The 57,671-nt window shown below is 43.8% G+C and carries 49 protein-coding genes (1 of these 49 running past the window's edge); 24 read left to right on the top strand and 25 right to left on the bottom strand.

Annotated elements, in window-relative coordinates:
* Positions 1–34 carry the end of a helix-turn-helix domain-containing protein gene (locus R7D93_RS16420; protein WP_005376429.1) on the top strand. The gene continues 590 nt to the left of window position 1, outside the view, so 34 of the gene's 624 nt are visible here — the last part of the coding sequence; the start codon falls outside the window, past its left edge; it ends in the stop codon at positions 32–34.
* Positions 35–294: 260 nt separating this feature from the next.
* Positions 295–1,413, top strand: a complete 1,119-nt coding sequence (gcvT, locus tag R7D93_RS16415) for a glycine cleavage system aminomethyltransferase GcvT (RefSeq protein ID WP_017820967.1) — start codon at positions 295–297, stop codon at positions 1,411–1,413.
* A 70-nt stretch (positions 1,414–1,483) separates the two neighbouring features.
* Here gcvT and vdeR read toward each other — a convergent pair whose 3' ends face one another.
* Positions 1,484–2,212: an efflux transporter transcriptional repressor VdeR gene (gene vdeR, locus R7D93_RS16410; protein ID WP_005376423.1), complete on the bottom strand. Its 729-nt coding sequence runs from the start codon at positions 2,210–2,212 to the stop codon at positions 1,484–1,486.
* A 160-nt stretch (positions 2,213–2,372) separates the two neighbouring features.
* On the opposite strand from vdeR, the gene R7D93_RS16405 reads away from it, so the two are divergent.
* From R7D93_RS16405 to R7D93_RS16390, 4 genes are all read left to right on the top strand, one after another.
* Positions 2,373–3,446, top strand: a complete 1,074-nt coding sequence (locus R7D93_RS16405) for an efflux RND transporter periplasmic adaptor subunit (RefSeq protein WP_017820965.1) — start codon at positions 2,373–2,375, stop codon at positions 3,444–3,446.
* Positions 3,446–4,507, top strand: a complete 1,062-nt coding sequence (locus R7D93_RS16400) for an efflux RND transporter periplasmic adaptor subunit (RefSeq protein WP_062730998.1) — start codon at positions 3,446–3,448, stop codon at positions 4,505–4,507. The genes R7D93_RS16405 and R7D93_RS16400 overlap by 1 nt, the downstream gene beginning before the upstream one ends.
* Entirely contained in the window at positions 4,507–7,566 is a 3,060-nt protein-coding gene (locus R7D93_RS16395) for an efflux RND transporter permease subunit (protein ID WP_225495957.1), read from the top strand. The genes R7D93_RS16400 and R7D93_RS16395 overlap by 1 nt, the downstream gene beginning before the upstream one ends.
* 175 nt (positions 7,567–7,741) lie before the next feature.
* On the top strand, positions 7,742–8,452 hold the full coding sequence (locus R7D93_RS16390) for a hypothetical protein (protein WP_064354754.1): 711 nt from the start codon (positions 7,742–7,744) through the stop codon (positions 8,450–8,452).
* 82 nt (positions 8,453–8,534) lie between these two features.
* Here the strand turns inward: R7D93_RS16390 and fruA are convergent, their stop codons facing one another.
* Genes fruA through fruB form a run of 3 tightly spaced genes read right to left on the bottom strand, consistent with a single transcriptional unit; the run spans position 8,535 to position 12,407 of the window.
* Positions 8,535–10,274, bottom strand: coding sequence for a PTS fructose transporter subunit IIBC (gene fruA, locus R7D93_RS16385; RefSeq protein ID WP_225495955.1), 1,740 nt, complete (start codon positions 10,272–10,274; stop codon positions 8,535–8,537).
* An 18-nt stretch (positions 10,275–10,292) separates the two neighbouring features.
* Complete coding sequence (gene pfkB, locus R7D93_RS16380; protein ID WP_213867694.1) at positions 10,293–11,264, bottom strand: 1-phosphofructokinase; 972 nt, start codon at positions 11,262–11,264, stop codon at positions 10,293–10,295.
* Positions 11,265–11,273: 9 nt separating this feature from the next.
* On the bottom strand, positions 11,274–12,407 hold the full coding sequence (fruB, locus tag R7D93_RS16375) for a fused PTS fructose transporter subunit IIA/HPr protein (RefSeq protein ID WP_213867695.1): 1,134 nt from the start codon (positions 12,405–12,407) through the stop codon (positions 11,274–11,276).
* A gap of 374 nt (positions 12,408–12,781) precedes the next feature.
* On the opposite strand from fruB, the gene cra reads away from it, so the two are divergent.
* The gene (cra, locus tag R7D93_RS16370; protein WP_213867696.1) at positions 12,782–13,762 is read left to right on the top strand and encodes a catabolite repressor/activator; all 981 of its coding nucleotides are present in this window, start codon (positions 12,782–12,784) and stop codon (positions 13,760–13,762) included.
* 17 nt (positions 13,763–13,779) lie between these two features.
* On the opposite strand, the gene R7D93_RS16365 is transcribed toward cra, so the two are convergent.
* Entirely contained in the window at positions 13,780–14,733 is a 954-nt protein-coding gene (locus R7D93_RS16365; protein WP_170890110.1) for an endonuclease/exonuclease/phosphatase family protein, read from the bottom strand.
* A gap of 226 nt (positions 14,734–14,959) precedes the next feature.
* On the opposite strand from R7D93_RS16365, the gene R7D93_RS16360 reads away from it, so the two are divergent.
* Positions 14,960–15,493, top strand: coding sequence for an RNA-binding S4 domain-containing protein (locus R7D93_RS16360; protein ID WP_005376400.1), 534 nt, complete (start codon positions 14,960–14,962; stop codon positions 15,491–15,493).
* Between the two features lie 106 nt (positions 15,494–15,599).
* On the opposite strand, the gene R7D93_RS16355 is transcribed toward R7D93_RS16360, so the two are convergent.
* The 7 genes from R7D93_RS16355 to R7D93_RS16325 form a co-directional block, all read right to left on the bottom strand.
* On the bottom strand, positions 15,600–16,418 hold the full coding sequence (locus R7D93_RS16355; protein WP_225495953.1) for an EAL domain-containing protein: 819 nt from the start codon (positions 16,416–16,418) through the stop codon (positions 15,600–15,602).
* 92 nt (positions 16,419–16,510) lie between these two features.
* Complete coding sequence (locus R7D93_RS16350) at positions 16,511–17,431, bottom strand: amino acid ABC transporter permease (RefSeq protein ID WP_213972744.1); 921 nt, start codon at positions 17,429–17,431, stop codon at positions 16,511–16,513.
* Between the two features lie 81 nt (positions 17,432–17,512).
* A complete protein-coding gene (locus R7D93_RS16345) occupies positions 17,513–18,331 on the bottom strand; it encodes a transporter substrate-binding domain-containing protein (RefSeq protein WP_225495944.1) in 819 nt (272 codons plus the stop codon).
* 9 nt (positions 18,332–18,340) lie between these two features.
* Positions 18,341–19,138, bottom strand: a complete 798-nt coding sequence (locus tag R7D93_RS16340) for an amino acid ABC transporter permease (protein ID WP_213914864.1) — start codon at positions 19,136–19,138, stop codon at positions 18,341–18,343.
* The gene (locus R7D93_RS16335) at positions 19,138–19,872 is read right to left on the bottom strand and encodes an amino acid ABC transporter ATP-binding protein (protein ID WP_005376395.1); all 735 of its coding nucleotides are present in this window, start codon (positions 19,870–19,872) and stop codon (positions 19,138–19,140) included. The genes R7D93_RS16340 and R7D93_RS16335 overlap by 1 nt, the downstream gene beginning before the upstream one ends.
* A 169-nt stretch (positions 19,873–20,041) precedes the next feature.
* Complete coding sequence (locus R7D93_RS16330) at positions 20,042–20,698, bottom strand: lysoplasmalogenase (protein ID WP_005376394.1); 657 nt, start codon at positions 20,696–20,698, stop codon at positions 20,042–20,044.
* A gap of 294 nt (positions 20,699–20,992) precedes the next feature.
* Positions 20,993–22,141: an iron-containing alcohol dehydrogenase gene (locus R7D93_RS16325; RefSeq protein WP_005376393.1), complete on the bottom strand. Its 1,149-nt coding sequence runs from the start codon at positions 22,139–22,141 to the stop codon at positions 20,993–20,995.
* A 206-nt stretch (positions 22,142–22,347) separates the two neighbouring features.
* Here R7D93_RS16325 and R7D93_RS16320 point away from each other — a divergent pair, with 206 nt between their 5' ends.
* Both R7D93_RS16320 and R7D93_RS16315 read left to right on the top strand, forming a co-directional pair.
* Complete coding sequence (locus tag R7D93_RS16320) at positions 22,348–23,229, top strand: AraC family transcriptional regulator (protein WP_005376392.1); 882 nt, start codon at positions 22,348–22,350, stop codon at positions 23,227–23,229.
* A 277-nt stretch (positions 23,230–23,506) separates the two neighbouring features.
* On the top strand, positions 23,507–26,668 hold the full coding sequence (locus tag R7D93_RS16315) for a chitinase C-terminal domain-containing protein (RefSeq protein WP_025767798.1): 3,162 nt from the start codon (positions 23,507–23,509) through the stop codon (positions 26,666–26,668).
* Positions 26,669–26,765: 97 nt separating this feature from the next.
* Here the strand turns inward: R7D93_RS16315 and glgC are convergent, their stop codons facing one another.
* The 4 genes from glgC to R7D93_RS16295 all read right to left on the bottom strand — a co-directional run bounded on the left by glgC (position 26,766) and on the right by R7D93_RS16295 (position 32,515).
* The gene (glgC, locus tag R7D93_RS16310) at positions 26,766–27,983 is read right to left on the bottom strand and encodes a glucose-1-phosphate adenylyltransferase (RefSeq protein ID WP_025767797.1); all 1,218 of its coding nucleotides are present in this window, start codon (positions 27,981–27,983) and stop codon (positions 26,766–26,768) included.
* 538 nt (positions 27,984–28,521) lie between these two features.
* Entirely contained in the window at positions 28,522–30,270 is a 1,749-nt protein-coding gene (locus tag R7D93_RS16305; RefSeq protein WP_213867699.1) for a formate--tetrahydrofolate ligase, read from the bottom strand.
* 236 nt (positions 30,271–30,506) lie between these two features.
* Positions 30,507–31,811, bottom strand: coding sequence for an inosine/guanosine kinase (locus R7D93_RS16300; RefSeq protein WP_005376376.1), 1,305 nt, complete (start codon positions 31,809–31,811; stop codon positions 30,507–30,509).
* Between the two features lie 233 nt (positions 31,812–32,044).
* Complete coding sequence (locus R7D93_RS16295) at positions 32,045–32,515, bottom strand: CreA family protein (RefSeq protein ID WP_005397614.1); 471 nt, start codon at positions 32,513–32,515, stop codon at positions 32,045–32,047.
* A 145-nt stretch (positions 32,516–32,660) separates the two neighbouring features.
* Between R7D93_RS16295 and R7D93_RS16290 the strand changes: the two genes are divergently transcribed.
* Together R7D93_RS16290 and R7D93_RS16285 are read left to right on the top strand one after the other, a co-directional pair.
* Positions 32,661–33,170: a flavodoxin gene (locus R7D93_RS16290; protein WP_213867700.1), complete on the top strand. Its 510-nt coding sequence runs from the start codon at positions 32,661–32,663 to the stop codon at positions 33,168–33,170.
* Positions 33,171–33,364: 194 nt separating this feature from the next.
* Complete coding sequence (locus R7D93_RS16285) at positions 33,365–34,033, top strand: HAD-IA family hydrolase (RefSeq protein ID WP_017820949.1); 669 nt, start codon at positions 33,365–33,367, stop codon at positions 34,031–34,033.
* Positions 34,034–34,463: 430 nt separating this feature from the next.
* Here the strand turns inward: R7D93_RS16285 and R7D93_RS16280 are convergent, their stop codons facing one another.
* A complete protein-coding gene (locus R7D93_RS16280; protein ID WP_213867701.1) occupies positions 34,464–35,894 on the bottom strand; it encodes a methyl-accepting chemotaxis protein in 1,431 nt (476 codons plus the stop codon).
* A gap of 314 nt (positions 35,895–36,208) precedes the next feature.
* Between R7D93_RS16280 and R7D93_RS16275 the strand changes: the two genes are divergently transcribed.
* From R7D93_RS16275 to R7D93_RS16265, 3 genes are all read left to right on the top strand, one after another.
* Positions 36,209–36,382, top strand: coding sequence for a hypothetical protein (locus R7D93_RS16275; protein ID WP_017820948.1), 174 nt, complete (start codon positions 36,209–36,211; stop codon positions 36,380–36,382).
* An 81-nt stretch (positions 36,383–36,463) separates the two neighbouring features.
* Positions 36,464–37,066 (top strand): ACP phosphodiesterase, encoded by a 603-nt coding sequence (locus R7D93_RS16270; RefSeq protein WP_213867702.1) that lies wholly within the window; start codon positions 36,464–36,466, stop codon positions 37,064–37,066.
* A gap of 67 nt (positions 37,067–37,133) precedes the next feature.
* Positions 37,134–38,387, top strand: coding sequence for a DEAD/DEAH box helicase (locus R7D93_RS16265; protein ID WP_031781393.1), 1,254 nt, complete (start codon positions 37,134–37,136; stop codon positions 38,385–38,387).
* A 27-nt stretch (positions 38,388–38,414) separates the two neighbouring features.
* Here R7D93_RS16265 and R7D93_RS16260 read toward each other — a convergent pair whose 3' ends face one another.
* Together R7D93_RS16260 and R7D93_RS16255 are read right to left on the bottom strand one after the other, a co-directional pair.
* Positions 38,415–39,203 (bottom strand): EAL domain-containing protein, encoded by a 789-nt coding sequence (locus R7D93_RS16260; RefSeq protein WP_042520834.1) that lies wholly within the window; start codon positions 39,201–39,203, stop codon positions 38,415–38,417.
* 187 nt (positions 39,204–39,390) lie between these two features.
* Positions 39,391–40,023, bottom strand: coding sequence for a hypothetical protein (locus R7D93_RS16255; RefSeq protein ID WP_005376385.1), 633 nt, complete (start codon positions 40,021–40,023; stop codon positions 39,391–39,393).
* Positions 40,024–40,206: 183 nt separating this feature from the next.
* Between R7D93_RS16255 and R7D93_RS16250 the strand changes: the two genes are divergently transcribed.
* The 3 genes from R7D93_RS16250 to R7D93_RS16240 all read left to right on the top strand — a co-directional run bounded on the left by R7D93_RS16250 (position 40,207) and on the right by R7D93_RS16240 (position 41,729).
* Positions 40,207–40,449, top strand: coding sequence for a DUF2164 domain-containing protein (locus tag R7D93_RS16250; RefSeq protein ID WP_042520836.1), 243 nt, complete (start codon positions 40,207–40,209; stop codon positions 40,447–40,449).
* A 174-nt stretch (positions 40,450–40,623) separates the two neighbouring features.
* Positions 40,624–41,163, top strand: coding sequence for a cytochrome b (locus R7D93_RS16245; protein WP_042520838.1), 540 nt, complete (start codon positions 40,624–40,626; stop codon positions 41,161–41,163).
* On the top strand, positions 41,160–41,729 hold the full coding sequence (locus R7D93_RS16240; RefSeq protein WP_017634178.1) for a YceI family protein: 570 nt from the start codon (positions 41,160–41,162) through the stop codon (positions 41,727–41,729). Before R7D93_RS16245 ends, R7D93_RS16240 begins: the two co-directional genes overlap by 4 nt.
* A gap of 137 nt (positions 41,730–41,866) precedes the next feature.
* Here R7D93_RS16240 and focA read toward each other — a convergent pair whose 3' ends face one another.
* On the bottom strand, positions 41,867–43,324 hold the full coding sequence (gene focA, locus R7D93_RS16235) for a formate transporter FocA (RefSeq protein ID WP_318129515.1): 1,458 nt from the start codon (positions 43,322–43,324) through the stop codon (positions 41,867–41,869).
* A 301-nt stretch (positions 43,325–43,625) separates the two neighbouring features.
* On the opposite strand from focA, the gene R7D93_RS16230 reads away from it, so the two are divergent.
* Both R7D93_RS16230 and R7D93_RS16225 read left to right on the top strand, forming a co-directional pair.
* Positions 43,626–44,531, top strand: a complete 906-nt coding sequence (locus R7D93_RS16230; RefSeq protein WP_005376369.1) for a LysR substrate-binding domain-containing protein — start codon at positions 43,626–43,628, stop codon at positions 44,529–44,531.
* Positions 44,532–44,759: 228 nt separating this feature from the next.
* Positions 44,760–45,242 (top strand): DUF1097 domain-containing protein, encoded by a 483-nt coding sequence (locus R7D93_RS16225; protein ID WP_017634175.1) that lies wholly within the window; start codon positions 44,760–44,762, stop codon positions 45,240–45,242.
* A gap of 153 nt (positions 45,243–45,395) precedes the next feature.
* Here R7D93_RS16225 and R7D93_RS16220 read toward each other — a convergent pair whose 3' ends face one another.
* Positions 45,396–47,030: an ATP-dependent endonuclease gene (locus tag R7D93_RS16220; protein ID WP_213965239.1), complete on the bottom strand. Its 1,635-nt coding sequence runs from the start codon at positions 47,028–47,030 to the stop codon at positions 45,396–45,398.
* A 268-nt stretch (positions 47,031–47,298) separates the two neighbouring features.
* On the opposite strand from R7D93_RS16220, the gene R7D93_RS16215 reads away from it, so the two are divergent.
* The 3 genes from R7D93_RS16215 (at position 47,299) to R7D93_RS16205 (ending at position 51,154) form a co-directional block, all read left to right on the top strand.
* On the top strand, positions 47,299–49,041 hold the full coding sequence (locus R7D93_RS16215; RefSeq protein WP_225495940.1) for a bifunctional metallophosphatase/5'-nucleotidase: 1,743 nt from the start codon (positions 47,299–47,301) through the stop codon (positions 49,039–49,041).
* 622 nt (positions 49,042–49,663) lie between these two features.
* A complete protein-coding gene (locus R7D93_RS16210) occupies positions 49,664–50,683 on the top strand; it encodes a TerC/Alx family metal homeostasis membrane protein (protein WP_064354768.1) in 1,020 nt (339 codons plus the stop codon).
* A 279-nt stretch (positions 50,684–50,962) separates the two neighbouring features.
* A complete protein-coding gene (locus R7D93_RS16205) occupies positions 50,963–51,154 on the top strand; it encodes a hypothetical protein (RefSeq protein ID WP_005376351.1) in 192 nt (63 codons plus the stop codon).
* Between the two features lie 185 nt (positions 51,155–51,339).
* Here R7D93_RS16205 and R7D93_RS16200 read toward each other — a convergent pair whose 3' ends face one another.
* The 4 genes from R7D93_RS16200 to R7D93_RS16185 form a co-directional block, all read right to left on the bottom strand.
* Positions 51,340–51,897 (bottom strand): PhnA domain-containing protein, encoded by a 558-nt coding sequence (locus R7D93_RS16200; RefSeq protein WP_005376350.1) that lies wholly within the window; start codon positions 51,895–51,897, stop codon positions 51,340–51,342.
* 289 nt (positions 51,898–52,186) lie between these two features.
* The gene (locus tag R7D93_RS16195) at positions 52,187–52,396 is read right to left on the bottom strand and encodes a YgdI/YgdR family lipoprotein (RefSeq protein WP_017634171.1); all 210 of its coding nucleotides are present in this window, start codon (positions 52,394–52,396) and stop codon (positions 52,187–52,189) included.
* 136 nt (positions 52,397–52,532) lie between these two features.
* The gene (locus tag R7D93_RS16190) at positions 52,533–54,941 is read right to left on the bottom strand and encodes a VolA/Pla-1 family phospholipase (protein WP_213867706.1); all 2,409 of its coding nucleotides are present in this window, start codon (positions 54,939–54,941) and stop codon (positions 52,533–52,535) included.
* A gap of 20 nt (positions 54,942–54,961) precedes the next feature.
* The gene (locus R7D93_RS16185) at positions 54,962–56,197 is read right to left on the bottom strand and encodes an outer membrane protein transport protein (protein WP_005376347.1); all 1,236 of its coding nucleotides are present in this window, start codon (positions 56,195–56,197) and stop codon (positions 54,962–54,964) included.
* Positions 56,198–56,619: 422 nt separating this feature from the next.
* Between R7D93_RS16185 and R7D93_RS16180 the strand changes: the two genes are divergently transcribed.
* Positions 56,620–57,648, top strand: a complete 1,029-nt coding sequence (locus tag R7D93_RS16180) for a site-2 protease family protein (protein WP_213868009.1) — start codon at positions 56,620–56,622, stop codon at positions 57,646–57,648.
* Positions 57,649–57,671 lie beyond the last annotated feature (23 nt).

Here is a 57,671-nt window from a genome sequence, read left to right as displayed (position 1 = left end):
AGATGCGCTCATTTTGTGGGTGACAGCCAAATAGTGATAAATACTTGTAAATTTCCTATAATGAAAGCAAACGATTGCTGTTGGTGGTCGTTATGATGAAAAGGCGCTTTTTTGATGAGAACTTGCTCATTAAAGCGCTTTTTTTGTACGATTTGTTGTGATTAAAATGTTAAGAGTCACACTTTTGCAAGTCGATCTACGTCTTGTTCGTGCAAAATAGAATGAGCCATGTTTATTATTGGAAACACATCGAATGCCGATAGCATTCTCGGGTCTATCTAAATGGAGACGAAAATGACTCAAGAACTACTGAAAACACCACTACACGCACTTCACGTTGAAGTTGGTGCCAAAATGGTCCCGTTCGCGGGTTACGATATGCCTGTTCAGTATCCTCTAGGCGTAAAGAAGGAACACTTACATACTCGTGATGCGGCAGGTCTGTTTGATGTTTCTCACATGGGACAGCTTCGCCTAATTGGTGACGGTGCAGCTGCGTTCCTAGAAACATTAGTCCCAGTGGATATTGTGGATCTTGAGTCTGGTAAACAGCGTTACGCTTTTTTCACTAATGAAGAGGGCGGCATCATGGACGACTTGATGGTGGCTAACCTAGGCGATCATCTGTTTGTGGTTGTGAACGCAGCATGTAAAGCGCAAGATATCGCACACCTACAAGCGCATTTACCATCTGGTGTTGAGCTAGAAATTATCGAAGACCGAGCTCTACTTGCAATCCAAGGCCCTAAAGCGGCGGCTGTATTGGCGCGTTTTGCACCAGAAGTTTCTGAAATGCTGTTCATGGATATTCGTAAAGTCGATATTTTAGGCGCCGAGTGCATTGTTTCCCGTAGTGGTTATACAGGCGAAGACGGTTACGAAATCTCGGTTCCTGCTGACAAAGCGGAAGAGCTAGCACGTAAACTGACTGCGGAAGATGAAGTTGAATGGATTGGCCTTGGTGCTCGTGATTCACTTCGTCTTGAGTGTGGCCTTTGTCTATACGGTCATGACCTAGACACAACAACAACACCCGTTGAAGCGAGCTTGCTATGGGGTATCCAAAAAGTTCGTCGTATTGGTGGTGAACGTGAAGGTGGTTTCCCTGGCGCAGACATTATTCTTAAGCAGATTGAGACTAAAGATGTGGCGCGTAAGCGTGTGGGTCTAGTAGGTCAAACCAAAGCGCCAGTGCGTGAAGGTGTTGAACTGTTTGATGCTGACGGCGTTAAAATTGGCGTTGTAACCAGCGGTACGGCGGGCCCGAATGCAGGTAAGCCAGTCTCAATGGGGTATGTTCGTGCGGATTTGGCGGCGATTGGTACTGAAGTGTTCGCTGAAGTGCGTGGCAAAATGCTACCAATGACAGTTGAAAAAATGCCGTTCGTACCACAACGCTACTACCGTGGTTAAAACGAATTGAAACAAAAATGCCGAGCTTTGTAGCTCGGCATTTTTATGTCTTCTTTTCGCTTGTTTGCTTTTAGTTTACTGCTTCATCAATAGTACAGCACATATCAATAACGATATCTTCAAGCTTTTCCGGATGAATCATCTCTTCTTTTGGGATCCCAAATTGAGAGGCCATAATGGTATTAAACAATTCCCAATGCTTGATCAGCAGTTTTTCGCGATTATCTGCAATATCCGGCCATGTTTCTTGCATCATTGGCGCGAGACTGACAGCACCATGTGCGAAGATCAACATTTGCCACTTTGATTCCCACTGATCAAATTGTGCATTAGGGTTTTCGCTGTTGTACTGCTCGAAAATTCCGGTAAATATTGCAGCGAACTCATCTTTTGACTTTAAGAAATACTGCAGCAGAGCACCGTCATCGCCTTGTCGAATGGCATCGGCGATCATCTGTACTGGGTGAGGATTGACGAGAGCAAATGCTAGCATGCGAACCATAAACAGATAAATTTTTCTATTCGAAGGTGTGTTCTCCGGCATTTCATTGATGAGTTCAGCCATATAGCACTGCATGAACTCGTCCATTGCATCGCTAACCGCTTGCCAGATTTTCTCTTTGCTGCCGAAGTGGTGACGGATCAAACTATGTGAAACACCAGCCTTTTCACTGATATTGCGCAGCGAGACACGCTCGTAACCAAGTTCACAAAACATATCTGCTGCCACTTTAAGGATCAGACACTTAGTTTGTTCTGCTGCTTCAGCACTTCTACGCCCCTGCTTTCTTTCATTCATAGTTCGAATTTTCCCGAATATTAATCACGCGCTTACTTTTACCAGAAACCGAACGCTTTGACTAATTAATTTGCTATCCACCTGGAAAATATGTTGATCAATTTCAAATTCTGCTTATACTGCACGGCTGTGTAATATATAAAACCTACGGAGAAAGCGGGTGCGAAAACAATATTTAAAGCGCACTTTAGTTGGCGCAGTGGTGACATTAAGTCTTTCTGGGATGCTAACTGGGTGTAATAAAGCCATTTCTGAGCCGTCTGAACCTTTAATCAAACCTGTAAAATTACTGGCGGTGAAAGACCTAGAACTTGAAGACTCGCACGCCTTTTTAGCGCGTATTGATGCAACACATCGCGCGCAGCTTTCTTTTCAGGTTGGTGGAGAGGTTGATGAATTACGTGTACGCATGGGTCAAAAAGTCCAAAAAGGTGAAGTGCTCGCAACGTTAGACCCTAAAGATCTTCAGCTTGCGTTAGATGCCGCTCAAGCGCAGTACGCGTTAGCGAAAACACAATGGGACCGCGCGAAAAACCTTTACGGAAAAAAACTCATTAGTACTGATGAGTACGATCAGAAAGAAACTCAATATAAAGCGGCATTGGCGAACTACGAACAAGCTAAAACCGATTTGAGCTATACCAAAATTCACGCACCGTTTGATGGCATTGTGTCATATACCTATGTCAACCCGTTTCAAGTAGTAGCAGAGAAGCAGGAGATCTTGAATCTCATTGATAACACGACGTTGGATGTATCTTTCACCTTGCCAGTAAGTTATGCGGAATCTGTATCACTTGAGTCACTGCAAAACTCCGATATGTGGGTGACGATGGATAGCGAGCCAGGAAAACGTATTCCTGGGCAATTTAAAGAAATTTCGACGCAGCCAAACATCGATACCAATAGTTATGAGGCGATCGTGACCATCACTCGACCAGAAGATCGCAATTTGCTGACAGGTATGACTGGGCAGGTACACATTGCTAAACAACATGTATCGGACGCGATGACGTTACCTCAGTCTGCTTGGGTCAACAAAAATGGGACGCAAGGTGAAGTTTGGGTAATGGACAGAAGCACGCAGCAGGTCAATAAAGTCACTGTGTCACTTGACGCAGCAGGTGGTGTGAAAGCCGGGCTTGATAACAATGATTACGTTGTTATTGCTGGTGTTGAGAGACTGGTTGAAGGACAAGTGGTGAAAGCTTGGGTTCGTGAGGGAGGCATTTAATGAAACGTTCTCTACTTACGATCTCTGCGATTGCACTTGCAGTTTTAACAGGGTGCAAAAATGAAAACCAAGCTATCGTCGAGCAGTCACTTTTTGTGTCGACTATCTCGGTGGATGCACCAGTACAAAGTCAACATCGCGCGTTCAAAGGCATAGTAGTGCCTGCAGAGCAAACGCCAATGGCATTTCGCCGCGCTGGGGAAGTTCAGCACGTATTGGTTAAAGCGGGTGACGTTGTGAAGCAGGGGCAAATGATCGCAAAGCTAGATGATAGCAAAGAGAAGCAAGCCGTGAATGACGCAGAAGCACAATACACACTTGCAATTCGTCAGCTTAAACGCGGTGAAGACTTGCATGCACGTCAAATGATTTCAAAAGCGGAACTTGATGAGCTAACCGCCAATAAAGAGCTAGCTGAGGCTACTTTCTATAACGCGACCAATCAATTGAATTACACCCGTTTATTCGCCCCGTTCGCCGGTAAAGTATCTGATGTTTTCAAAGAACGTTTTGAGCGTGTGGCAATTGGTGAACCCGTGTTAAACCTATACCAAAACGATTTGGTTTACGTGCGTATTGAGCTTTCCGACAATGTTTTAGCGATGGTAGACCCAAACTCAGACAGCATGAGCTACAAGCCTAGAGCAACCTTCTCCGGCATCGATGGCAGATTTGCTTTGGACTATTTAGAGCACACAAGTGAACCCAACGCTGAAACTCAAACCTACGAAATGTACTTGACGATGCCACAGCCAAAAACAGAGATATTGCCGGGAACCAGCGTAAGCGTTTTGGTCGATATGGTGAAGGCGGGCATTACCTCTATTGATGGTTACAGTGTTCCTGTCACGGCGCTTCAAGCAGGCAGTGAAGGGAATGAGTTCTTTGTGTGGAAAAAAGAAGGTGACATTGTCACACGAGTGCCTGTCATGATTTCTCAAGTGAATGGCAATGGAGCCATTGTGTCGTCAGGTGTTAGCCAGGGCGATATTCTGATTAATTCAAATCTGCGTAAATTACGCGAAGGTAAACATGTGGATGTTGTGGAGAATAACCAATAATGAACATTGCTGAGTATTCAATAAAAAACAAAGTCATCAGCTGGTTGTTCATTATTATCCTTGCTGTTGGTGGTTTAACGTCATTTTTGGAGCTTGGACGATTAGAAGACCCGGCATTTACGATCAAAGATGCCATGATCATCTCAACATACCCTGGCGCGACGTCAAAAGAAGTTGAAGAAGAGCTGACGTATCCTCTAGAAAAAGAGATTCGAAAACTCCCTTATATCGACAAAATTACCTCTACGTCTTCTAATGGTATGTCTCAAATAACGGTGAGCATGGAAATGGACTATGGTCCTGATGAACTGCCGCAAATTTGGGATGAAATGCGCCGTAAAATTAATGATTTACGACCATCATTGCCTCAAGGTGTTCAGTCTTTACAGATCATTGATGATTTCGGTGACGTTTATGGCGTGATGTTAATGCTCACTGGTGACGATTACGACTATGTAGAGCTGAAACGTTATGCGGATTACCTGACCCGTGAAATCGAGCTTGTTGATGGTGTTGGTAAGGTAGACATCACGGGCGATCAGCAAGAAATGCTATTCGTTGAGATCTCACTTGATCGCCTTGCTGCACTGAACTTAGACATGAATGTGGTTTCGAGCTTGTTGAACCAGCAAAACAATGTGGTTTCAGCAGGTGAAGTGATGGTCAATGGCGAAAGCCTTGTTATTCGCCCAAGCGGCACCTTAAACACTGTAGAAGCACTAGAAAATCTGATCATTCATGGCCGTGACACAGGAAATCTAATTCGTCTAAAAGACGTAGCAACGATTTCTCGCGGTATTCAAGAGAAGCCAGGCAACGTGGTACTCTTTAACGGTCAAAAAGCGATTAATATCGGTATCTCGTTTGCATCGGGTGTGAACGTGGTTGAGGTTGGTGAACGTTTGGATGCGGAGCTCGCGAGCCTTGAGTCTATCAAGCCTGCTGGCATCGATATGAACTACTTTTACAATCAAGCCAATGAGGTGGATGAATCTGTTAAAGCGTTTGTAATTAGTCTAGCGGAGGCAGTGGCGATCGTAATCATTGTGTTGCTGTTTACTATGGGTTTACGCAGTGGTGTCATCATTGGAGTTGTGTTGTTATTGACGGTATTTGGTACCTTCATTTTGATGAATTACAACAACATCGAACTGCATCGTATTTCTCTTGGCGCGTTAATTATTGCCTTGGGTATGCTGGTTGATAACGCGATTGTTGTCGTGGAAGGAATATTGGTTGGCCTAAAGAAAGGGCGTACCAAAGTTCAAGCGGCTGTCGATATTGTAAAGCAAACACAATGGCCTTTGCTGGGCGCAACTGTTATTGCAATTACGGCTTTTGCACCTATCGGCTTGTCGCAAGATGCGACAGGTGAGTTCATGGGCTCTTTATTCTGGGTGCTGTGTTTCTCACTATTTTTAAGCTGGATTACCGCTATTACACTGACGCCTTTCCTTGCCGATCTTTTGTTGAAAGAGGAAAACAAAGAGCAGGGTACTAGCGAAGATGATCCTTATAAAGGCTGGTTGTTTGTCGTATTTGGGGCATCACTGAAATTTGCATTGCGATTCCGCTGGCTTACCGTTGCTGGCATGGTGGCGCTATTAGTGGGTGCTGTCGTGGCATTTGGTAATGTAAAACAGCAGTTCTTCCCACCATCGAATACGCCGATGTTCTACGTGGATATGTGGATGCCAGAGGGTACTGACATCCGTGAAACGATTAAAAAAGCTGAAGAGGTCGAAAGCTACATTCGTCAGCAAGATGATATTGACTTTGTTTCTGCTTCGATTGGGCAGGGCCTACAGCGTTTTGCTTTAACCTATCAACCAGAAAAAAGTTACGAAGCGTACGCGCAGTTCCAAGTTCGCGCGACTGATCGTGAGAAAATGTTTGGTTTACTGCATAAGTTAGATGAGAATCTGGCGAAAACATTTGATGCGCCTACGTTCCAGTTTAAATTGATGGAATTTGGTCCATCACCAGCGTCTAAGATCGAAGCGCGTATTACTGGCCCTGAACCACAAGTTTTACGTGACTTGGCGGTGCAAGTTGAAGACATCCTTCATACCGACCCTGGTGCTCGAAACATTCGTCACGATTGGCGAGAGCGCACCAAGGAACTTGTACCCGCTTTCAATGAGTCTAAAGCTCGTCGCTTAGGTATTTCGAAAGAAGATCTTTCAAGCACACTGCAAATGGCGTTTGGTGGTAGCACCTTAGGTTACTTGCGTGATGGTACACATACGTTGCCAATTATGACACGTCTTCCTGAAGAAGAACGCGTAGATTTTGAATCACTACAAAACGTGACCATTTGGAGTCCTTCGTTGCAAACGTATATTCCGGTTGATCAAGTGATTGATGGCGTTCAACTGGATTGGAGTGAGCCGCTAATTCAGCGTCGTGACCGTAAGCGTACGTTAACCGTTCTCGCGGACCATGATGTGTTGAGTGACGACACGGCAGCAAGCTTATTTGCTCGTGTACAGCCTAAAGTGATGGCATTGCATGTTCCAGAAGGGTACGAAATCACATGGGGTGGTGAGTACGAATCATCCAAAGATGCACAAGAAGGCCTATTCGGTTCATTGCCGATGGGTTACTTGTTGATGTTCATCATTACTATTTTATTGTTTAACTCAATCAAAAAGCCGTTGGTCATTTGGTTCACCGTTCCGTTAGCGATCATTGGCGTTGCTTTTGGTTTGCTTACCACGAACATGCCGTTCAGTTTTACAGCATTCCTTGGTTTGTTAAGCCTAAGTGGCATGATTTTGAAAAACGGTATTGTGTTGCTTGACCAAATTAACCTTGAGTTGGAGTCAGGTAAAGATCCTTACCTCGCGATTGTCGATAGTGCGATAAGCCGCGTTCGTCCGGTAAGTATGGCTGCCCTAACAACTATCTTGGGGATGATTCCACTGGTCTTCGACGCCTTCTTTGGCTCGATGGCAATAACGATTATGGCAGGTCTTGGTTTTGCTACTGTACTGACACTGATAGTGGTGCCAGTGATGTTTGCAATTCTGTTTAGGGTAAAACCGACCACTGCATAGGGACTCCTGGCTATTTGCCAGCTTCCTGCCTAGCCCTGAAGGTTTTCTTCGGGGCTTTTTTGATCTTACTAATACATACCAAACCATTCATTTGCTTGATTTTAATGATTTTCTTACGATTACAATGCAAATCATGCGTATACTCATGTAACGACACATCAAAGATTGAGATTACATGAATAAGCGTATATTAAACGGACTCTTCTTCGTTGGTTCTTTCACCTTGGTTGGCTGCACCGCGACGGATAGCATGCCGACAGAAACCAAACAACCTTTCCCTAAAATCAACAGTGTTAGTGCTGAAGTCATTTCCAGTTGGATTGATAGTAAGGTTTTAGCCCCTGAAGGGCTGTCGCTCGAGCAAGACAATCTACGTTATCTATCGGGTAGCGCCGACCTAAACAGCGACGGCAAGGCAGAATACATAGTGTTGCTTCAAGATCGCTATTTCTGTGGTAGTGGTGGCTGTGCTGCATATATGTTTGATAATGAGGGAAACGTTATCAATCGAATGTCGGTAACTCGCACGCCTATTGTACTAGCCGACAGTTACAGTAATGGTTGGCAGGACTTTATCGTTTGGAGTAATGGCTCATATCGACTCATGAGTTACAACGGTGAGTCTTATCCAAGTAACCCGTCACTAGAGCAAAAGGTGGATCGAGACGCTAACCAGCAGGCGGCAATCGCAAATGTAATGGCGACAGAGCTTTATCAGCAAGACGGCTATGACATTCTGCCCGCAGAGTCAAAAACCTTGTGGACGCCAGCTAACGTTTACCACTTTACCTTCAAGCACTACGGTGACCCGCATAGCGCTTATCAAGCAACGGTGGATATGAGCAGTGGGGAAGTAGACATTGTAGCCGTACCGGCTGCGGAATAAAAAACACCTCCCTTAACCGGAATTAAAGGGAGGTGCTAAATGCCAAATTCGAGGGTGGCATTGTTAACCGGAGTCGCTCTAATTAAGCTGCGACTTCTTGTTTCGCTTCTGCTTTGCTTTTTAAGAATGCGTAAGTAAAGCCAGTTACCGCTGTACCTGCTGCAATAGCCACTAAATACATTAATACTGGTGAAATTGCGTTAGGAATTAGCAGCACGAATAGACCGCCGTGTGGTGCCATTAATTTCGCACCGAATAGCATCGATAGGGCACCAGTAAGTGCGCCACCTGCCATACAAGATGGAATCACGCGCATTGGATCTTTCGCAGCAAATGGAATTGCGCCTTCAGAGATGAAACAAAGGCCCAAGACAAATGATGCTTTACCTGCCTCACGTTCATTTTGTTCAAATTTGTTCTTCGCAATGAAGGTCGCTAAACCCATACCTAGCGCAGGAACCATACCTGCGGCCATGATTGCCGCCATTGGCGCGTAAGTTTGTGAAGCCAAAAGGCCAACACCAAATGCGTAAGCGGCTTTGTTGACAGGGCCTCCTAGGTCGAAACACATCATTGCGCCAAGGATAATACCCAGTAGTACTGCACTGTCAGATCCCATGTTGTTTAGGAAGTCAGTCAGGCCGTTCATGATGCCTGAAACTGGGCCGCCTACGATGTAGATCATGACAAGTCCGGTGAACAATGTTGCCACAAATGGAATGATCAGAATCGGTTTAAGCGCCTCCATCGATTGTGGCAGTTTCACCTTATCTGCGAGGAGTTTCGCTGCGTAACCGGCAATGAAGCCAGCTGCGATACCGCCAAGGAAACCTGCGCCAGTAGAACTTGCTAGCATACCACCAACAAGACCAGGAGCCAGACCAGGACGGTCAGCGATTGAAAACGCAATATAGCCAGCAAGTACAGGAATCATCAATGCGAATGCAGAGCCACCACCAATGTTCATCAAGGCTGCTGCTAGTGTGCCTTCTTCTTTAAATGCTTCAATACCGAACACGAAAGATAGAGCGATGATCAGACCACCTGCGACAACCACAGGCAGCATATGAGACACACCGGTCATCAGGTGTTTGTAAGCGCCTTTTTTCTCTTCGGTGGAAGATGAAGAGTTAGCTGAACCAGAATGCTGATACACAGTGGCTTGCTCGAATGCTTTGTCCATCTCTTCGGCTGTTTTCTTCAGAGCTGGACCTGTTTTCGTGCGGTACATCTTTTTGCCGTTAAATCGATCAAGTGGCACTTCAATATCCGCAGCAATGATCACCAGATCGGCGTCTGCAATTTCTTGCTCAGTCAGTTGGTTTTTAGCGCCAACTGAACCACGAGTTTCCACCTTGATTTGATGGCCACGACGCTTGCCTTCTTCTTCTAAAGCTTCTGCCGCCATAAAGGTATGCGCAACGCCAGTAGGGCATGCCGTGATTGCAACAATCTTCTTCGCTGCTGATGTTGTATCTGTAGTGATAGGGGCTGCAAGTGTGGTTGCTTTTTCAAGTAAAGTGGCGTTTTCAACCGCTTGCTGGAGAAACGCAGTTGCGTCTTTTGCTACTTCGCTAATTTCCGCTTGGTAAACCTTTTTTCCTACAAAACGAGAAGTGTCGACGCTAGTATTTGCCGCAATGACAATGACTTCGGCTTGTTCAACGTCAGCTTCCGTCAATAGTGTTGGTTCAACCACACTTGATTGACATTCTATTTTGGCATTCCAGTTTAATTTTGCGGCGGCTTGTTCTAGTAATCCTGCCGCAAGGATGCTATTTGCTACACCGCTCGGACAGGCAGTAATAATGGCAATATTCATACGATAACCTTCTGTTCCTTAGTTTTGTTCTAAGTTTGTAATAGGGTAAAGCGCGCTAACTTCAGTTTGTCGCTTGATATTTTCCAGTTCTTCCTGACTGGTTAGCCCTACGCCAACTTGACTAACTGCCAAAGCAGAAAGTGCCGTAGCGAAGCGCAATAAATCGTTTTTAGGCATCAGTTGCATGTGGCCCCAACACAAGCCAGCGACCAGCGTATCGCCTGCGCCAACGGTGCTCACTACATTCATTCGTGGTGGTTGAGCACGTAACCATTCGCCTTGGTTAAGCCACATCACGCCGTCTGCACCCATAGAAACTACGATGTTCTCAATACCTTTATCGCTTAGCGTTTGCGCTGCTTCTTGGCATTGTTCTGGCGTTGCTAGATGTTCGCCAACAAAATCACCAAGTTCTTCATCGTTAGGTTTAATCAACCATGGGTGAGCATCAATACCTGACTTCAATGCGGCTTTGCTACTGTCGAACAACACCTTTTTGCCTTGTTGATGCAGTGCTTCTATCCATGCAGCGCATTGTTCGGCGGTTACGCCTCCAGGTAAGCTACCTGCAAGTACAAAGTAATCATGCGTCTCCGCTAGACGAAATAGTGTCTCCTCAAAGCGAGTAATTTCGTCGGCCGCTACTTGAACGCCAGGGAAGTTGATATCACTGACGTTGCCATTGGCCTCAACCAGCTTAACGTTGATACGAGTGGCACCCTTTACTTCCACAAATTCATTCTTAACGTTGATGTCATTGAAAAGCTGATGAAATAGCTCAGGGTTATCTTTACCGAGAAAGCCGGTAACCGTGACGTCTGCGCCTAAATCGCTCAATACTTTTGCTACGTTGACACCTTTACCAGCAGCGTGGAGATTGCTTTGCTGTACTAAGCTCACGGAACCAACGTTTAGTTCATTTACTGAACCTGTTAAATCCAATGCCGGGTTGAGCGTAATAGTGACAACCTTATTTGTTTTGTTTGTCATATCGGATCCTTAACCTTCACCAAGGCCAGAAGCGATTGCATTTCCGATAGACTCCAAGGCTTGCGGGGCATCAGGGCCTTCTGCTGTAAATTGAAGTTGGTGACCGTGCTTAACGCCCAGCGCGATAACTTTCATTAGGCTCTTCGCGTTTACTGCTTTTCCATCTCCGTCTAGGTTGGCAACACGTATAGTGGATTCAAACTTTTTCGCTTCTGCGACTAACATTGCCCCCGGACGAGCATGTAGGCCGTGAGAGTTTTTGATTTTAAATACAGCGGTATTGCCTTCTTCTGAAGATGCGGCTGTGACTTCTTCACCTTTGAACAAAGCAAGAATCTGTTCTACTGATGCATCTAAAAGCTTGCCGTGCTCATTGTTAAACACGATATTAGAAAGCGTTTTTAGGATAGGCTGGTGAGCATTGTTACATGCCGCAAACGCGACAAGTGCACGCACTTTTTGACCTTCATATTCGCAGTCGTTTGCCGTCGAGACAAATGACACGCCTGTGCGAGTGACATGTTTGTCACTGCCAATTAACCACAGGCCATTACCTAAGTGAGTTGGTTGTTTGGTAACGAGATCAGCAACGAATTCGTTATCAGCACATCCCGTATTTTTCAACAGACCACCAGCAACAGCACTCATCTGTAGCATGTCGCTCGCAGGGAACATGAGTTGAATTAAAGAAGCGTCAAAGTCTGCTTCAAGCTGAACATCACCGTGCAGTAGGGCGATGATCTCGTCTTCGTTTTTTGCATTACGCAGACGCTCTTCTACGCCATCTGCGCCTAACACTTTGGTGAGCTGTTTAAGAATGCCAAGGTGCTCATCAGATTTAGCTGCGATACCGATAGCGACGAACACAGTATTGCCATCACCCCAGTCGACACCTTGTGGGAAGTGATGCACAGCAACACCCGTTGTTTTCACCATTGAGCGAGTGTCAGTCGTGCCATGTGGGATAGCAATACCGTTCCCCAAAAACGTAGAGTTTTGGTTTTCACGGTTTAGCATGCCTTCAACGTAACCGTGTTCAACTAGGCCTTTATCAGTCAGGCTATGAGCAATACTCTTTATTGCTTCAAACTTATCTGTCGCTGATTGCGAGAGGGTAATGTCGTTCTTATTTAGCTTAAGCATGGTGCTTCTCCAGCCTTAAGGTATCAATTTAAAAATGTATTCTGTGTGAGAATTTGAACGCCGCTTCTTCTGAGCGCTTACTCAATCCTCAAACCTTTTATCTTTCAAGCTAAATCGATTCAGCTTGTTGGTAAATTTTTTAAAAGACTCAGAAAAACTGTTTTAAAAACTGACGTTAACAAACGAGCCTTTGCCGCTGTCCTATAGCCTAGCTCACAAATTGGTTTGTTGCGTGTTCGGGTGATTTACGTCAATTTTTAAGTTTTGCTGAATCCTTTCAGCTTTTATACTGAATCGGTTCAGCTTATAATTCAACTTATCGAAAGATCGTTGATGTATTAATATGATCGCGCGCACAGAATAAGGTTTAGAATATGACACTGGATGAAATAGCCAAATTAGCGGGTGTTTCTAAGACAACTGCAAGTTATGTGATTAACGGAAAAGCGCAGAAATACCGCATCAGCGAGAAGACTCAGAAAAAGGTGATGGCCGTTGTAGATGAGTACAATTATAAGCCAGATCATGCGGCGTCTTCCTTGCGGGCAGGTAATTCACGCTCATTTGGGCTTATCATCCCAGACTTAGAGAACACCAGTTATGCGCGTCTTGCAAAGCTGATAGAGCAGAACTCCCGGAAAGCGGGATACCAAATTTTGATTGGCTGCTCTGATGATGATCCTGATACAGAGCAAAAGGTGGCGGAAGCATTAGTCAGTCGTCGCATTGATGCGTTGTTTGTGGCAAGTGGTATGCCCACTGCAAACGAGTATTATCTTAAGTTGCAAAATGCTGGTACGCCAGTTATCGCGCTAGACCGTCCAATGGATGATGAGCACTTTTGTTGTGTCATCAGCGAAGATTTTGATGCCGCACTTGAACTCACTCAGTCAGTACTGTCAGAGGATATTAAGTCCATTGGCTTAATCGGTGCATTGCAAGATCTTCAAGTCTCAAAAGAGCGTGAGCTCGGTTTTCTATCTGCTTCTCAACAAGGTTGTAAAATGGCAACAGTGGGTTATGGACAACACTTCTCCCGGGAAGAAGGCAAGAAAGTCTTAGAGAGGTGGTTAACAGAGAACGCATTGCCAGATGCCATTGTTACAACGTCATATACACTGTTAGAAGGTGTGTTGGATGTAATGCTAGAAAAACCAGAACTGATGGGAAAGGTGCGTTTAGCAACATTTGGTGATAATCGACTGCTGGACTTCTTGCCTGTGAAAATCAACTCTTTGCCTCAACAGTTTGAGTTGATCGCGGACAGCGCAATGGAGTTAGCACTCAACGCTTCCGCCAAGCGTTACAAGCCTGGCGTAGAACTTATCCCGCGTAAAATTGTGAAACGTCACTAAGTAACTAAATAGGTTGCTCAAAGCTTTACTTCAGCAGTCAGCGCCACAAATGCGTGGTCGCTAGCGTTTTTATCTCTGTCATAAATCGGGTTGATCAGATGTTGGTTAGACACCTGATAGTCAACAACCTCGGCAACCGATATATCTGATAAGGTGTCAAACTCTTGTGAGAGCAAGATATAGTCGAGTACATTCCCAGTGGAAAAATGATAATGCGTGGCTGGGCGTTCATCCTTCAGGGTGTCACTTTGCAATAACCAACCATCTTTGAGTTGTAATTCAGTGACGCTGTCACCAGTATTGGATACCAATGCGCTGTTAACGCTGATAGGAGTGATAGGTTGATTCATATCGCCCATTAACACTGTCGGCATTGGTTCTTTTCGATACCTCTTTTGCATCGCGTCTCTTAACATCGCTGCTTCCCAGCCTCTTTGCTGGGTGGATAACCAGCGCCCAATAATCGTGCTAGACGTTTCTGGTTGTTCTGAGTCGGCCGGGCGTTGAGATTTCAGGTGCGTTACGTAAACGGCGATATGACCAAGTACAGGATGTATTACTTGGGCATAGATAGGTTTGCGACTGAACTCTGGAGCAACACTTACTCCAAAAGGCTCAAGCGTTGCTAAGTCAAACTCTACCGCTTGTACTTTTTCTATTGGAAACCGAGAGGCGATTGCCACAACAGGGCTTGAGTAAATGTACTCATCCTCAACATGTGGGGTGTCAACGGTCGCAAAGTAGGGGTAGCCGATGGTTGAAAAAAATTCCTGGGTCTTCTCGATACTGAACACTTCTTGTAAGCCAATCACGTCGCCTTCCAGTTTTTCAACTTGACGTTGCGTCCACGAAAGTTTGTCTCGCCATTGCTCTAACGAGTATATGTTCTCGAAATCATAGTAGGCGTTAGGCGGTGCGACAAAATTAAACAAGTTCGCAGTGACAAAGGTAATTCTACTTGGTTGAGACAAAGTATTCGCTCTTTTCAACAATAACTTAGAGAGTATATACCTTCAGGTTGCGTAATTGCAGCCTCGTTTGAAGTTGGCATTGACGTAACAGCTTGCGAATGGTCAGTTAAATAGGTCAAGACGTGCTCAAAAGCCACAAAGAACCTGCGATAGAGCATTGGCTGAGGTTTCTATTTTGGGGCATTGCGTTTAAACTTCAGAGCATCAAATATGAAGAGTAAATAACATGACCCAAGATTACGACCACGAAGAGTATTTAGAAGGCGAAGAGATTGAGATCGAAGCGATTGGCATCGATGTTGATGCGCATCCAATCGAACTGTACAAGCTTTTTAAAATCGCAAACTTGGTCAGCGGTGGCGGCGAAGCAAAACATATCATCGAGGAAGGCTACGTCGCGGTGAATGGTGAACTAGAAACACGTAAGCGCCGCAAGATGTATGATGGTGACTTTTTTGAGTTTAACCAGGAATATTATGTTGTGGTTTGCGATGCGCCAGTAACCGAACCTGAAACGGCAGAGCAAAAAGCAGAAAAGAAAGCGAAAAAAGAAGCACAGTCTTCTCGTAAAGATAAGTCTCGTCAAAGTAAGTCACCTAAAGCCTCTGGGCCTAAATCAACAGGCCGTAAAGCGGCACATAAAGAGCGTAAAGCGCAGAAAGAAGCGTTGTCTCAGTCTGCTAAGAAAGGCAAAAAAGAAGACAAACCGCAAGCCACTCGTGATCCGAAGAGCGGACGTAATTCTATTGATTTTTTCTAGGGAAATGAACGCTTAACTAAATAAGTGACATCTGAGTAAAACTAAAAAGCGCCGAGCATATTATATCGGCGCTTTTTTGGTTTCACTGTGCTGTAAGTGGGCAGTGTTAATGCACTGTCGTCTCGATGTTTAGGCTATCTGTCCAGTGATGAATGGCGCAAGGCTTTCCTAAGTAAAAGCCTTGGTAATAATCCAAATTAAGTTGATACATAGCTTGTAGCTGCACGTCTTCTTCAACCCCTTCTATAATGACTTTTGCTCCCATATGATCCGCTAGATCAACGGCGCTATGTATGGAAAAGGTTTCTCCGGCGCAGTAGTCTAGCAAATAGGAACGATCGATTTTGATGATGTCAGGGCAGAGCTGCTGAACACGTGCGATATCAGAATGTTGGGCGCCAAAATCATCGATAGCAAAGATAAAACCATTCGCTTTCATTAACTGTACGGCTTTGATTAATAAATCCGTATCTCCGCATGACTCTTCGACTACTTCAAAAACTACGTCTGTTGGGCTCATACCAAGTTCGGAAAGGCGTTTGTAAAGCAGGCCGTTATCTTTAAAGCCCATGTCTTTGGTTAGTGTGAGTAGCGTTTGAGGCATGACGTTAAGAAACAGTTTGATCGGCGTCCCCGCGAAATAGCGTGCAAAATTTCGAATGTGCATTGCTCTGGATAAAAACTCTACACATAAGCGAAAGTAGGGATCAAGACCATTACTGGCCAGAAACACGTCAGGACGAATTAGGGAACCATCAATGCCACGAATACGCAGTAAGGCTTCCATACCAATAATACGTTGGCGTCTATCAAAAATTGGCTGATAAACACTGTGAAAAGTGAATTGATTGAGAACTACGTAATATTCACCAAGATTATCTTGTTTTATGTATCGCTCGTAGTCGGATTGATTCTTTAACTCCATGAAAAACGCCGAAAATTTAGCATCTTGTCAATGTAACAGGGTGCAATTCTGATTTGAAGAATCAAATGTGCCTAATTACATATGCGGTTGAGTTAATTTGAAATGGCTTCCGATTTTGCTTCAATATGGCGAAAAATAAGTGACAGACCAAAACAAATTAAGAAGTAAGCAAGGCCGACAATCAACCAAATTTCAAATATATACCCTGATGAATTTGCCATCTCTGTCCCAACAAACGTCATTTCTTGTATCGAAATCAGTGAAACAATAGAGGTGTCTTTCACCAAAGAGATGGTTTGACCGGCAAGTGCAGGTGTGATTGATTTAAGCACCTGTGGCGCGATAACAAATCGGTATTTCACCCATCGAGACAAGCCCAATGAGTCAGCCGCTTCCCACTGACCTTGGTCGATACTTTGTAAACCACCGCGCACAACTTCTGCAATGTAGGCAGAAGAGAGTAAGCCGACACATAACACGCCAGAGGCAAGGTTTTCCCAAAGGTTCGAAGGCCCAAACAGAAAGTGCTGTAGCGCATTTGGTTCGCCGTTGTAGTTTCGTAGAAGATCTTCCAAACCAAGTAACGGGATCAATTGGTTAGAAATGAAAAAGTAGAAAATAAAAACAAATACCAACGGAGGGATGTTTCTCACTAACTGGATAAACGCATTGGCAGGTGTGCGCAACCAAACGGAACGAGAGAAGCGTGCTAAGCCTAACAAAGTGCCAAACGCTAATGCGAAGCTTATGCCCCAAACACTGAGCCTTAACGTCGAAATCAAACCTTGGAAGAAGTAGGGCAAACCACCATCTGCTCTAGGCGTGAAAAGTAATTCAAGCGCCTCTTTCCACTGCCACAAATAATGCACACCAATAGTGGACCGATGGTACAGCCAAACACCACCGATACCGCACATGACAAGTAGTACCCAGTCTAGTGTGTTTAATTGCGGTAAAAGGTAGCCTGTGCTGGATTTCGCGGGTGCTGTGCGAGTGGTAGTGTGTTCGCCCAAAAATTTGACTCCGATAAGTTATGGAAAAGTAAAATGGATGATTGGAGAGTATAGGCTCGCGGCGTCCACGAGCCATTTAGATTACTGGCCTTGCGCGACTTGATCTTGCCAATCTAATGTCGAGAACCAGTATTCATAACGTTGTTTTAACCATCCATCTTGGGTTCTTGCTTCAATCCATTTATTGAAAAAGGCCTTTTTATCTTCTTCCCCCAAGCGAACTGCAAAGGCTTCGTTACCTTTTGATAGTCGCTCAGAGAATGGAAGGAATAGTTTGTCGCTGTGTTTCACTGTCTCATGTTCTGGTTTTGGGCTAGAAGCAATGACTGCGTGGGCGTTACCATTCAGTACCTCTTGGAACGCTTGCGCGTCGTCATCAAATTGCAGGATCTTCGCTTTCGGGAAGGTTTCTCTGGCGACTTGAACGGTGAATGCGCCACGACGGGCCGCTATTTTTATGCGTCGTGAGTCAAAATCGGAGAATTCGCTAAAACCAGAGGCGAGTTCTTTGTTTGCTGCTACTTGAACGCCTGAGTGCGAGTAGGGCTCAGTAAACAAGACGCTTCTGGAACGCTCAGGCGTAACAGACATGCCACCGATGATCACGTCGAACTTTTTCGCCAGTAGTGCGGGAATAATGCCATCCCACGCAGTCGGTACGAATTCCACTTTCAAACCTGAATCTTGTGCTAAGCGTTTGGCAACATCGATTTCAAAACCGATTAACTCACCTTGCTTGTTACGCATTGCCCAAGGTACAAATGTTGACATACCAACGCGCAAAGTGCCTCGTTCTTTGATTTGATCTACATTGGGTGTGGCGACATCTTCTTTCGCGATTGTAGGCATAGCGATGGCTAGCCCTAATAATGCAGTAATGGTCGCTTTGAATAACTTCATGTTATCTCCTTATAATTTGCGCCAACTGGCTCCGAGTTTGTGTTCTAGCCATGCAGACAAGCCAGAAAGTGACAGAGTGAGAGCAAGATAAATTGCTGCCACGGTGAACCAAATTTCGAACGGCATCGCCGTCTCTGAGACGATGTTGCGTGCCTGTGTTGTTAGATCAAAAATCGCCATCACGCTTACAATGGAAGAGTTTTTGATCAAAGAAACCACTTCATTGGTTAATGGCGGTAATGTGCGCTGTAAAACCTGAGGCAAAATTACGTCTTTGTAGGTATAAAACGGTGATAGCCCGAGAGTTTGTGCTGCTTCGAATTGCCCTTTAGGAATACTGTTTAAACCTGCACGGAATATTTCCGCGGTGTAGGCACCTTGGAAAAGGGACAATGCCAAAACGGCGGTGCTGAATCGGTCCAAACCAATCGCGGGGCCAAACACGAAGTAGAGTAAATAGATTTGCACCAACAACGGCGTGTTACGTATTACTTCGACATAAGTGGTACCAATAACATTGCCGACTTTCGAATCGCTAAGCCTTAGTAACGCGGTAACCAACCCTAATACTAAGGTAAAAAATAGACTAATAGCCGAGATGTTAAGCGTTACCAATAGCCCATCAATAAGTTCTGCCGGCCACCATTCGCCATCTTCATAAAAAGCGATGTAATCAGGTACGCGCTCCCATTGCCATTGATAGCCCATAGCGTCGGCACCAGAGTCCAACACCCACACAATCGCGATGAAGAGGAGCGTCATTTGCAGTATAGCTTGAAGGACAGGTTTGATTACGCGAACTATCATCAGTAACTTAAAATTTGGTTCAAAAATGCTTGGGTGCGTGGATGCTGTGGTGTCTCAAATAAGGCGACTGGAGAGTTCATTTCCAAGATTTGGCCTTCATCCATAAATACCACGCGGTTCGCTACTTTTTTGGCAAATCCCATTTCATGCGTGACGCAAATCATCGTCATTCCGCTTTGAGCCAGCTCAACCATGACATCCAACACTTCGTTGATCATTTCCGGATCAAGCGCTGAAGTTGGCTCGTCAAACAGGAGTAAATCCGGTTCCATACACAAGGAGCGGGCAATCGCGACGCGTTGCTGCTGACCGCCAGAAAGCTGGATAGGATACTTACTCGCTTGCTCTTCAATATTGACTCGCTTTAGGTAATGTTTTGCGCGTTTTTCAGCTTCTTGTTTTGATAATTTGAGTGTGCGAATCGGCGCTAAGGTGAGGTTTTCCAGTACAGTCAAGTGAGGAAAAAGGTGAAAGTGTTGGAACACCATGCCGATTTTACCGGGCTTGAGAGATTTTGCGTGAGAAGGCTGGTCGAACACATGAAGCTGGCCTTCTTGAATCGATTCAAGATGGTTGATGCAACGAATGAGCGTTGATTTTCCGGAACCTGAAGGGCCACACACCACGACGATCTCGCCAGAATGCACGGAGAAGTTGATGTCTTTTAGAGCGTGGTAATCGCCATACCACTTATTTACGTCGCTAAACTCAACGACGGGAGTATTCTCTTTCAAAGGGGCACGCTATAACGGAAAAATATCCTTTTACAATAGCAAGTTGTGCGCGTAATTTCATTAAGAATAAGCTAATGTTTAGGCGATGATTTTAAGACTCTATTCAGATCGCTTACAAGATACATCCATGTTTCTTTAATGTTGGTGCAGTCTAGAGTCTAGAGTATGACTAACTCAGTTCAACGAGATACGGATAACGAACAACAATCGCAACAACAGACATAACCATTAGTGTCTGTGCAGAATAGTAGGTCACCATGACAACTTGTCGTGAAAATATTGACCGTCCTCCAAAGCGTTCGAAAGCCAATACGATGCCAGAGATAATAAAGATAAAGCTTCCGAGCACTGCAAAAGAGGAGGATTGTGTTTTCCCACTCAAATAATACTCGATCGAAGCCCAGCACATAGTCATCAGTACCAATATATAACTAGCAACTGGCCGTTTTTCTTTACCGAGATCCGGTCGGAACAACCAGTAGACGCATATACCGAGTCCGAACAAGGCAATTGGGAGCCAAGGTGTAAAATGCCACGCTGACATGATGGCAAAACCATAACTATAGGAGAGATGGGCAGAGCAAAAGAGCACTAATCCTGTAATGAACTTGTCTCTAGGGAGCATTAATAACACGTCACCAAGCAACGAGAGCGATAAGCCAATCAAAATCCAATGCGCATATGGCATTGGGTAAGCCGGGGACTGAATTAAAATACCAAGCATACAGAGCACTGGTAATGGTTTAGAAACGTAAAAGAGCCATTTAGAGCCTTTACGGATACTGATGATATGTATGAATGCTAATACGACAACAACTAGCCACATAAAGTGTTTTCTCGAACAGACAAAATTATGTAGTACATCACTACAACAAATCAAAACTTAATTAACGAGTTAACTCGTTCTTTGATCTCAATTATTTTTATTTGTGTAAAGCTGGACAGTTGTCTCTTTACTAACCAACACGGCCGATTTTTTGTCTGGAGGGAATCGTTGTTTTTAGAAGCCTCCTCGTTTTGAACGTGATGTGGCTTACAAAATAGCATAAAAAAACGGTATTGTGACTGTTAAGTCACAATACCGTTAAACCCTAGGAAGGGCAGTGAAGAATTGTTGCAGTTATGAGACAGCTAACTCTAAGATTTCTCGGCTACGTTCAAGTGTGATCGCCTGGTTTTCACCTAAAACAGTCATGCCGTGTTTGTTTAGTTGATCAATGATGGCATCGATAGCTTGTTCACGGCTCTCACCATAGTTTTCGAGCTTAGTTGCGACATCAAGTTGATGATAAAACGCTTCGATAGCTTCGATTGTGCGCTCTGCTAAATCCTCACCTGCTTCAAGAGCAAATACGTTGCGACCCATTTGTTCTAACTTAGGGCGCTTAAACTGCATTTGGTTACGAAGTAACGATGGTTGGACAATTGCAAGAGAACGCGCATGATCAACGCCCCATAGAGCGGTTAATTCATGGCCGATCATATGTGTCGCCCAGTCTTGTGGAACGCCACTACCAATTAACCCATTCAATGCTTGGTTAGCAGACCACATTAGGTTTGCGCGCCACATATCGTCGTCTCGTTCCGCAAACTGTTCTCCGAGTGTTTTTAAAGTTTTCAGCAGTGTTTCTGCGTAACCATCTTGAACCATTGCACCGGTAGGAAGCGTCAAGTATTGCTCACATACGTGCACCCATGCGTCAACAATGCCGTTGATAAGCTGGCGTTCTGGCAGTGTTTTCATTACATCTGGGTCTAACACGGCAAATTTTGGCTGCACTGCTGGAGACATGAACGGAAGTTTGTCTTGAGTTTCTTTTTTAGTGATAACTGCGCCCATGTTTGACTCTGAGCCTGTTGCTGGCAATGTCAAAATTGCAGCTAGAGGCGTCGCTTCAGTGACTTGGTGTTTACCAATCATGATATCCCAACCATCACCATCATACATTGATGCCGCTGCTACGTATTTGGAACCATCGATGACTGAACCACCACCTACCGCTAGAATAAAATCAACACCATGCTCTTTTACCATTGCGACTGCTTTATCGAGTGTTTCTTTGGTTGGGTTTGGTTCAACACCTGAAAACTCTAGCCATTCATGTCCCTCAAGAGCTTCTGCTACTTGGTCGTACACGCCATTTTTTTTGATGGAGCCACCACCGTATACCACTAAAACTTTTTGGTCGGATGGGATAGCTTCTTTGATTGCTGCGATTTGTTTTTGACCAAAGAAAATCTTGGTTGGGTTTACATAAGAAAAGTTCATTATTAGCCCTCTTGCTTCCAGTGAAGGAGATTGAATACATGCATATTAGTCCTGATTAATGATGGTTAACAGGTCGATTTCTGCAAATAATTTGCCTATTTCTACAAAATTAATGCTCTTGAGCTAGAAAGTTAAAGTCGAGAGGAAGTATAGTGCTCGAAACGATAATAGAGACCAAACTCGTTGGTCATTGATGGAGCGCTCTAATGCACACTCTCGCAAATATCATGCAGCAATATGTTGAAAAGCAGGGGCTGCATGACCTAGAAGGTATGAAGAAAACAGCGATAGATGGCGTATGGTTTTATCGCAGTAGCAAAGGGAATCATCGCCAGCCGTTTGTCTATCAGTCCGGCATCATCGTATTGGGTCAAGGGCATAAGAACATTCATATTGGTGATACACCAGTGCAATATGGGCCCGATGATTACCTTGTTGTCGGGGTTCCCATGCCACTAGAGTGCGAAGCGTTTGCGACAAACAATGAGCCTTTACTTGGCATTTCGATAGATATTTCGCCAACGCTTCTTCATAAACTCGTTAAAAAATTAGAGGCTGAAAAATTCAGTAATAAGTGTCTGGATGCTACCCGTTGCGGCCTTAAGTCGGTACGTATGAATGAAGGTATGTTGGATGCGTGCAAACGGTTAATGAAAGCAATGTGTAACGAGCTTGATGTCATCATGCTTGGCGAGTTGCTTCTTGAGGAAATTGTGTATCGTACTTTGGTGAGCAAAGAGGGGTATGTTTTATTTGACCTAGCACATCAAGAAGGTTCTTACGCGAGGGTAGCTAAAGCACTAAATCGTGTACATCAAGCGTATCATGAACAGTTGAACGTACAAGCATTGGCTGAAGAAGCCAACATGAGTGTGTCTGCTTTCCATCAAGCATTTCGCAATGTCACGCTTGAATCTCCGTTGCAATATATTAAGAAAGTTCGACTTAACAAAGCGCGCGAATTGATCCAGTTAGAGGGGAGACGTGTTAATGATGCAGCGAGAATGGTCGGGTACACGAGCCCATCACAGTTTAGTCGCGAGTACAAGCGGCATTTTAATGAAACGCCAAGGTCAACAAAGGCTTAGTGATCTTTATTTCAAAATGGCGACTTTTTTTACCTTTTTTATTAATTTGCGAGTGACATATTTATTTGAGTTATAAAATTAGTTACTGGTGCCAAATAATAGGTACGTTGTTGCAATCATTTAGTGGATTGTTGCGAGGCGGTGTGGAAAACTCGTAAATAGATAGTGTGAAATCACCAACTTGTACTTAAGTTATTTTACGTCGAAATAAAAGTATAGATGCGCTTCGTTTAGCGCATTTAGTATTGTTTTAACAATAACTTAAGGAAGAGCGATTATGCACCTTAAAAACGGCAACGCAGTGAAAAACGTGTTCACACTAAGCACACTCACCGCTTCTTGTCTTATGGCCTTCAATAGCTACGCAGCAGTTGACTGTGCCCCTCTAGAAACTTGGCAATCATCAAAAGTTTATAACGGTGGCGACCAAGTTCAGCATGAAGGTAATGCTTATAAAGCGCGTTACTGGACGCAAAACAACAATCCAGCGCAATCTGGTGAGTGGGGCGAGTGGGAAACACTTGGCGCTTGTGATGGCACTGGACCGGTTGAACCACCTCAGAATGAAGTCCCGACGGTTACTCTGACATCGCCTTCTGCGTCGGCTTCTGTGACTGCGGGTGATGTTGTTAACCTAGCTGCAGATGCGGCAGATACTGATGGGACTGTTAGCAAAGTAGAGTTCTTTGTTGATGGTGTATTAGTTGGTCAGGCAACGTCTGCGCCGTATGCTGCATCGTGGACAGCAACTGAAGGACAGCACGAGTTCTCTACCAAGGCCTATGACGATGCAGGTGCCGTTAGTACGGCAAGTGTTGTGACGTTAACTGTGGCATCAGCGCAACCTGGTAACGAAGCGCCGACAGTGGATGTCGCGCTTTCTGCGAGCTCTATTGACCTGGGTGGTTCCGTAACACTGACTGCAAATGCTACGGATGCGGATGGTACCGTTGCTAAAGTTGATTTTTATGTTGCAGGTGTGCTTGCTGGCACTGCTACAACAGCGCCATACACGCTGGATGTAACCCCTTCACAAGCTGGCTCATTAAGTGTTTATGCGAGAGCAACCGATGATGCTGGAGCAACAGCAGATTCTGCAATTGCGACGTTAACAGTAAACGGCGGCGCAGTGACATCTAATTGTCGTCCTGATGGTCTTTATCAAACAACGGGTGTAGATGTTCCTTACTGTTCTATTTATGACGAAGAAGGCCGTGAGAAAATGGGGGCTGATCACCCACGTCGTGTAATCGGCTACTTCACCAGTTGGCGATCAGGTGACGACCCACAATCGACTTACCTTGTTAAAGACATTCCTTGGGAACAACTTACTCACATTAACTACGCGTTTGTGAGCATTGGTTCTGACGGCAAAGTAAACGTTGGCGACGTAAATGATCCTAACAACCCTGCTACAGGTAAAACTTGGCCAGGCGTTGAGGTAGATCCTGCTCTTGGTTTTAAAGGTCATTTTGGTGCACTAGCAACTTACAAGCAAAAACATGATGTTAAAACGCTAATCTCGATTGGTGGTTGGGCTGAAACGGGCGGTCACTTCGATACGAACGGCGATCGTGTAGCTGATGGTGGCTTCTACACCATGACGACGAATGCGGACGGTTCTATTAATCATGCTGGTATTGAGAAGTTCGCAACTTCTGCCGTTGAAATGATGCGTCAGTACAAGTTCGATGGCCTAGATATTGACTATGAATACCCGACGTCAATGGCTGGTGCTGGTAACCCTTACGACAAAGACTTCATGGAACCACGTCGTCAGTATTTATGGGCGTCTTACCAAGAGCTGATGAAAGTATTGCGTGAGAAACTTGATGCGGCATCCGCGCAAGATGGTATTCATTATATGCTGACTATCGCAGCACCATCTTCAGGTTACTTGCTACGTGGGATGGAAACCTTCGATGTAACTAAGTATCTAGACTACGTAAACATCATGTCTTACGACTTGCATGGGGCTTGGAATGATCACGTTGGTCATAACGCGGCTTTATTCGATACAGGTAAAGACTCTGAGCTAGCGCAGTGGAACGTATACGGCACTGCTGCATACGGTGGTATCGGTTACTTGAACACAGACTGGGCTTACCATTACTTCCGTGGCTCTATGCCAGCAGGTCGTATCAACATTGGTGTTCCTTACTACACCCGTGGTTGGCAAGGTGTTACTGGTGGCGACAATGGCCTTTGGGGCCGAGCGGCACTACCAAACCAAGCAGAGTGCCAACCGGGCACAGGTGAAGGTGAGAAGAACAACTGTGGTCACGGCGCTATTGGTATCGACAACATGTGGCATGATACCGACCCTAAAGGAAACGAAATGGGCGCTGGTTCTAACCCAATGTGGCATGCTAAGAACCTAGAAAACGGTATTTGGGGCTCTTACGCAGCTGCTTACGGTCTTGACCCTGTCAACGATCCTTCAGATAAGTTTGTTGGTACTTATACTCGTCATTACGATAGCGTTGCTGTGGCACCTTGGTTGTGGAACGCAGAGAAGAGCGTATTCCTATCTACGGAAGATAAAGCTTCTATCGAGGTGAAAGCCGATTACGTTATCGATAAAGAGATCGGCGGTATCATGTTCTGGGAACTAGCCGGTGACTACAACTGTTACGTACTGGATGCAAATGGTAATCGTACGGCAGTAGATGCAACTGAACAAGCTTGTGCGGCGGGTAATGGTGAATACCACATGGGTAACACTATGACCAAAGCTATCTACGACAAGTTTAAGTCTGCGACGCCTTACGGTAACAAAGTAGCGACTGGTCCAACACCAACTGAAGCAGTAGACATTACTGTTAGTGTTGGCGGCTTCAAAGTTGGCGACCAAAACTACCCAATTAACCCGAAAATCACGTTTACGAACAACACTGGTCAAGCGATCCCTGGCGGTACTGAATTCCAATTCGATATCCCAGTATCTGCGCCGGACAATGCGAAAGACCAATCAGGTGGTGGTTTGAAAGTGATTGCTTCTGGACATACTCGAGCAAACAACATTGGTGGCTTAGATGGCGTAATGCACCGTGTGTCGTTCTCTCTACCAGCATGGAAAGACTTGCCAGCGGGCGGCACTTACGAGCTTGATATGGTTTACTATCTACCAATCTCTGGTCCGGCTAACTACTCAGTGATTTCTGGTGGTAAAGAGTTTGCGTTTAAGTTTGAACAGCCAGATCTACCAATTGGTGATCTCAATGCGGGCACGGGTGGTGGTACCACTGAACCAGGTACGTGTGATACGACAGGTTTAGTGACATACCCAGCTCTGCCACAAACGGATTGGGCAGGTAATCCAAGCCACGCTAACCAAGGTGATAAGATCATCCACAACGGTGTGGTTTACCAAGCGAACTGGTGGACAGCGGCTGAACCGGGTACAGATGGTAGCTGGTCAACGGTATGTAACATCTAATTATTATGGATTATTTGTTATAGCCTAATGTTTACAGGCACTTAAACAAAAGCGCACGATGATTATCGTGCGCTTTTTTGTTGTGATAGTTTGTCGTTTAATCGAATTGGTAACTTTCAGGTATGACGACAATACCTTTGTCTGAGATTTTAAATCGCTTCGCATCTTCAAGTTTGTTGATGCCAATTTGAGTATGTGGCGGAATACGAACATGTTTATCAACTATGCAGTTGACCAACTGACTTCCTTCACCGACTTCTACGTCATCAAAAATGATGGAATCGACTACCGTTGCACTATCTTGAATGCGTACATTAGAGGAAATAATGGAGTGCTGTACCGAGCCTCCGGAATTGATGACACCGGTAGCAATGATGGAGTTAATAAAAATGCCTTCATTACCCGTGGCCGACGATACAGTACGAGCTGGTGGAAACTGCGGCTCGTAAGTACGAATCGCCCAATTAGACTGATAAAGGTTCATTGGCGGCACAGGTTCTAGTAGATCCATATTCGCTTCATAGAAGGAATCAATGGTACCCACGTCGCGCCAATAGCAATCTTTATCGACGCGCCCTTTACTGCCACAGAATTGATAAGCGTAAACGGATTCGGTATCAATTAGCTTAGGTATGATGTCTTTTCCGAAGTCATGGCTTGATGAATCGAGTTTTGAGTCTTCTTCAAGCGCTTCTTTCAAAACATCCATATCAAAGATATATATTCCCATAGAAACAAGGCTTCTGGTCGCGCTTCCAGGAAGAGTAGGTGGGGTTTCAGGTTTCTCTATAAACGAAGTAACGAGCCCGTTTTCTGTGGTGCCCATTACACCGAATGCTGAAGCATCCTCTACGGGAACATCCATACAGGCAACGGTGAGCTTAGCACCTTTCTCTTTATGCTCTTCAAGCATTGCGGCGTAGTCCATTCGATAGATATGATCGCCGGATAACACAACCACATACTTTGCATCATTTCGCGATAGCAACCACATGTTGTGATAAATCGCATCGGCGGTTCCTTCATACCATGCACCACCTTTGCGCATTTGTGGTGGAACAGCAGTAATGTACTCGCCTAGCTCTGGATTGAATATCGACCAGCCGTCTCGTAAGTGTTTTTGAAGTGAATGAGATTTATATTGGGTTAAAACAAGGATCTTGCGTAAACCCGAATGTAAACAATTGGTTAGTGTGAAATCTATAATTCTATATTTTCCGCCAAAAGGTACGGCTGGCTTGGTTCTGTCATCGGTGAGAGGGCTGAGTCTAGACCCCATCCCTCCTGCTAAAATTACGGCGAGTGCGTCTTCCATAGTATTCCCTTTCCCTTTTCTGACATGCATCAAAACGGTGCTAACCTGAAGGAGGTGGTATGCAACGCAGAGGTTTTGAAAAGCATGTGCTAATGTGCTTATTAGTGAAAAGTCTACTACAAGAATCGAGCCATAGAATATCTCCTTAAAAATCAAGGAGGTTAAAATTTCACTGTAAGACAACTGCACCATATTAGTGAAGCGCTAAATAGCCCGTGCATCAAATTGGCGCAAAATTGTAGAAAGGAGAGGTCAACAAGTATGGATTTACAATGTAAAGTGGCTACAAAACAAGAAGATAAATAGGGTTTTCTAGCTTAATAACTATGGCTAAACAAGGCTTAGGGTTAGCGTCTTAACTCTAAAGGTCTAAAACAGGCGCGTTGATGTAAGGCAAGAGAGCTTTGTATCAACAATTCAAGAGTAGAAGGCCTGAGACAACTCTTTTCACAGTTGTTGAGAGTGAGTGGATAGGTAAGTAGACCACTCACTCAATGAATATGTTCACTATCACTGATAGCGATACGTTATCACTGCACTAAGAGAGACCGACGATATTTCCTTCATCATCAAGATCTAAATTCATAAATGCGGGTTTATCAGGTAAGCCTGGCATCGTCATCACGGTTCCAGATAATGCATAAATGAATCCTGCGCCCGCACACAAGCGCAGCTCGCGGATTGGGACGGTAAAACCAGTTGGTGCGCCTTTGACTGCGGAGTCCGTGGTTATAGATAGTGGTGTCTTCGCGATGCAAACCGCTAAGTTGTTAAAGCCTAATTGCTCAAAATGTTTGAGCTGCTCAGTCGCGATAGGAGTCATTTCTATATTGGTTGCTCCATAGCCCGCTTCACATACTGCCATGAGCTTTTCGAGTAATGATTGCTCTTTGTTGTATAACGGACAAAACTCTACAGGCGTGGTACACGCATCAATAACATGTTGAGCTAGTTCCGTTGCGCCTTGTCCGCCTTGCGAAAAAGCGGTGCTGATGGCTACTTTAACTTCGGGATTAAATTGGTGAATCAGCTCTTCAAGAGCTTTAAGCTCTTTCACACAATCTTGTGGAAACTGGTTAATGGCAACGACAGCAGGTAAACCGTATTTATGAACGTTATTTATGTGCCATTTTAAATTTTCAAACCCAGCCTCCAATGCTGCTTGGTCCGGATTAAAAATGGAATCTGGAATAGCCATACCTGGCCGTAAATCGTAGTGTCCGGAATTCGCTTTGAGGCCGCGTAATGTTGCTACGATCACTACACAGTCCGGGGCTTTGTTGGCGGCAGCAGCTTTAATGTTACACGCTTTCTCAAATCCCATATCCGAACCAAAACCGGCTTCAGTTACCGTGTAACCTGACAGTTTTAGCGCAATATCGTCCGCGATAATGGATGAATTTCCATGGGCGATGTTTGCAAATGGACCTGCATGGATCAACGTAGGAACACCTTCTAGAGTTTGCATCAGTGTTGGTGCAATCGCCTCTTTTAGTGTTACTGCCATTGCTCCTGCAACTTGTAGATCTTCCGTAGTGACGGGGGTTCCGTTCAAATCGTACGCTACGACAATTTTCCCGATACGTTGACGTAAATCTTTTAAATCTTTGGCTAGTGCAATTATAGCCATTAACTCGGAAGCAGCTGAAATATCGAACCCTTCGTCACGCTCGAAACCATTGATGGTTTTTCCTGCATCATTGAGGCCAATTTTGACTTTACGTAGTGCACGATCATTATGGTCCATCACTCGTTTCCAAGTAATACTTGCCGTGTCGATTTTAAGTGCTCTTAACCCGGTGCGTGATTCAAAGGCATCATAACCCTCGCGTTGCTCATGGAACAAGCGAGCGTCAAGAGCGGCTGAAGCAAGGTTGTGCGCCGCTGTCACTGCGTGAATGTCACCAGTAAGGTGTAAGTTTAACTCTTCCATTGGAGCTACTTGAGAATAACCGCCGCCCGCTGCGCCACCTTTAATACCGAAGACGGGTCCCATCGAAGGTTGCCTTATACATGCAATAACAGATTGATTAAGCTTTGCTAAACCTTGCGCCAGGCCTATCGTCGTAACGGTTTTTCCTTCGCCAAGAGGAGTCGGCGTGATCGCAGTGACGAGTACAAGTTTACCGTCATCATTTGCTTTGAGTCGTTCCAAACATTTTGGGTGGACTTTGGCTTTGTGCTTCCCGTGAGTGTCATACTCTTCGGGCAATAGTCCTACTTTTTCCGCGATAACATCAATAGAAGAAAGTGGTGTGTTTCGGCAAATTTCGATATCTGACTGCATGGAGAATCCCCAAAGTGGCACACAGGTAGCGTTGAAAAACTACCTGAGTTATAACGAGTATTATTGTGAGGCAAAGGTCTGCTTGGTGATGGTACTGTTTCGGTTAGGCTTGTAAAGAGTTTACTGCTTCGTATTGTGCGACATACTAACGAAATCTACTCGTTATAGTGCTAGATAAAAACAAAAAGGCCACCAAATGGTGACCTTGATATATTTTTAGCTTTAAAGCTGTCGTTTTAACGATCCCAATAAGTCTCTTCTAAGCTATCTTCTCGTTCAGGAAGCGCTCGCGATAGGCGAGGAGAGTGCTGCGTCAACACTTCATAGCTTACTCGGTTTGCGTATTTACAGATCTGAGAAAGCGAGGAGTAGGTTAAGCATCGTACTTCGTGCTTTTCTGAGTTAGGCACTTCTTTTTGGTGGAAAGAGTTTGCTGCCATGTCATGCAGTAAGGCTGAAAGGGCTGCATCACCTGCACCGTTAGTGTTCTTAATCTCTAGTGGTCCACCAAGGTAAGGGCCGATGTGAGAGTAGACCTTCATTGGGTTTTGACAGTCTTCTTTACGCATCGCACGACTAAACTCGTACTGGTTAAAGGCTTCGAGGGAGCTTTCAAGGATGTCGTGTGTGGTTTCTCGTTTTACTTTCTCGTCGGTGTAACCAGCCATGTACAGACCATTTGGTCCTGCCGTACACAGTACGAGATCAACCCATTCAAGTGCTTTATCAGCAGCAGCTAGCGGCTCTGTTTCACCTGTTAGCGCCGCACCTTCTTCTTCATTCATAGCGACAACAGAAATGTTTTCGCGAATGTATTCTTGCCACCACTGTGCGTTGCCTTCGATAACGTACTTCGTCCCTAACGTAAGTACAACAGGGACATCGTGCTTCTTAGCAAAGTCGATCGCTCTTTGTACCGCTTTAGGCATTGGATCTTCTTCTTTACCACGCATTAGGTAAGAAGAAACAACCAGGGCTGATGCTTTCTCAAAGATCTCTTCAGGAATGCTTTCCGGAAGTAGTTGATTCATATGACCTTCGTTGATAGCAAATGTACGCTCACCGTCTTGAGAAATTAGGGTGTAGCAGCGACCAATAGGGCCATCTACCGTTTGTAAATGGTTAAGGTTCATGCGTGAAGACGTACGGCAAAGGTAGCGGTAAGCAAAAGAACCGACTTGAATGTTCTTAGACATCACACCGAGCAAAACGGATTTGCTATCGGCTAAAACTGAGTAGTTGTGAAGAGTATTGCCAATCGTGTCACCTGGGTATTGGTGTGTGATCAGGCCTTGCTCAACCAGTTCTTCGTAAAGAGCATCTGCTTTGCTTTCTTCAAGAACGAGCGAATGTCCTTTACTCAGGTTGTATTTCTCTAAAAACGCGTCATCTACACGTGCTTCGATATCTACAATGGTTTGACCGACACCAACAATAGTTGGGCGATATAGCTTAGGTGCCTGTCGGATTTGGTTTACTAATGGATCTCGAGCGTGAGTTGGGAAGTAGTGTTTAGATTTACGCTGACCAGGAAACTTCATGCTTGTTCTTGAGTGAGAAAAAAAAGAGGCGGGATTGTATCACAAAAAAATGAAAATCGTGGCGATTTATTACAAAGAAGTCAGCTCGCTGAAAAAATCAGCGAGCTGAGTAAATAGCAACCAAAGCAGCTGCAATTTATGACGCTTGTCGTATTGCAATGGGTTGTTTTTTAAACTTGTTGCTCAGCAGCGCCCGGAAAGAGCCTGCTCCGCGCTAACTAAATTTACCCGCGTTACTTTTTCACTTCAGTTGGCTCAACGTAAGCCTTGGTACCCCAAAGTGGGACTGTCGAAAGGCTATGTTTAAAACTACCATCGGTCTCTTTTGTTGTATAAGACAAGTAGAGTAAGGTTTGGTTATCGGCATCATAAATACGGCGAACCTTCATTGTTTTGAAGAAAATGCTTTTTGACTTCTTAAATACAATTTCACCGGACTTACTCTTATCTATTTTTGCAATCATTTCCGGTGTGATTTCGCCAGTCTGACGACATGATATTGAGCTATCACTTGGATCTGCTAAGCTGAAATCCGCTTCGATAGAGGCGATGTGACATGTGACACCTGTTACCACCTCGTCTTTCAACTCTCCGACTTTGATGTCTTTCAAAGTAAACCAACCGAGCCCCACGTCAGCAACATCGTTATCTGAACAACCAACTAGAGTAGTAGCAAGCAATGCACTTAACAGCATCTTTTTCATTATTTTTGTCCTTAACTAGGAAAGATATTGATGAAATCTATCAGAGGTTTGCACCTAAAACAAAATTTAGCCACGGAAAGGTCTATGTGCGCTAGGTTTGTTGCGGGCTTCATGCTAATGTACTGCTCTAAACGAAGGTATCAAGATGAATGAACAACAGTTAGCCAGTATCGAGCGTAAAAATACATGGCTGTATGAACTGGTCGAAGTTGAATTTCCGACACCAGAGAGTTTGAAAGGGCGCGATGTCTATTTCAAAACGCTAGAAAAAGCAACGTATCAAGTAGTCGACAAAGACACACTACTGGAAAGTGACTCTGAATTTAACCCCGACGATATTTTTCTGGTCGATTTTCATCGACTGACCATTATGTTCTCTATCTTGCAATCTCAGCGCTGGGAACAGCAGTATGATAAAGATATGATCATTGAATATCTGACACAGATTATCCTCACGCCAGATTTTGAATTATATGTTGGTTTTAAATCTGGAGTCCCAATTGGTGCTGCTATTGTTAGCCATCTCGAAGGAAATACACTCATCTCTGATGTTGCTGTTTCTGAATCAAAATACAAAAGCTCGTTTGTGGCTGATCTGGCTAAAAGACTAAGCACCGAGCAAAAACTGTTAGACTCAGTGGTTATCGAAAACTAACTTACACATCAATGTGCATAAAAAGTAAAGCAAGATGACGTTGGGTGATCTTGCTTAGAAAAACTGTAATTGCTCCCTTCTATTTCCATGAAATGCCAAGCTCGTCGTTTCAACAATCCCAAACTCAAATAAGATTAATCCAAACATTCTTAAAATCGCTTGGGCTTGAGCCTTTAAGACGTCTGGAGATGGCTATGGCAATTACCAATATTAAGTGCGTGATATTTGACTGTGATGGTACGTTGGTCGACAGCGAAAGACTGTGTTGCCAAGCGCTCGTCAATGTATTTAACCAGCATGGGGCTGAGTTAACGATGGAAGAGTGCGTTTCTCACTTTAAAGGAGGAAAGCTCGCTGACATCCTTTTAGATACTAAAGAATTGAAAGATATCAAAGTCCCAATTGATGTTTTAGAGCCGCAATACCGAGAAGAAGTCCAGTCTCTTTTTGTGCGTCACTTACAGCCGATGGATGGCGCAAAACGATTAATTCAGTTTTTGGATTCGCATAATATCGAATATTGTGTGGCGTCTAATGGACCTAAAGATAAAATTGAATACGCTTTGGAGTTAACCGGTTTACTCGATGCTTTCCGAGGGAAAGTGTTCTCGGCATTCGATGCGAATAGTTGGAAGCCTGAGCCCGATTTAATCATGTACAGTGCTATGAGCATGGGCTTTTTACCAAGTGACTGTCTTTATATTGATGACACGCCTAAAGGAGTTGAGGCGGGACTAAACGCCGGTATAAAAACGATACAGTTATTTAATGGTGAAGCTATCAATCTTGTTGATGACGAGCGTGTAATTCGCATCCATCATTTAGATGAATTAAAAGAGCAGCTGTGTGGCTGCTCTGTTTGACCTACTAATGGCAAACCGGACTCAAGCTGTGGATGTGCTTAAGTTTAGACTGTAGGTAAGGCGTTTGATGTAGACATTGGATAGATGAGAAGTTTTTTGTATGAAATCCGCAAGCAGCGCATGTGAATTTCTCGCCATCCGATGAAATGAGATATTCATCTCCTTGGCAGAGTGGGCAATTCAGGTTCTCTATGTCTTTTGTGTCTTTGTAATTATTCATATTGTTTTCCAGCAGCAAATTGGAATTGGCAAGATCAAGCATAGCGGAACGCTTTGTTTAAGAACATTATTTCATCCGGTACAGCGAGAACTTGAGATTCACTTCAAATATCCACTTGGATGTCGTAGAAAATATCGAAGGTAATAGTTGAACACGGTTTAAAGAAAAGGGCTCCTTAAGGAGCCCTTGTTGATCATAAGTTCCACAATGTTATGAGGTGCGGTAGCGTTGTAATATCTCACCAAGAGAAACGGAGGCTTGCGTGAGATTAGCGACGCCAGCGGTAGATTGCTCCGCCACTTCTCTGATTGTGCTTGATTGACTACGAATTTCTGAAAGTTCCGATGCAATATCGTTAGCAACTGCGCTTTGTTCTTCAGCAGATGTGGAAATCTGAATGCTCATGTCCATTAATGAGCGTGCTGACTCGGCAATAGAGGTAACATCATGGCCGATTTCATCAATAAGCTGGCTGCTGGTTTGAGCTTGCTGAACGGTTCGGTTGGTGATTGAAGCAATGTTCTGGCTCTCAATTTGAAGCTTCTCAATCATGGCTTGGATCTCTACTGTTGCCTGTTGAGTTCTGCTTGCTAATGTACGTACTTCATCGGCAACCACTGCAAATCCACGACCTTGTTCACCAGCACGGGCTGCTTCGATTGCTGCGTTTAGTGCCAACAGATTAGTTTGTTCTGAAATGGCGTTAATCGTTGTGATCACGTCATTAATCTGCGTCGTATTCTCGTTTAAATTGGTTACTGACGTAGAGGCTTGTTCAATATAGCTAGATAACGTCTCTATCTCGCCAATCACGTTTTGTACACGGCTTCTGCTTAGTTCGATCTTCTGGGCATCTTGGTCTGACTGCGTCGTTGCTTGTTGAGAAATACTTGATACCTCCTTTGCAGAGGCTGTCATTTCTTCCATTGCTGTCGCGACTGAATCAAGCGTTTGATATTGATGAGATATCTGGGTTTCACTCAACTGCATATCTTTTTCGAATGCAGAAGATGTCTCGCTCAACATCGTTGCATTATTTTTAACACTATTAACCAGTTCACTTAAGGTATCCATAGACTTGTCTAGCGCACAGCCGATGGTACCGAATTCATCTCGACCTGGATGGAAACCAAGACGAGAGGTTAAGTCACCGTCACCAATTTTTTCGGTTGTTGTATATAAAACCCACAGAGCTCCTCCGATAAACGTTGCCACCCAGTAAGAGAATAGGGCAAAAGGAATAACCCATAAGAAGCTGAGTAATAGTGACGATAGAGCTGATGATTTTAACGATTCGTATTGTGTGGACACATTTTGAGTCAGCTTAATCACTTCCCCAGAATGCAACTTGGCATAAGCGGTGACAGACCCATCGACAAAAGAACTCTCGCTTACGCGGTTCGATTTCGATACGCCGTCAATTTCTGTAGCGCGGTTTGATTGAGCATCAACGATACCAGAAAGCTTCGCTTCGCTCGCCGAGATGGCTTGCTGCTCAAATTGTTGTATTTCATTGAAGTAGCGGCTTCCAGCCACTGAAGTGAGGGCTACTAAAAATAGTAGGAATATAACCCACATTTTGTCGTTGATAGACATCTTGATAAACAGCCTGTCTATCGTTCTAAACTCAACTTCTCTCATTTAAAGCTCCATTAGAGATAAAAGATATTGACCAAATCTATTGCTATATCGAAACAAAATATGCGAAGTTAATCAGCAAAATATGTAACGAATACTAAATTTAGTTTAAGAAATGAGATCTAAGGACGCCTATAACAGTATGTTATATCTTTAAATTGACATGAATGTTGATAAAAGAGTCATTTCTCTAAAGTGTTAAGCGGATATGAAACTTAATTGCAATCGTTTACTTTTGATTGTGCTCATAGGTTTTCAAATCTTTACTTCTCGCTGTCATGAATGTGTCATATAAAGACTATAAAAAGGAGTTGCTGATGTGGATATGGCAAGAGCCAGGCCGTCAGCAAGTAAAAGCAAGAGAGCTTAAAATAAAGGAGGTCACAATGAGCGACCAATACCAAAACGATGAGAGCCTAGAGCTGCTAGATGCGCTTGAAATTGGCATTATCTTGTCGGAATACGTTGGCTCAGACAACGAAGCCGAATAGCGGAACACTCTCATCTCGTCGTAATTGACGTTATACTAGGTTCATGTCACACCAAGCCCTAGAGGCCAAAACTGGCGTCGAATGAACTTTCTAGCCCACCTGCATATCGCAGATCACAGTAACAGCCATTTGTTGGGAAACTTGCTTGGAGACTTCGTAAAAGGAGATCCAAGCAAGCTGTATGAACGCGATATCTCAAATGGCATCAGATTACATAGATTTGTTGACCGTATTACCGATCATCATCCAATCGTCAACGAATGTAAGCCTCATTTCACTGGTGTTGCGAGACGTTTTGCACCTATCGCTTTGGATATGTTTTGGGATCATTGCCTCGCAAAACACTGGAACGACTTTCATTCCGTGCCTCTCGAACACTTTGTAAAAACGGCATACGAGAGAGTAAACCGAGAGGTTCATGAACATTTGCCGCCACGTTTTTTGGTGCTCCACAGCAGAATGTGGCATGGCCGATGGCTTCAATCCTATCAAGATCTAGACAATATAGAATTTGCACTACATCGGATGTCGCAAAGAAGCCCTAGAATGGCAGACTTAACCACAACATTTAAAGTGATTGAAAGTGATTACACCGAATTAGAAGAGAAGTTCTCGTCACTTTATCGAGATGTTTTGCGCCAGTCGTATGATTTTCAGCAACAGCTTAATGACTCAACTCAATGAGATAGAAAAGTAGTATGGCTTTAGGGGCTCTGGTAAACTCTGCGCTCCAAAAATAATGAGGTTACACATGTCTGTTAATTTTGCTGATTTAGGCATCGAACAAAAGCTAATCGAGACGCTAGGCAATCTAAATATCGTGACGCCAACACCAGTGCAAGAAAAGTCAATTCCACACGTCCTTGCAGGAAAAAACTTACTTGCTGCTGCACAAACTGGTACGGGAAAAACGGCTGCGTTTGGTTTACCTATCATACAAACCGTTCAGCAAAAGAAACTTAACGGCACACCTCAAGCATTGATTTTGGTTCCAACACGCGAGCTTGCACAGCAGGTATTTGATAATTTGAATCAGTACTCGGCAGAAACAGAACTTCGCATCGTGTGTGTTTATGGTGGTACAAGCATTGGCGTACAAAAGAGAAAGTTAGAAGAGGGCGCTGATATTTTGATTGCCACGCCAGGCCGCCTTTTGGATCACCTGTTTAATGGTAACGTAAACATCTCTAAAACCGGTATGCTCGTGTTAGACGAAGCCGACCGTATGTTAGATATGGGATTTTGGCCTGACTTGCAGCGCATCTTCCGACGTTTGCCTGCTGAGAAACAGATCCTATTGTTCTCTGCGACATTTGAGAAGCGAATCAAAACTATTGCGTATAAACTCATGGAATCGCCAGTTGAAGTCGAAGTTTCACCAGCAAATACGACTGCTGAAACGGTAACACAAATGGTTTATCCAGTGGATAAAAAACGGAAACGTGAATTGCTAGCGTACTTAATTGGCTCGCGGAATTGGCAGCAAGTGCTTGTATTTACAAAAACGAAGCAAGGCAGTGATGAGTTAGCGAAAGAGCTCAAGTTAGATGGCATCAAAGCGGTTTCTATCAACGGTGATAAATCACAGGGTGCCCGCCAAAGAGCTTTGGATGAATTTAAACAAGGTAAGGTACGTGCTTTGATTGCAACCGATGTGGCAGCACGAGGGTTAGATATTCAAGAGCTAGAACAAGTCGTGAACTTTGATATGCCATTCAAAGCAGAAGATTATGTCCATCGAATTGGCCGCACTGGAAGAGCTGGAAAGTCAGGTTTGGCGGTTTCTCTGATGAGTAGAGATGAGGAGTACTTGTTGCAAGCTATCGAGAATCTGCTTGATCAACGCTTACCCCAAGAATGGCTGGCAGGTTTCGAACCAAGTCTTGTAGAAGAAGTTGAGCCTGAACAAAATGGGCGTCGTCGTAGTCGTTCATCTGAGAAGCGTAAGCTAAAAGCAAAATTGGCGATTCATAAGAATCGTGGTAAATCACGTAGCTCTCGCTAAACCGCGCAAACTTTTGTTCTTACATAGTCAGGCTGTTTTTGCCTCTTCATAGACGTCTAACGTTTGGGGGATAGCAAGTAGGTACCCTTGATACATATCGAAACCGAGCTTTTTCATTAAGCGAAGTTGATGCTCGGTTTCAATTCCTTCGATAACGGTTTTAGAGCATAACGCTTTTGCGAGTGATAATGCATCGTTAAGCGCTTTAAAATCACCGTTTTCATACCTTAGCAATAAAGAGCGATCCATCTTGATTATATCTGGGCAAACGCTTCTCACTCGCTCAGTTGTCGATGCATTGACGCCATAATCGTCAATCGCTAATTTAAATCCTTCAAGACTTAACTCCCGAGCAGCTTGAGACAAAGAGAGTTCATCCTCCACCTTCAATTCAAGTAACTCCATGACGATTTGTTCATTCATCAAATGCGATTCATAAATGGTTTGTTTTAGCAGTCGGTTATAAGTGATGTCTTTGACTAGTATCTCTGCCGCTACCGGTAATACATTGAGAAACAATTGTTTTGTGTGAAAGCGAGACTGAGAGAAATTTTTGATATGGATTAGGCGACTTAAGCGTTCAACATTGAGCAAATCTTGAGTGGGAGTCGCTTTGGATTGGAAAAACTGATCTGGCCTAACCATGGTGCCATTGGCATTGCTAATTCTTACCAGTGCTTCAAGGCCAACGATGGAAATATCGTTCTTATATATGGGTTGAAAGACACTGCGGAGAGTGAAGTTCGCGTATTTCGCAATATACTGCCCGTCGGCTTCTTTCCGGATGCAACTAAGTAGTTGCGAGATGCTCATCATTGTTACCACAACCTAAATCAATGTCTCAACATCAGCGTTATCGCGCTAATTTTTCTATTTCATTGGCAATGAATCTAAGTGTGCTCATTAACTCAAGCAAGAACGATGGTAATGGATGGGTAGTTTTGTCGAGTGATATCAAACAAATTGATGAAATAATTGATAATCTCAGCACTTCAATTTGATGCTACCATTGCAGTACGGCATACAACTGCAAATATTTTCTGACTAACTGCTGTTTGTTCGAACGCCGTAAAGGATGCCCAAACTTAATGTAACAAGGGCTAATACCGAATCGAGTGTCCAACGATTGCGTGAGTTGCGACTCGCTGGTGTACAGTGTGATTCCTTGTTCTGTGTATTCGTTGATCTGATCGGGTAGTTCCCCCATCCACCAATGAAGCAATTCTCGGCTCGTTTTGCTGCGACTTATCCAATGATCACAAACTAAAAAGAGTAGGTCATTAGGCTGTAAGGCATAGCCATATTCACTCTGCCATTCCGTAATTGATGAGAGTAAGTTTTCCCGGCAAGATTTTCCGGCACTGACCATATGGTGACTCAGAACCCAGACAGTGCCGATGTCGGATGAAATTCGATAGTGATGGGGAAGGTCTGGAGAATCCAACACTTCGATTGGCTTTATCACGCAGTTGTATCCAAAGTGACGAAAAGTATGTTCCATCCTTCTTGAAAACGCGAGACCAAGATGATGCTCACTCATGCCTTGGTTATGCACCGCAGGGTAATGCTTTTCACACAGCTTAAGACAGTCGTCTTGAAAATCATTAACACTTTGAATAACTAGGTCGAGTAGCAAAGAATATCCCTTAATAATTACAAAACGAACTGCAAAAGGTTAGCATAGTCTTTTGAGAATAGACTAATTTACTTCGGCAACTTCTTGATCTAAACACCAAATTTCTCACAAATGACCGTGTTTAATCTTTAATAGAGCAATACGAAAGAAGCAGAAGTTGAACAAAAATTTGAAAGGGAAAAAATGATAAAGCTAGAACGCGCACAAAAAGAGGCGTTGGCCACCGCCATTCAAGATTACATGCAAGACGAGCTAGATGTTGAAATTGGCCAGTTCGATAGTGAGTTTCTAATTGATTTTATTACAGAAAAACTAGGACCAATTTATTATAACAAGGGTGTTGAAGATGCTAAGTTACTGGTTGAACGCAGAATGTTAGAAGTTTCCGAAGAGCTGTATGAGATAGAACAAGAAATTAAGCTGTAAGTTTCAGTTTTACAAACGATTTAAAGTTCCTTCAAAAAATTCGAACAACTTGATAGATACGGTACCATTGGCTGGATGTAAATGATGGTAAATAATCTGTTTCATATGACGTAAATAGGTTAATGTAGTGTTTCTTGCTCAGCATTAACTTAGGAATATATCTAGGAACTTGAGATGGATACACTGGTAAAGAATTACAACCTTACTGCACGCGTGATGCATTGGTTATCAGCGCTGTGCATTATTGGTCTATTTGCAGTGGGTTTGTGGATGGTCGACCTTAGCTATTACAGCGAATGGTATCGAACTGCGCCGCATTACCATCGCTCTGTCGGTATTTTACTCGCTATTTTAACTTTGGTACGCATAGTATGGAAACATGTGACGGCGTCACCAAAGGTAGAAGGCAAACGTTACGAAGTGCTTGCTGCTAAAGCAGCGCATGGTGTCATGTACCTACTATTGGTCACCATCTTTGTTTCAGGTTACCTCATTTCAACGTCTGATGGACGCGGCATCGAAGTGTTTAATTGGTTCACCGTGCCAGGAGCGGGAGAGTTATTCCCAGGCCAATCAGATATTGCAGGTGAGATTCACTTCTATGCAGCTTGGGCAGTCATCCTGATTGCAGGCTTACATGCTATTGCTGCACTAAAACACCACTTTATCGATAAAGACAACACATTAAGAAAAATGTTAGGAGCTTCAAAATGAAAAAGTCACTTTTCGCTACAGGATTAGCTATCGCTATGGCACTGCCATTTGGTGCGCAAGCTGCAGATTATGTCATCGATACCAAAGGTGCTCACGCTTCAATCAACTTTAAAGTTAGCCACTTGGGTTACAGTTTCATCAAAGGTCGTTTCAATACATTTTCTGGTGACTTTTCTTTTGATGAAAACAACATTGCTGACTCAAAAGTAAATGTTGTTGTTGATACAACCAGCCTAGATTCAAACCATGCTGAACGTGACAAACACATTCGTAGTGGTGACTTCATCGATGCTGGTAAATACAGTGAAGCAACCTTTACGAGCACAAAAGTGGTTGATAAAGGCAATGGCAAACTAGATGTAACTGGTGATCTAACGCTACACGGTGTTACTAAGCCTATTACTATTGAGGCTGAATTCGTTGGTGCTGGCAGTGACCCATGGGGCGGCGAGCGCGCTGGCTTTGTTGGCAACACTCGCCTAGAGCTTGCTGACTTTGACATCCCAGTAATGGGTGCTTCAAGCTACGTCGATATGGAACTTCATATCGAAGGTATTAAGAAGTAATTAGTTCCTTTTAGATACACTAAAAGCGCTCTTCACTTGAAGAGCGCTTTTTTATTATCTTAATCACATCACTAACATCGATAAACCAGTCAGTGATAGCGATTGAAAGCCAATAGACGTTGTAAATGTTTAGCGAATTACGCTGTTTCTAACTCGCTTTTTTCCACTAGGTTTAAACGCTCACCAAAAATCGGGCGTAGTGCTTTTAATACTTCAGTACGAGTAACCACCCCGACCATCTGCCCATTTTCAAGCACAGGAAGCACTTGTGGCTTACTTACTTTGATACTTTTAGCGCGTTCTTCGAGAGACAAAGACGTCAAGCGAGTGGCAATACCCATACTGCTCGCTGGGTACAACTGCTCTTTATCGATACATAGGAATTCCACAACATCAACGAGGCGATCACCAGCGTCAATTGCGACCACATCTCGGCTCATGATGTCGACGACTTTTTGGTCTTTCACCGGAATGTAGTCCTCACACCATAGTTCTACCATCACATCGTGAGCAGAGAAGAAGCCAACTAATCGATTTTGTACGTCTACAACAGGTGCGCTAGTTACGTTGTTATCAAGTAACACATCCAGCGCGGCTGCAATTGGCGTTTCTGCACGAATGGTGACTGGTTTTTGGTTCATAATGTCTTTAACAAAAGAGGCATTTTTCATGGTGAAATCCTTAACTGACGACAGTGTTGTAGTTGTAGTTGTAGTGATAGAAGAAATATTCGCTGCTTTTAGTTCTGGTCGGCGAAAAATACACCAGTTTGAAAGGCCAACTAATACCGCTCCGCCGACGATGTTGCCAAGCGTGACAGGAATTAAGTTAGCGGTAATAAAGTGGCTAATGTTTAGGTCTGTGTATTGTGACGCGGGCACACCGACAGATGCCCAAAAAGATTCAGGTGCAAAATTCGCGATAACAATACCAAGTGGAACCATAAACATGTTCGCAACACAGTGCTCAAAACCGCTGCTGACAAACATTGCCACAGGCAAAATTGTCATTGCTGCTTTTGTCATTGCATTTGCAGAACTAAATGTCAGCCAAATCGCTAGGCAGACCAACAGGTTACAGAGAATACCGAGTGCAAACGCTTGAATGAGAGTGTGGTGAAGTTTGTGTTGTGCGATGTTAAGCGCATTTAATCCCCATTGACCGCCATCCATCTGATAAAGACCAGCAGCAGTAACCAACGCAAGTAGGAACATCGCACCAATAAAGTTACCAACGTAAACTTTGCCCCAGATCGAAAGCATCTTACCGAACGAGATTTGCTTATTGGCCCAAGAAATACTGGATAGGACGGAGCTGGTAAATAATTCACCACCGCAGATCACGATGAGGATCAATCCCATGCTAAATGCGAGTCCACCAGCTAGGCGGCTCAAGCCCCAACCAGCGCCCGTACTGCCGGTGGTCACCGTGATGTAAAACAAGAATGCTAACCCGATGAACGCGCCGGCCATAATGGCGAGGCTTAATGTCATACTGCTGGTTTTGTTTGCCTTACTTAACGCAAATTTTTCCGCTTCAACCATTATCTCTTTTGGAGAAAAATACTGGTGATTTTGAAAACTGGTCACCGCCATATTGACTCCTTAATTTGTAATCGCATAAAAAATCCTTGGTTATTAACTCAAAAATGAAATTGTTGTTTTTATTAAGAGCCTCAATGACTTCGGTTTCAAAACCATTGAGGCTTGCGGTGTTCCCGAACCGCATACTCAGAATAGGGAGAACGGTTAGTAAGGTAAAATTGATAATATTTAGAAACCTCATCAAATTAATTGATAACTTTACGGGGCTAGGTAAAATGAACTCTATTGCTTATTGGGGCATGCTTTAACAATTGTGGGGATTGGGAAATACCCACTAATAATGGAGGACACTTTGCGCTACTCACTTAAGCAATTAGCGGTTTTCGACGCAGTTGCAGATACCGGCAGTGTAAGCCAAGCCGCAGAAAAATTGGCTTTAACACAATCAGCGACGAGTATGTCGCTTGCGCAATTAGAGAAGATGCTTGGCAGGCCGTTGTTTGAGAGGCAAGGCAAGCAAATGGCGTTAACCCATTGGGGGATGTGGTTACGACCAAAAGCAAAACGCTTGCTACAAGATGCATTGCAGATTGAAATGGGCTTCTATGAGCAACATTTATTGAGTGGTGAGATTCGTATGGGAGCGAGTCAAACCCCAGCAGAGCACTTAGTTCCCGACCTTATCAGTATCATTGATAATGACTTTCCAGAAATGCGTATTTCCCTCGGTGTACAAAGTACAAAAGGGGTGATTGATGGGGTATTAGATTACAAGTATGACTTAGGGATTATTGAAGGGCGCTGTGATGATAACCGTTTACACCAAGAAGTATGGTGTCGTGATCATCTTACTGTTGTCGCAGCTTCTCATCATCCTTTTGCGCGTAATCAGTCTGTTAGCCTTGCGCAGTTAGAGCAAGCGAAGTGGGTACTAAGAGAGCATGGCTCTGGCACACGAAAAACATTTGATAGTTCCATTCACCACCTTATTGAAGATTTGGATGTGTGGCGCGAGTATGAACACGTTCCGGTGTTACGTAGTTTAGTTGCTAATGGTCAGTACCTTACTTGCTTACCGTATTTAGATGTAGAGCGATATATAGAAGCAGGTCATCTTGTGGCATTAAATGTACCTGAGTTAAAAATGGAAAGGACGCTTTCATTTATATGGCGCTCAGATATGGCAGAAAACCCATTAGTCGACTGCATTAAAAGAGAGGGGCTGCGAATGATGAAAGGGAAGCCTTCAGTTCTTTAAAGGTTGATTAAACATGCCTACGAGATGAGTTGGGTTTATTCACAAAATCTGTTGATTTATCGGTTGCGTCAAACTTTTAATGTAAATTGTGAAAATAATAATATCTTATTGTGATCAGTATCACCGATAAGCTGAGCTGATGTATCTAACATGTGTCCTTGATTTCAATGTATGAAGGCAGTTATTGAACCATATAGGTACGATAATAGCCGAGTAGGTATGACTACCATGACGACACTTTTAGCTATTTCTATCACTACTGGAATTTTATCTGGCGTATGGGGTTGGATCGCCATCTCTTTAGGTTTGCTTTCTTGGGCTGGTTTTTTAGGTTGCACGAGCTACTTTGCAGCGCCAACGAGCGGATTGAAAGGACTAGGCATCAGCTTAATCACCAATATGACAGGCGTATTCTGGGCAATGGTAATTATTCACGGTTCCACTTACGTGGGGTTGGAAATTATTGGCTATGTGATTACCGCTATTGTGGCATTCTTCATGTGTATTCAAGCTAAACAGGCTTGGCTCGCGTACATCCCTGGTACTTTTATTGGTTCATGCGCAACATTTGCGGCTGACGGAAACTGGCAACTTGTCATTCCATCGTTGTTGCTAGGTGGTGTGTTTGGCTATCTAATGAAAGCGACAGGGCTATGGTTGCATACGAAATCAACCGCTACTTCTTCTTCGCTTGCTGAGCAAGCACAGTAGTGAACCCCCGATCTTATTGGTATCCACTGTGTATTGAGTTTTATCCCTCTCAATACCCTTAATCAAAATTAATGATGTTTGATACAAGCACACCAAATTGGTGTGCTTTTTTTGTATTACAAGACAATACGCTGAGTGTAAAATACGTCTAACTCATGTATTGCCGTTGGCCATGGTAACAACGCGTTTAAGTGTCCAGCGCAGAAGAACAGGAATACACTCCATGCCTTTCTCTTCACAATGAGAAACAATAGCCAAAGCTAAGTCCGGTTTTGCATGTTTTTTCAAAACACGATTTACGACTTTTTTAGCAGGGATAGGGTGGTCATGAGGAACTTTGATGATGTCCTTAAAGAAAAGTTCAAAACCATTGTTGTACAGAAAGTGCTCGATGTCTCGGTCGGGTAACTCCGTAAGTCGATGCCTTTCCTGATCATGGTCGAGCTGTGCTCGCACTGCATGCGCGTACTTTTTCCCTGCTGGGTCGCCATCGGTAACGACATGCCAATCAATACCAAACTCTTTTGCTACTTTGATGAGTGATTTTAGACCTGATTGAGCAAACTCAACGATTTGAACCCCTTCGGCAGCCAAGTCATACCCGCATTGACGAGCCAGTTCATGAAAAAGCCAAACTTCGGTTTCGCCCTCAACAAGTAACCAGCACCGCGCAAATAATGCGCCTGAACGATGAAAACGAATATGGAAACCAATTCGGCGCAACTCATCTCGACCAAACTTTGTTGAGTTTAAACTCTTAGCGATGGTTCTGTCTGATAGCCGAATTAAACGTCGAATTGAATACAGTGGAACAGAACCGAGTAACGTGCCACTGTTGGTGGTTAATATCTTTTGCATTGGCAACAATTGCAATAAGGACCACGCTCTCGCTAGATGAGTTGGATGCAGTCGACCTTCTGGATCTTCAATGATCAGTATTGGTCTCGCACAGCGCCTTAAATCGGTGGGGCCTTTAGCTTGAAGATAGGCATTGAGTAACCCCATTAAAAGCAAGCGGCTTTGTTTGTCATTGGTTTCTTTCAAGAACTGACTCAAACCTTTATCAGAGGAAGGGCTTGTATAGAAAAGACCATCACGAGGTTTGCGTGGGTTACCTTTACTGACACTTCTGAACGCAAAATAGTGTTCAACAAGCGTTTGCATTGAGTCGAGGCTACTACGAATCTCACCTTTATTCACATGGCCAGGCATAGCCAATAAGCGTCGACAGGTGTTGTTGATTCGTTTTTCAATCCGAGCATTTTTACCATCGCCGTTGACATGGTTTAAATCTGGGAAGCGTCGGGAGTCACGTAGTCGGATTACAGGATGAAGTGTCATTAACTCAATAGCGAGTTTCTCTGAGTGGTGAAGTTTTTTGGGTTTGCCGTTATGATCCAAAAACGCGTACTCTGTATTAATGCCGTGCTCATCGCGAGACGCACTAATACGATAGTAAATGACTTGCTCACCCTCTTCGTTGGTGCACCATGTAGGCTTTATGCGTCTGTAGCGTCCCGCTTTTACTTCGTTTTTATCCTGTGCTTTAAAACAAACAATGATCTGTAAGTGTTGTGTTTGTGGATGAGAAATTGAGTAGTCAACGTGAAAATCTTTCAGTTTGAATTGATACAATGAGCCATTGGCAGGTAGTGCGATGGAAAGGGCATCGAGCAATGATGATTTGCCCCACGTGTTTTCACCGATAAGCGTGGTGAGTTCGTCAAAAGAGAGTGAAAGGCGTTTGATGCCTCTAAACCCGGAGATTTCGATGCGTTCTAGTCTCATCTCAATCCTCCTTGCAATTATTTGAATTATCGAGAGTTATTTTGCTACTCCTAAGCATATATGAATTCGGAATTTTTGAGTTAAGCTCAGTTCACAAAATTACGAGAGCCTCTTACTGAATAGAGACCGTTACAAGCGAGGCTTGCTTTCAAAGCTGGGGGACAGCATCGTGATCACTTAAACATGAAATCCTAAATCGCAGTTTCATAAAATTCATGATTCTGTCATGATTCACTTCTTATTATTATAAGGAATGAAAAAAGAGAAGATGAAGATGAATAACAATCATAAGCCAGTGAGAATCAAACTGGCACACATCAATGACACACATTCCTACTTTGAACCAACGTCATTACAGTTAAAGCTTAAGATAAACAATGAACTCATGCTAGAACCCTATGTCAGTGCTGGCGGCTTTTCTCGTATCGCAACCAGAGTCGAGCAGTTAAGAGATGATGCTCAGCGCCAAGGTCATGGGATGTTGTTCCTCCATGCCGGAGATTGCTTCCAAGGCACGCTGTATTTCTCACTATTTAAAGGCAAAGCCAATGCCGACTTATTGAACGCATTAAAGATTGATGCAATGGCGTTAGGTAACCATGAATTAGATATGGGGAATGAGCCAGTTGCATTGTTTTGCCAACGTACTCAGTTCCCATTGCTTGCTGGCAACTGGGATTTATCCAATGAATCACTTAAAAAACCTCACCGTATCAGTGATTGCAAGGATGTATATAGTTACCAACCGGATACACAGAGCGCTCAATACATTGTTAAAGAATTCCATGGTGAGCGGATCGCGATTTTCGGATTATCCATAGATAAAATGAGCGACATCGCAAACCCTGATGCAGACACGCCTTTTCACTCAGCAATTGAAACCGCCAAGGCGACCGTAAAACAAATCCATTCATCAGGTATAAAAAATATTATTCTTCTGAGCCACTTAGGTTATGAAGGTGATTTAGAGTTAGCTGAGCAAGTCGCAGGTATTGGTATAATTGTTGGTGGACACAGCCACCGGTTGCAAGGTGATTTTTCATCAATAGGGTTAGGACAAGACGATCCCTACGGTATCAAAATTAATGATACCTATGTGGTGCAAGCGGGTTTCCATGCTTTGACAATGGGGCACTGCGTCATTGAGTTTGATGAACACGGTAAAGCAACGATGTTGAGTGGACAAAATGAACTGTTGCTTGGTCGACGTATTTTTTGGGACTCGACGCTAAACCAACAGCTCGACCAAGGTGTATTCGAAACCGCGTGCGACTTCATCCATGGTCAACCGAATGTCGTGGTTTGTAAGAAACACCCGGAAACTCAAGCGATCCTGAGCGATAAATATATTCCTCAGGTCAGGCAGTTACAGTCACAAGTCATTGCTAGTGTTGACACCAAAAAGCGTCATGTGAGAATTCCCGATGAATTTGGTGAGAGTGAGTTGGCTTCCTCCGTTGCCCGATCATTTCTGCACTGTTTAAACAAACGTGGATATGACGTTCAATTTGCAATTCATAATGCGGGTGGCGTGCGAACCTCTTTGAACCCTGGCAACATCACAGTGGCAGACATTGCCGGACGGCTGTTGCCTTTTGCCGTTCCTATCGGCTTTTACGATGTAAAAGGCAGTGCTATTCGCTGTGCACTTGAAGGCGCGATAAATAATGCACTCAACAATGGCGTAGAAGGCACTGGATCTGGCAGTTATCCGTACACTTACAATTTAAACTTCGAGTACCACGCAGATGCCCCAAAAGGTGAAAGAGTTCAATCATTAGTGATTTTTGATGGCAAACAATGGGTTTGTGTTCAAGATGATGCTTGGTATCGAGGGACTTCTTCTGCCTATACGATGAAAGGGAAAGAGGGGTATGACGCATTGCAGGAGATGAAAGGAGAAGGGCGTGTGACCAGTTTGTCCATGGCTGATTGTTTTATTGAACTCCTGACCGATGAGCCAAACTGTTTGAATCAAAGTCACAAACTTTACACAAAGCGACGTCGATAATAGATACTGGTATTGATTTTGCTGCTCTCCACTTACTACATGGGTTGATGAGGGTGGCAGTATGTGGAATAAAGATTGGGCAGATACGGCAGTCGTGGTTGCCTGGATCGCAATTTGGTCAACACTGGTCTACTTTGTGCCTCTAAGCGGCTTTTGAATTGCTAAGAATGTGGATGTTACAAAAGGGAGCAGTAATGCTCCTTTTTTGTATCTATCTTCCCCGTTAGGGCTCTAACCAATGAAGAGTTTGTCTTGAGCCATTTGCTGCTTTTTGTCTGTTTACTAAAGTTCAGGTGGTTGAATCCATTTCTTTCTTTTTATAGTGCTTCCTGATTTTTGATAAGAATTTTATTTCGATAAGACAAGGCTTTTTTGTTGGAAAGCCTGACGCTCGGCGTTATTATGTCGGCGTTTGGGGAGTAGTTAGCGCAAGTTTACTTATCGTCATCTCGTTAAGCATCAGCTTATCCGGTAAGTAAAGGTGTTACGTGGTTCATTCACGTCAACACTTCAACGAGACCAACGCATTCATTGACTAGCAGCACATAATCGTTATGTGGCTGTTGGTTGTTATTGTCTGCGGAAGGTCACCAAACGAAGTCCTTCCGCCATGGGAGGAAATATGTCTCTTATCGAAAATACCACCCAATTGAGCCAATCGGTGCCTCTTCAAGAATCATTAGCGATGTATGGTGCTTTTGGTTTATTTACCCTTGTTCTTGTTACGCTTGATATCTATCAAACACGTGGTGGCGTTATCACGATGAAAAAAGCCATCGTTTGGAGTGTTTTTTGGTTCTTGCTTGCCTTTGTTTTTGCAGGTTCTATTTATTTATTCTGGGACTTTTACGCGCCACATAGCGCTTATACGAACGACAAAGCAACGATTTCATTCTTAACTGGTTACTTACTAGAGAAGTCGCTAAGCGTGGATAACTTGTTTGTGTTTGCCATCATCTTTGCACAATACAGTGTGCCGGAGCACTTGCGTCCGAGAGCATTGCTTTGGGGGGTGATAGGTGCGCTAGTTTTACGCGCTGTCATGATTGCGGTTGGTGCTCAGTTACTTGCACAGTATCACTGGGTATTGTACTTATTTGCTGCTTTCCTTATTTGGACAGGTGTTAAGCTAGCTCGCGACAAAGGCGAAGCAGAAGAGGTTAATCCATATCCGGAGCAGTTGATTCGAAAGGTATTGCCAGTTACAGATGACTACCAAGGAAATCACTTAATCTTAAAGCAAGCTGGTAAGTGGGTGGCAACACCGATGCTGATCGTTGTTGGTGTCATTGCAGTAATGGACGTTATGTTTGCGTTGGATTCTATACCAGCTATATTCGCGGTAACGCGAGAGCCATTTTTAGTCTTAGCCGCGAACGTATTTGCATTATTGGGTTTGCGATCGCTGTACTTTGTTCTTCAAGCAATGTTAGACAAGTTTGTGTACTTAAAACCAGCATTATCAGTAATCATGATGTTTATCGGGGTAAAAATGCTATTGGTTGGAACAGAATATGAGATTCCGACAACATGGTCTCTCACATTTTTAGTTGTTGTGATGACATCGGCAGTGGTGGCATCACTCCTAAAAAATAAAGCGAAGCGTCAAACTAGCGTTAATATTACTAATCAAAAAATATAAAGTAAGCACTAAAATCAAAAGAAATAACGAAAAATATTGTTAAATATATGTTGTTGCTTAAGGGGCGATTATGCAGGTAATGTTCAGTTATTCAATGTAATTACAGCAATTGTGATTATTTATGCCGTTATTATTCATTTGTATTTTTGAGTTTTGTAATGAGTTTGTTTTATTAGAAATTCTAATTTGAATGGGTAAAATTTGTCATTTCTTAAACAATAAGAAACTGACTAATATACAACCAACTAAACAGACTACTGCTTTTAAAGAGAGGCAATCATGGCACAAGCAATGCAAATGACAAATGTAGCTTTACCAACCTCTATGGATAAGAAAACCTACGCGGTTAACTTCAAAGGACTGATTGCTCACTTACTGGACATTCTATTTGTAGATAACACTGCGCCACGCAGTTACTACGCAGAAGACTTGTCAGCACATATTCAAAAAGACATCGGTATGTACCGTTAATATTGAAATAGTGTAAGAAATACCGGCCTATGAGCCGGTATTTTTTTATTTGTAAAACATGCCTACTCAACCTACGCCCTAGAAAAGAAACACTCTAGAGGAGGTAGACATGATAGTAGATTAAGTGTTGTATAGAAAAACGGGGCACCATTGGTGCCCCGTTTTGACATGACTGAAGTGCGATATTACTTCTTGCGGCAGTATTCTGCGATCACGTACATCGACTGACCACCATTTGCCTTACCCGAAACTAGCTTTGGATCATCGCCAAGGCTAATACCACGAATCACTGTACCTTGTTTGATTACTTGGTTAGTGCCTTTTACTGGTAGGTCTTTAATTACTGTTACATCGTCACCTTTCTTAAGTTCAGTGCCGTTACAGTCAACCGTTTTATCGTCAGCAGACATCCCTTTCATTGCCCAGTTCATTTGCTCTTCTTCCATGTACATCATGTCAAGAGCATCTTGAGCCCAGCTTTCTGTGTTTAGGCGAGTGAGTTGGCGCCATGCAGTCACTTGTACAGCAGGAACCTGGCTCCACATGCTTTCGTTTAGACAACGCCAGTGGTTAATGTCTTTTGGCTCATCGATCTCACCCAGACACTTATCACAAACCATGATGGCAGTATCAACCGTCACATTACCGTGAGGTGGGACAGCGTATGCAGTTAGTTGAGATTCAGAAGAACACAGTTCACATTTTGACTCGCAGCGCGCAAGCAGAGTAGCTTCAATAGACATAAGGACTCACCTTAGTAATGTTATTTTGTGGCGGTATTATCCACTTTATCCTGAGAAATAAAAGGGTGTTAGCGAATTAAAGACTAGATTTTACAATACTCCAACCTGATTAAGGTGAAGATGTAAAATATTCGCTAAATAAATAATACGGAAGTATAAAAGACACTATTAATTGTTTTGGCTTATGAATTAGTTGTGTCAATTTCTACAACGATTACAAGCCTAAAAGAGGTAAATGTAGAGAGAGGGTGGCTAGAACACAGCCCTCTAATTTACAGAGGGCCTGTCGTTAACGTTCGACAATCTGGACAATTTGTTCTTTTGAAATACTCATTTCTTTACCATCCATGTCTTCATACTCGTACATACCCGTTTCCTCGTTCAGGTCTGGTTTACCGTAAGAGGTAATAATTTTCCCTTCATTTGTCGACATCAGATATTGGCTACTTCCGCATGCAGAAAGAAGTAATACAGTGGCAATAACAGTCAATACGCGCATAGAGTTTTCCTTTTAAACAAGTGAGTTAGGCAAAGACATCGTTTTAACTATAGCAGAGGAAATATGAGTGGGTTTGAATACAATTGAAATGAAAAAGCCCAGTAGAAACTGGGCTTTGGTAGGAAGGGTGTTGCGATTACTTCAAAACAGAAGTGTTAGTGACACCTGTTAGTGTGTCATCCATCAAGAAGTCAGTGTTTTCCATCTGCATCTCTACATGATGATCAATATCAGACAGAGTGCCATTTGGCGAAGCAAAAGTACTGTGCGATGCAGTAGCATTAAACTGTACAAAGCTCGCAGTTGCATTCACAGTAGTGTCCGTACTGTTCACAGTCTTCAACCCTAGCTTATTAGCAAGCGGTTCAGTACCCGCGAATGGTGCATTTGGAACGCTGTTTGGTACTGTGCTATCGCCATCCACTTCTGTCATAAAGAATGGTGTCGTTAGCGAACCAGATGCCACTAAATCTGAAGCGTTTGTGAACGGATCGACAGTGTCTAGTGTAGTCTGTGCTGCATAGATAAATTGTGAGAAACCTGCTTCTAGTGCTGCTACTTGAGCTTCCGTTGCCGCAGCCTCAAATGCTTCGTAACATGTTTTATCTTCTAGATCCGCACATGATGCATCAGCGTAATTCGCATAGTCTTTTGATGCTGCATAAGCGAGGTTATGTTTGATCTGAGGGCCGTAATTGTCTGAACCCAGTAACAAATTACCAATTTGTCCACCAGAGTTCTGTACTGATGCAGAACTAAAGGTGTACAGCGCATCCGCAGTAGGGCTGCCCAATGTATTGTTTGCTGCTGCGACGGCAGATGTAGCTACAATACCGCCAAGTGAATGACCTAACATTTTGACTTTTGAACCCGTCATTGGGTTGAAGCCTTGCAGAGGACCTCCAGCTAAAAGACCGCCTTGAGCAGATACTACCAAGCTAGCGCGCAAACCTAACACATCCAGAACACTTTGACGTAGGTTGTCACGCGCAACGGCTAAGTTGGAAAGATTTAGATAAGCCAGTACATTCGCATTTGCGGAACGTTGTTCATCTAAGCTGCGCGTACCATGAATAGGTAAGTCAATAGCGATAACTGCCACACCTGCTTTTACCATATTGAACGCGAACGCGTACGCATTCTCTTTCGCAGAGGTGATGCCGTGTTGATAAATCACAACGTCTGTCGCGACGCCAGATTTAGGTGTGAAGACCAGTACTTCGACATCTTCAACCGATTTCACTACGGGAACAGGCGAGTAGCGAGTAATAATACGCTCACTATCAAGCTGGGTACCATCGGTAAGAGTAAGCTTAGCTCCAACAAGTTTTAGCTGCTCTGTAGGATCTGTAGCAAGCTTTGTCACATCAACAGGATCATTTGCAAAAACGCCTGTTGATAGCTGCTGAACCATGTTTGCTTGCTCGTTCGGATCCGCTAATGCTGCGCTTAGCTTCGCTAGGCTTGGCATCGCAGATTCCATTGGTTGCATGTTCCAGCTTGCGCCTTTTTCCAGGTAATGAGGCAGTCTTACCACACCTTGTGTCACGCTTACATCGGCACCTGATTGCATGTAAAGGCCTTTAATTGCCGTTTTAGCTGCGTCTAGATCGCTAATGTATTTACTAAAGTCATCGTCAGAGTCTAGCGCAGTGCTGAAGTCTTGGGTTTCACCGAGCGTTATTGTGTAGGCCGTTGATAAGTCTACTGAACCTTCGTTTGAGTCATTTTTATAAACGGTATTTAGTGTGTTTGCGCCAGTAGAAAAACCAGTAGCGGTTACTCCTTTGATTGCCGCTAACGTATCACCTACAGACTGGGTGCTGAACCATGAGGAGTAAACGATGTCGTTAGGGTCAACTTGAGCTAAACCAAAAATGCCTTCAACCGCTTGTGTCACCGCTTGAACAGAAGCAAGAGCACCAGTTTCATAAACGATTTCTTTCGATTTACCTGTCGCGTAACTGGCTGATGTACCGATTGGCTCACCATTTACGTCAGTAACATCTTGTGTGACCGCAAAAATGTACTCGCTTGACTCATCAAGTGCAGCCAAGAACTGGATGTATAGAGAGTTACCTTTTGCTTGAACTACGTAGTCCTGATTCTGAACGAGTACCTCTTCGATTGGGTTAGATTTACCGTCCCACTCGGTTAAGCGTTGGTTAATCTTGATGACTTTAACACCAGACGACAGCATGCCCGCTGCAAAACCGTCGCCGTTGAAGTTAAGAACGATTGGCATAGACGTTGACCATCCATCCATCGTATTCATCGAGGCTCTAGGGTTGGTTAAAGCATCATCGCCATCAGTTGGCAGACCAAGCGTACCATCGCTTGTGTCCATTAATAAGTAAGACGGTGCCGGTACATCTGCGTTCGCTCCTTGAAGCGTAAAACTGATGGATGTTTCGCGATCAAGCAATGCTTGGACTTCATCTTCAAATTGAACTTTGTCGGAAGTACCAGAGCTGGAGGTATCATCACCACAACCAGCAAGAAGGATTGCAGAACAAAGCATTGATAATTTAAACGTGTGTTTCATTGGTTTACTCCGTAATCCCATTATTTGAAGGTGTAGTTCATCTGTACCGCGCTGATGTAAGCAGTACCTTCTGAGTCAAACTTAATCTCTTCACCCAGAGCATTTGTCTCAGTGAAAGAGCCTGATTTACTCTTAACAAGTGCAAAGCCTGCATCGAAAGTTAAATTCTCACTCATTGCGTAAGTTAGGCCCGCGCTGTACCAAAAACGGTCACTGTCAGGGATACTCAATGTCGCTTCACCTGCTTGTTCGTCGTACGCAAAGCCTGCACGGAATGTCCAGTCTGTATTAAGTATGTAAGTTGCACCAATGGAGTAGCGATTGTTGTCTTCATATTTCTCAGGTTTAAAGAAACATACTCCGTCATTACATTCGTTACTGGTCGCTTTTAGTTCTTTAAATGTGCTCCAGTCGGTTTGTTGCCAGCCGTAATGTACAGCCCATTGTTCATTCAGTTGATGGAAAGCCGATAATTCGATAATTGAAGGGAGAGAGATTTTTAAACGGCCATCAACTTTTGGTGATGAAGCTCGACCAGAGTCGTAACTACTAAACTCACCGTCATCAAAATCTAGATCAACCTTAGAGCGGTAGCCAAAGCCAAAACGGTTGTTTTCATTTAGCTCAAATAAAGCGCCGACATTCCAACCCCAAGCGAAAGTTTCACCTTCCATGCCGACAAGGTTATCGGACTTATTACCACCTAAAATACCGGCGAGTGCGCCTTTGTGGCGAGTCAGCTCTGCTTCAGCGTATACGAGGTTGATACCACCACCGACACTGAAAGACTCGTTGATACGGTAAGCGACATTAGGGTTGATGTTTACTGAAAGTAGGGAAGTGTCACCCGCCATATCACCTGCGGAAATATCATTTGGATAGTCAGTAGCAACACCGTATGTTGTGAACATACCGATACCCCAAGCCCAGTTATCATTGATAGGGCTGATGTAATAACCTGCTGGCACGATCTGTAAAGGGGCGACATCTTTCGCGTGTTCATTGTTTACAGTGTCGTACACATCGACTTCAGGGTCGATGATAGATAACGCGCCCGAAAATTGAGCTTCTTTGAAAAGTGTCATTGCTGCAGGGTTACGAGCAAGGACGCTGGCATTGTCTGCGACAGCCCCTTCACCTGAAAATGCTCGACCAAGACCAGATGCCGAATGTTCAGCTACCTGGAAGCCCGCTGAGTGGGCATTACACGCAAACAATATTGAAATTGTAAGCAGAGAGCAGTGCTTCTTGTTCATCCTTGACCCTCCTAGGGTGTCATAATGCTGGACCGAAGTCCTTGTAATTGTTGTGTGGTACTTACACCAATTGTTAATACGCGAAATACAACGGTGATGTAAATGTAATGTTAATTGTATGTTTAATAACTTGTCAAAGTTTGAGCGTATTTTGCGTTTTAAATATGATGCATAGGTCAAACGATGGCTTGTAAGGGCATGTATTATCGTTATATTTTCGAAGAGAATGGTACGACCAGAATTGTTTTGCGAGCTTTATAGTTAAATAACGATCAAATCAAGAGATAGCTCGCTTTGCTGTTTCTTCACTTCACAGGCATAATTCGCGCTCGCTATGTAGTTATTCAATAGACGCAATGGGAACCGCATTGGAATTACTGAATGTTGAATTTTTAGGTCGTTCGCTAAGGCTCGAAGGATCGATGGCTGGGTGGCAGCAGTTATATTGGGATAATACGTTGGTGTCTCAAATCGATGCCAGTGACAATACCGCAGAGACTTGTCTACACCAGTTTAGGCTCTCTGCGGGTGAGGAAATCCTGAACTGTCATTTAGAGTGTTCTTTAACATGGCAACCGTTTGAATTGAGTTACAAGGTCACAATTAACGGTGAGCTCGTCAACGAAGGTTGTCGAAATGAAAAAGACATCGAGTGCCAAGTGCCAGAAGTTACGCCACCATCCGAAAAGCGTTTAAGTGTAATAGGCCTCGTATCTCTTGGGATGAAAGCACTTAAAAGTGCGAAAGTTATTAAAGTGGCGTTAGCGTCTGCAAGTCTCGCTGCATATTCTTGGCTATTTTCCATCGAGTTCGCGCTAGCGTTGATCGCTTGTTTGGTTTTTCATGAATATGGTCACATTAGAGCGATGAAGTATTTTGGAATGAAGACCAAAGGGATCTATTTGATTCCATTCCTAGGTGGTTTGGCGCTAAGTGACGAAAAGATAAACACGCGCTGGCAGGATGTGGTTATCTCAATCATGGGACCATTTTTCGGTTTAGTACTTAGTATTGTTTTTACTTTGCTTTATTGGATGACTGGTGAGGTGATCTTCGCTGGGCTTGCTGTGTTTAACGCCTTGCTAAACCTATTTAATCTGCTGCCTATTTTACCATTAGATGGTGGCCATGTGCTCAAAAGTATTACCTTCTCAATGAATACTTGGGTCGGGTTAGCTGGCAGTATTGCGACCGCTTTATTAGGCATTTTTATCAGTTACTATTTCGGTCTGACGTTGCTAGGGTTTTTATTGTTAATGGGAATGTTGGAAGTGGTGATGGAATGGAGAGCTCGACATCAAAGCCATTTATTGCCATTAACCCGTTATGGGCAGCTATTCTCACTGGCTTGGTACTTGGTCTCTGTCGGAGGTTTTGTTTCTATCATCTGGTATTTTGCCACTCTCGGAGATAGTTTGTTAAGTTTGCCGCTACAGATATTGGGCACTTGATTAGAATCATTAAAAGCTCCCTA

Source organism: Vibrio sp. YT-15 (assembly GCF_033337445.1).
Classification (GTDB): domain Bacteria; phylum Pseudomonadota; class Gammaproteobacteria; order Enterobacterales; family Vibrionaceae; genus Vibrio; species Vibrio alginolyticus.
Note: the sequence above shows the minus strand (reverse complement) of the source record. Positions and strands in the feature narration are given on the sequence as shown.

Bases quoted from the DNA above. Each gene is read 5' to 3' on its own strand.
- gcvT (WP_017820967.1), top strand. From the start codon at position 295: ATGACTCAAGAACTACTGAAAACACCACTACACGCACTTCACGTTGAA.
- vdeR (WP_005376423.1), bottom strand. From the start codon at position 2,212: ATGAATGAAAGAAAGCAGGGGCGTAGAAGTGCTGAAGCAGCAGAACAA.
- R7D93_RS16400 (WP_062730998.1), top strand. From the start codon at position 3,446: ATGAAACGTTCTCTACTTACGATCTCTGCGATTGCACTTGCAGTTTTA.
- R7D93_RS16395 (WP_225495957.1), top strand. From the start codon at position 4,507: ATGAACATTGCTGAGTATTCAATAAAAAACAAAGTCATCAGCTGGTTG.
- R7D93_RS16390 (WP_064354754.1), top strand. From the start codon at position 7,742: ATGAATAAGCGTATATTAAACGGACTCTTCTTCGTTGGTTCTTTCACC.
- fruA (WP_225495955.1), bottom strand. From the start codon at position 10,274: ATGAATATTGCCATTATTACTGCCTGTCCGAGCGGTGTAGCAAATAGC.
- pfkB (WP_213867694.1), bottom strand. From the start codon at position 11,264: ATGACAAACAAAACAAATAAGGTTGTCACTATTACGCTCAACCCGGCA.
- fruB (WP_213867695.1), bottom strand. From the start codon at position 12,407: ATGCTTAAGCTAAATAAGAACGACATTACCCTCTCGCAATCAGCGACA.
- cra (WP_213867696.1), top strand. From the start codon at position 12,782: ATGACACTGGATGAAATAGCCAAATTAGCGGGTGTTTCTAAGACAACT.
- R7D93_RS16360 (WP_005376400.1), top strand. From the start codon at position 14,960: ATGACCCAAGATTACGACCACGAAGAGTATTTAGAAGGCGAAGAGATT.
- R7D93_RS16355 (WP_225495953.1), bottom strand. From the start codon at position 16,418: ATGGAGTTAAAGAATCAATCCGACTACGAGCGATACATAAAACAAGAT.
- R7D93_RS16345 (WP_225495944.1), bottom strand. From the start codon at position 18,331: ATGAAGTTATTCAAAGCGACCATTACTGCATTATTAGGGCTAGCCATC.
- R7D93_RS16340 (WP_213914864.1), bottom strand. From the start codon at position 19,138: ATGATAGTTCGCGTAATCAAACCTGTCCTTCAAGCTATACTGCAAATG.
- R7D93_RS16330 (WP_005376394.1), bottom strand. From the start codon at position 20,698: ATGTGGCTAGTTGTTGTCGTATTAGCATTCATACATATCATCAGTATC.
- R7D93_RS16325 (WP_005376393.1), bottom strand. From the start codon at position 22,141: ATGAACTTTTCTTATGTAAACCCAACCAAGATTTTCTTTGGTCAAAAA.
- R7D93_RS16320 (WP_005376392.1), top strand. From the start codon at position 22,348: ATGCACACTCTCGCAAATATCATGCAGCAATATGTTGAAAAGCAGGGG.
- R7D93_RS16315 (WP_025767798.1), top strand. From the start codon at position 23,507: ATGCACCTTAAAAACGGCAACGCAGTGAAAAACGTGTTCACACTAAGC.
- glgC (WP_025767797.1), bottom strand. From the start codon at position 27,983: ATGGAAGACGCACTCGCCGTAATTTTAGCAGGAGGGATGGGGTCTAGA.
- R7D93_RS16305 (WP_213867699.1), bottom strand. From the start codon at position 30,270: ATGCAGTCAGATATCGAAATTTGCCGAAACACACCACTTTCTTCTATT.
- R7D93_RS16300 (WP_005376376.1), bottom strand. From the start codon at position 31,811: ATGAAGTTTCCTGGTCAGCGTAAATCTAAACACTACTTCCCAACTCAC.
- R7D93_RS16295 (WP_005397614.1), bottom strand. From the start codon at position 32,515: ATGAAAAAGATGCTGTTAAGTGCATTGCTTGCTACTACTCTAGTTGGT.
- R7D93_RS16290 (WP_213867700.1), top strand. From the start codon at position 32,661: ATGAATGAACAACAGTTAGCCAGTATCGAGCGTAAAAATACATGGCTG.
- R7D93_RS16285 (WP_017820949.1), top strand. From the start codon at position 33,365: ATGGCAATTACCAATATTAAGTGCGTGATATTTGACTGTGATGGTACG.
- R7D93_RS16280 (WP_213867701.1), bottom strand. From the start codon at position 35,894: ATGAGAGAAGTTGAGTTTAGAACGATAGACAGGCTGTTTATCAAGATG.
- R7D93_RS16275 (WP_017820948.1), top strand. From the start codon at position 36,209: ATGTGGATATGGCAAGAGCCAGGCCGTCAGCAAGTAAAAGCAAGAGAG.
- R7D93_RS16270 (WP_213867702.1), top strand. From the start codon at position 36,464: ATGAACTTTCTAGCCCACCTGCATATCGCAGATCACAGTAACAGCCAT.
- R7D93_RS16265 (WP_031781393.1), top strand. From the start codon at position 37,134: ATGTCTGTTAATTTTGCTGATTTAGGCATCGAACAAAAGCTAATCGAG.
- R7D93_RS16260 (WP_042520834.1), bottom strand. From the start codon at position 39,203: ATGATGAGCATCTCGCAACTACTTAGTTGCATCCGGAAAGAAGCCGAC.
- R7D93_RS16250 (WP_042520836.1), top strand. From the start codon at position 40,207: ATGATAAAGCTAGAACGCGCACAAAAAGAGGCGTTGGCCACCGCCATT.
- R7D93_RS16245 (WP_042520838.1), top strand. From the start codon at position 40,624: ATGGATACACTGGTAAAGAATTACAACCTTACTGCACGCGTGATGCAT.
- R7D93_RS16240 (WP_017634178.1), top strand. From the start codon at position 41,160: ATGAAAAAGTCACTTTTCGCTACAGGATTAGCTATCGCTATGGCACTG.
- focA (WP_318129515.1), bottom strand. From the start codon at position 43,324: ATGGCGGTGACCAGTTTTCAAAATCACCAGTATTTTTCTCCAAAAGAG.
- R7D93_RS16225 (WP_017634175.1), top strand. From the start codon at position 44,760: ATGACGACACTTTTAGCTATTTCTATCACTACTGGAATTTTATCTGGC.
- R7D93_RS16220 (WP_213965239.1), bottom strand. From the start codon at position 47,030: ATGAGACTAGAACGCATCGAAATCTCCGGGTTTAGAGGCATCAAACGC.
- R7D93_RS16215 (WP_225495940.1), top strand. From the start codon at position 47,299: ATGAAGATGAATAACAATCATAAGCCAGTGAGAATCAAACTGGCACAC.
- R7D93_RS16210 (WP_064354768.1), top strand. From the start codon at position 49,664: ATGTCTCTTATCGAAAATACCACCCAATTGAGCCAATCGGTGCCTCTT.
- R7D93_RS16205 (WP_005376351.1), top strand. From the start codon at position 50,963: ATGGCACAAGCAATGCAAATGACAAATGTAGCTTTACCAACCTCTATG.
- R7D93_RS16200 (WP_005376350.1), bottom strand. From the start codon at position 51,897: ATGTCTATTGAAGCTACTCTGCTTGCGCGCTGCGAGTCAAAATGTGAA.
- R7D93_RS16195 (WP_017634171.1), bottom strand. From the start codon at position 52,396: ATGCGCGTATTGACTGTTATTGCCACTGTATTACTTCTTTCTGCATGC.
- R7D93_RS16190 (WP_213867706.1), bottom strand. From the start codon at position 54,941: ATGAAACACACGTTTAAATTATCAATGCTTTGTTCTGCAATCCTTCTT.
- R7D93_RS16185 (WP_005376347.1), bottom strand. From the start codon at position 56,197: ATGAACAAGAAGCACTGCTCTCTGCTTACAATTTCAATATTGTTTGCG.
- R7D93_RS16180 (WP_213868009.1), top strand. From the start codon at position 56,620: ATGGCTGGGTGGCAGCAGTTATATTGGGATAATACGTTGGTGTCTCAA.